The organism is Fodinibius roseus, assembly GCF_900129315.1.
Lineage (GTDB): Bacteria > Bacteroidota > Rhodothermia > Balneolales > Balneolaceae > Fodinibius > Fodinibius roseus.
The window spans coordinates 57,672-115,342 of sequence record NZ_FQUS01000007.1 but is presented as its reverse complement, the minus strand read 5'-3'; the positions used below and the strand labels follow the sequence as shown (position 1 = coordinate 115,342).

Here is a 57,671-nt window from a genome sequence, read left to right as displayed (position 1 = left end):
GGGAGGGATGCCCCCGGAACAGGTGGAAGTCGGCTGGGAAGTATCGAGAAACCGGTCATTCAGCCAGCTTGTTGGCTCGGGCAGCACCGTTGCGGGGCCGAAATACGGACACTCTGTCCACGTGGAGGTCGACGGACTGGCTCCCGGCAGCTGGTATTATTACCGGTTTCGTGCGAATGGTGAAACGAGTCCCATCGGACGGACCAAAACAGCACCCGCTTATGGCGCCAAACCTGATGAACTGAACTTTGCTTTTGCCTCCTGCCAGCATTATGCATCGGGATACTATACCGCCTATGATCACCTGGTGGAAGAAGGTCTGGATGTCGTTTTTTTCCTGGGAGATTACATTTACGAAAAAGGCGGACAGGGCGAAATCGGCCGGGGACATCTGCCCATCCATGAAATTTATTCGCTGGAAGATTATCGCATCAGGTACGCACAGTATAGAAGTGATCCCTCTTTACAGGCCGCCCACGCCGCTTTTCCCTGGATTGTGACGCCCGATGACCATGAAGTCAAAAACAACTGGGGCGGAGAAGGGCCTCCCTATGATAATAACGAAGACTTCTTAGCCCGGCGCGCCAACGCCTTTCAGGCCTATTACGAGCACATGCCGCTGCGAAAGGCATCCATACCCGAGAATATAGACATGCAATTGTACAGGGATTTTACTTTTGGAGACCTGGCAACGTTCAATGTCCTTGATACCCGCCAGTTTCGAACGGACTTCGCCTGTGACGACGGCGTTCATTCGGGTTGTTCCGAGCGGCTGGATCCCTCCCGTACCATTCTGGGCGACGAGCAGGAAACCTGGCTGTTTAACAACTTAGCAAATTCTGATACCCGGTGGAACATTTTACCTCAGCAGATTATGATGGCCCAGGGGGATCGAAAAGCCGGGGAGGGCACGGCCTACAGCATGGATAAATGGGATGGTTATGTAGCGTCGCGAAATCGCCTGTTTGAGGTACTGAAAACCAATGATATCAAAAACATGGTGGTACTGACGGGGGATTCCCATAAAAACTGGGTAAATAATCTGAAGGAAGATTTCAGTAATCCCGATTCCCCGGTTCTCGGTACCGAATTTATGGGAACCAGTATTTCATCTTCCGGTGACGGGCAGGATACGAATTCACTCGGCAAACGGCTGTTACGGGAAAATCCTCATATCAAATTCTTCAATGCCCAGCGGGGCTATGTCCGCTGCAGGCTGACGCCGGAGGAGTTTAGAGCGGATTTTCGTATCCTGCCCTATGTCACCAGCTCAGGTGCACCTGTTAAAACAAGAGCCTCCTTTATCGTTAAAAACGGTACCCCGGGTGCCCTCCAGGTATCATAAATCAGTAGACGTGCCCTCAGTATAACGGGGATTTGGATTGGAGGCCGGTCATTTACCTGCAGAGTTTATAGCCAACTGCAAAACTCTCGTCACTTGAAATCAAGCTGTTGCTGGTCGGATTCTTCTTCGTGGAACATGTTATAAACCCGAAAATCGAAAACATTCACAGAAGTAAACTATTCTGCTTCCCGGTCTTCCTCCCCGTACAGTTTTGCCAGGTCGTTAATCATCTCCTCGTCGATGCCGGCATTGACGAAACCGCCATCGTGATAGAGGTTCTGCATCGTCACTTTGCGCGTCAGGTCGGAGAACAGCGTGACACAGTAATCCGCACACTCATCGGCCGACGGATTGCCCATGGGCGCTAATTTATCGGCGAAGGTATACATCCCGTCAAATCCTTTTATGCCCTTCCCGGCCGATGTTTTGGTCGGCGCCTGCGATATCGTGTTGACGCGGATGCCCCGGTCTGCAAGGCGGCTCCCGTAGTTCCGGGCCACGCTCTCCAGCAGCGCCTTGGCGTCGTTCATATCGCTGTATTTCGAAAAGATCCGCTGTGCTCCGATATAGGAGAGGGCCACAATGCTGCTTCCCTCATTCAATATTCCGGCCTCGTCCGCATAGCGAATAACCTTGTGCAGCGAAATAGCGGAGATATCCAGGGTCTGCTGCATCCAGTTGTAATTTAGCTTCTGATAGCTATCACTCTTGCGAACATTCGGCGACATGCCAATGGCGTGAAGGATGAAATCAATCTTCCCGTGCTCCTCTTTCACCTCTTGCATCAATTCCTCAATCTCGTCTTCCTTGGTTACGTCACAGGGAAAGACTTCCGCTCCGGTCTGTTCCGACAGTTTATCCAGCTCTCCGAAACGCAGGGCCACGGGCGCATTCGACAGGGAAAACTCCGCTCCCTCCCGCTTGCAGGCCAGCGCAATGCGCCATGCGATGCTCTGCTCGTTCAGTGCACCGAAGATGAGCCCCTTTTTCCCTTTTAACAAGCCATATCCTTGTCCATCCGCCATAAATTTATTACCTCAGTCTTTTCTTTCCATTAGTTTACGCCTTCGAAAATAACAAAAGTTTATTATCAAATCCGAAAAGGCTTTGAAATTATTGCCAGAAGCCTTTTGGAAAACCCATCAGACAATATTGTATCAAGCTCTGCCAATAATTCTATATGCTTTTAAAATATATATCCTGTTGATAATAGCCTTCATTGTCCTTATTTTGCGAGACTTTGCGCCCGTGCTTATTTCATCGCACGAACGAAAACCATTTAGAATCCACGAACACCCATGTTTCAAGATCTCTCGTCAAAATTAGATAAGGCCTTCCAGTCGCTGAAGGGGGAATCTAAGATTACGGATGTCAACATTGCGGAGACGGTCCGGGAGATACGCCGTGCGCTGCTGGATGCCGACGTGAACTACGAAGTTGCCAAACAGTTCACGAACGATATCAAGGATCGCGCCATGGGCGAAGATGTGCTGACGGCCGTCAACCCAGGACAACAGTTTACGAAGGTTGTCCATGATGAACTGACCGGGATACTCGGGCAGGAACGGGTTGACATCGCCGTTGCCGACACCCCTCCTACCGTCATTCTTATTGCCGGCCTGCAAGGTTCCGGTAAAACAACCTTCAGCGCCAAGCTGGCCCGGTACCTGAAACAGGAAAACAACCGGAGCCCTATACTGGCGGCAGCCGATGTCTATCGTCCCGCTGCCATCAACCAGCTGAAAACGCTGGCTGACAGCATCGATGTGCCGGTGTATTCCATCGGACAGAAAGATGCCGTCCGCGTAGCCAAAGAAGCTGTATCCATGGCCAAAAGCCTGGCCCTGGATACCGTTATTATTGATACGGCGGGACGGATGCACGTGGACGAAAAGATGATGAATGAGGTTGCCGAGATTAAAGAGGCGGTTCAGCCCGATGAGACCCTGTTTATCGTCGATTCCATGACGGGACAGGATGCGGTCAATACGGCCAGGGAATTTAATGAAACCATCAATTACGATGGTGTCGTGCTGACCAAGCTTGACGGCGACACCCGCGGCGGGGCTGCCCTGTCGATTAAGACGGTGGTTCAAAAGCCGATTAAGTTTGTAAGCACCGGCGAAAAGCTGGACGCTCTCTCTCCCTTCTATCCCGACCGGATGTCGCAACGCATCCTGGGCATGGGAGATGTGGTTTCGCTTGTCGAGAAAGCCCAAAAAGAGTTTGACGAAAAAGAAGCACAGGAGCTGCAGAAAAAAATAAAGTCTGACAGCTTTGACCTGGAGGATTTTTACGAGCAGCTGCAGCAAGTAAAGAAAATGGGCGACCTCTCGGATCTTGTTGGTATGATTCCGGGAGCCGGGCAGGCGTTGCAGGACGCTGATATCGACGACGACTCCTTCAAGCCTATCGAGGCCATTATCTGCTCTATGACCCCGGAAGAGAAACACAACCCGGATATTCTGAACGCCACCCGAAAGCGACGTATTGCCAAAGGTTCGGGGACCCGCGTTTCTGACATCAATGACCTGCTCAAGCAGTTTAAGCAAATGAAGAAGATGATGAAATCATTTTCCGGCATGGGCAAGATGGGTCAAATGATGCAGGGCATGAAAGGCATGAAAAACAAACTACCCTTTGGCAGATAAACGAATATATGATCGGATGCCGCGTACTGTTTAGCCCAGTCCGGCATCTTTGTTTACGCACTTGTATTGCGCAAGGTTCCGACAATATCCTCTATAGAAATCAACGCAAAATTAAAGTTATAAATAAGGAGATAATCCATTGTTAAGAATTAGATTACAACGTAGAGGTCGAAAAAAACGACCGATCCATCATATCGTAGTGGCCGACAGCCGAAAACCCAGAGATGGCAGAATCATCGAAGACTTGGGTCGTTTTGATAACATCACCCCCAAGAATCAGCTTGAACTGAACCGGGAACGCGCTCTTTACTGGTTAAGGCAGGGAGCGCAGCCTTCGGATACCGTTCGTTCCATCTTTAAGAATCAGGGGATCATGTACGAAATGCACCTGGTGCGATGGGGTAAGTCGGAAGAAGAGATTGAAGAAGCCCTAACAGAATGGCGTGAAAAGCGTGAAGCCAAGGAAAAGAAAGTGCCCACGCGCAAGGAACGCCAACAGGCCCTGCTCGAAGCCGAGGAGAAAGAGTTCCAGAAGCAGCTTAAGAAAAAAGCGGAAGAAGCGGCCCGCGAAAAGGCCAAGCAGGAAGCGCTTGCTGCGGAAGAAGATGAGCAGGAAGAAGCGGATGAAGAAGAAGAGGTAGAGGCTTCCGATAAAGAGGAAACGGAAGCGGAAGAACCTCAGGAGGCACAAGCCCAAGAAGCCGATGCAGAGGCCGAAGAAACAGAAACCGCTGAAGAAGAAGAGGAACAGAAAGCGGAAGTCGAGGCTCAGGAGGATTCCGAGGATGAGGAAGACGAAGACCAGGAAGCGGCGTCCGCGGATGCATCAGAAGAGGATGAGGAGGACACCGAAGAGCAGGAGCCTTCCGCTGACGACCGGGATGAAACGGAGGAGCAGGAAAAAGCTTCATCAGCCGAAGAAGAATCGGCGCCGGACTCAGAAGAGGAAGCGGAGGACAAGCACGCGGAGGCCTCTGAAGATGAAGAGCCGGAACCCGATGAAGCAGAGGACGAGGACGAACAAGCGGAAGCTTCTGAAGATGAAGAAGATGCCGGGGACGATGAGCAGGAAGCGGAAGAGGAAACAGATCAATCCGGTACGCCGGTTTCCAGCGAGATGCTCGCCAAAGAGGCCATTTCGCATATCGAGGATACGCCGCTGGAGGAATTAGAAGGTTTTGTAACGGAAGAGGAAGACCGGGTAACCGTTCGGCGTGCATGGGACGATAAGCACGGCGAGGAAGAATAAAATAAACGATCATTATCAAAGCAACGCTTTGCCGAACGTATTATCGGCAGGGCCAAGCCCATTATGCTGGAATCAATTGAAAACCAGTATCAGAAAATCGGGTATATTGCCCGGTCTCACGGCGTACAGGGAGAAGTGTTGATCATCTCCGAACTGGACGCTCCTACACTTTTTGATTCGCTTGATCTGGTACGTATAGAAAATGCCAGAGGGGACTTGGTCCCCGCCCGGGTGGAGTCGGTCCGGGTGCAGGAAAAACACAATCGACTTTCGTTCTTTGTACAATTTGAGCACGTGACTGATCGCACACAGGCCGACAGGCTGAAACAGTATGCGGTTTATGCGGATCGCGAACAGGTAGAACACCTGCTGGACCGGCAGGATGACCCGGTGGATATGACCTCTTTTGAGGTCCGGATGAACGGCAGCCGGATCGGCACCGTGGAAGAGGTGCTTTACAACCCCGCTCATCCCATCCTGCAGATCTCCACCCGCAACCTGGAACAGCTGCTGGTCCCCTTTGTGGACGAGTATGTTACGGAGGTCGACGAGGAGCACCGGCAGATACATTGCCGGAACCTCGAACAACTGGGGGATGTCTAATAATAAATATGATGCGTATTGATATCATATCGGCCGTACCGCAGCTCCTGGAAGGACCCCTGAATCACAGTATTGTGGGCAGGGCCCGGGAAGAGGGGTTGGTGGAGATCCGTATTCACGATCTGCGGGATTACTCGAAAGACAAGCACCGGAAGGTGGATGATTACCCGTATGGCGGGGGCGCCGGCATGGTGCTGACACCTCAGCCCATATTCTCCTGTGTCGAACAGCTGACGAGCCGGAGGCCGTATGATGAAATCATTTTTGCCGCGCCCGACGGCGAACTGTTTGAACAGGAGGATGCAAATGCGCTTTCCGTCAAGGAAAACCTCTTGTTCCTGTGCGGCCATTACAAAGGGGTCGATCAGCGCGTGCGGGATGAACTGATCACCCGGGAATACAGCATAGGCAACTATGTACTTTCCGGCGGCGAGTTGCCGGCTATGGCGATGACCGATGCGATCGTTCGCCTCTTGCCCGGCGCGCTGGGCGATGCGGAAAGCGCACTGACCGACTCCTTCCAAAACGATCTGCTGGAGGGACCGGTCTACACGCGTCCCGCCGAATTCAGGGGGATGAATGTGCCGGAGGTACTGCGATCGGGTAATCATCAAAAAGTGAAAGAATGGCGATTGAAACAATCGCTGGAGCGTACCAAACAAGTACGTCCTGAGATGTATAAAAAATTTAGAAACGAACAGTAGTAAAAATTATCATGGATAAGTTAAAATTAGCAGAACAGACATTAATGACCGATAAGTACCCCGAGTTTAAAACCGGGGATACGGTAAATGTGCACTATCTCGTGCGGGAAGGAGACAAAGAACGAATCCAGCAGTTTGAAGGGCTCGTTATCTCCCGCCGGGGTTCCGGTGCCAACCAAACGTTTATGGTTCGTAAAATTTCGGCCGGTAATATCGGAGTAGAGCGTATTTTTCCGCTCTTTTCACCGTTTATCGACAAAATTGAGCTGCGCAAACAGGGCGATATCAAACGGGCGAAACTCTACTACCTGCGAGAGCGTCAGGGCAAGTCGGCCCGCGTCAAGGAAAAAGATCAAAATCAGAATACGGTTCGCGAGCTAAACCGGGCAGCCGAAGAACGGAATAGCGCAGCTGAGGCCCAGGAAGAAGAGTAAGTAAGGAGAAACACTCTTTTTTCAGGTAGTGCATATAGTTGATTTTATTAGAAGCCTTTGAAAACCAGGAATTTTATTCTAAGTCAAGGCCGGAGGGAGGTTGGAATCGCAGCATATAAGCCAATATGTGAGAGTTTCAACCGGCCGATAACACCGACATGGGGTAAAAGAACGGTTTTACAAAGGCTTCTGTTATTAGATGGAGACCATAACATACATGGTCTCCATATTTTAATCCGCTTCCAGTGCCTTGGTAAGCTTCAGCAGCAGATATTCATATTGCTCTTTAACATCCCCCTCCTGCTCGTCAACCGCCGTTTCCAGCACCTTTTTACTTTTTTTCAGTAAGGTGTACATCGTATCCGAGATATCTGCTGTACTTTCGCTGTTGGCGCGGGCCGGCAGGCCCGTAAGACGTTCAATAGTAAGTTGTGACATTGCGGCTCCATCCCCATACAGGGCAAATATGCGGTTATTGTGGCTGGACAAATCCGGCAGCCCGTATTGCAGCAGGGCCCGGTCGTTGTCGGTCCATGTATACGCACTGGCACTCGCACCACTTCCCTCCTCGCCTGTTCCATCCCGGATCGGTGAGTTGTCAATCAGGTAATCGGTCAACAGCGTCTGCATCATGCGTTCCGCCCTGGTCGGGATGCTTCCTGCCATGGTACTTTCCCAGACATAATCGAATACATCATTTAAAAACTCCTGCTGTGTGTACGTAGCGCCGTATGCCTTCTGCTGACTCACCTCAATCCGGTCCACGCCCCATCGCAGGATATAAGGGAACAAGACCGCTATTTTGCGGTTCTGTACATCCCCGTTGATATTATTCATCTCCCGGTTGATGCGTTCGTTATTCATCCAGGAGGTGGCTTCCAGCGACTCCAGCAAAAAGGTCAGCGACCTTCTCTGCTTTGCTTCGGACACCACCTCAAAAGCCGGAAATGGGTCGCCCTCATACTTCCGATGCTGGTAAATGCCCCCGATATTGGTTAAAACATGCCGCCAGTACCAGTAAAACTCGATATTAAGAACCGAAAAGTTTACCTCGGTTTGAAACCGGTAATCCTCATCCTCCTCATTGACCCACTCGTTCATATGCTCAAATACGTACTTCAGGTTTTTAATCGCATAGCGTGCGGCTTGTAACCGGTCGCTGCCCAGCAAGCCCAGTACATTACGATGTGAATTCGGGTCCCGGGTGCTATTCGAATCGTATTCCCGGTAGCGATACATGGGATCGTCAATTTTATCGGCAATCCATTTTCTCAGCGTAGGAACCTCTTCTTCCGGGCTGTCAGCTTCCTGGATGGGGGTATAGAGCCACTTGATGGCATAGTAATCATACACTCCCAAATCATTGGGCGTCATTTTTACGCCACGCTCGACATCACCGGGCTGGGCGACATAATTGAAGGTTACATTATCCATAATGGAGGGAGTGATCCCGTATTGCCTGGTAAAGGACGGTGATCGCAGGGAATCCACCGGAATAGCCGAAGCAGCCCCTATATTGCGGGTCAGGCCCAGCGTTTGCCCCACCTGCCGTGCGGTCACGTCCCTGATGGCCTTGCCCAGCAGTTCATCCGGAATATCGGTCGTTCTGACGCGCTTTTCAGCCGCCCCAATCTGGATAAACATGCTCCTGCGCAGCCGGTCCAGCACTCCCTGGTAGAGTGAAACCGACGCACTTAGAATTTCCCCGGAGCGGGGATCCACCCATGTTCGTCCCTTGGCCCTTTCATTATTGCTAAACACATAGTTTATCGTCGTGTATTTAATGTTATTGGGATCGAAGTCGGGGTCATCTTCCGGAAACGGGCGAGTCACCAGCGCATTCTTAAACCCCACCTGTTCAAACGCTTTGTTCCAGTCTTCTACGCCTTCCTCCACGTAGCGGACCCAGGCATCGGGAAAGGTATTATCAATGTAAAAGACCACCGGCTCGACCGGTTTCCCTTCTCTGAACGCTTCCGGGTCTTCCGGCCGAAGCTCCCACCGGTTGGCATACCGCACCTCCTCTGTGCCGTTGTCGTGACCGGAAATCCTGTAAAATTCATTGGAAGAAATTCCTATGCGAGGATCACTGATTCGCGGGCGCATGGTCTGATCCGGCAACAACACCAGGGTGTGCTTCATGCGGTAGGTGGCGGGACGTTCATTCTCCGTCTGAAATCCCAAAAAGGAGGAGGATATGTCGTAGGACAGATAACTCGTGATCGTGATATTATCTTCAAAAGCCGAGACGTCGACCAGCTGGGAGCGGCCTTTCTTGAATGTTGGTTTTTTGCTGGCAAATAAAGAGGAAACACCGGCATAGGGACCGAAAGGATCAATGGCATCCCTGCCGTTTATAAAGATGCCCGTGGCGTCAAAAACCAGCGCGGAACTGTCCGGTGTAACGGCCTCGATATCAAAAGAATCCAGAATGGGGCCCAGGTTATTCTTCTCAAGGGCAGATTGTATGGCCCGCGCGCTGTCCCCGGTCACAGGCGATACCTTGACTTCACGCAGGTAGATGGTGGAATCATCCATCGTAAAATAAATGGGCAGAGGGGCGTCCGGCTGCTCTCCCATCGCCGCATCCGCGGCATTGCTGGTGGCTTCTACGGAGGCGCCCAGAAGCATTTTTTTATCCAGCAGCTCCGTGGGAAACTCAAAATAGACCTTCCCGTCCATTTTGCGCAGGATCATCATACCCTCCGAACTTTCCACGGGCTTGTCCTCAAACAGCTCCTCATAATCCGTGGTCCGGGTGGAATCCTCTTTTTCCTGCGCCATTGATATCCCACCAAACATAGCCAGGAGCACAACGGCAAGACTTATTTTCTTCATTACGATCTTAAATGACATCTTAGCGAATAACGTTTTCAATATTGCGCAGTAACAGTTCATAGTGTGATTGGGCACCGGCAGCAGCGGTATCATCTGCCACAGCTTCTTCCAGCAGCGACTTGACCTTCTTCAAATAAGTGTAATTCAAGTGATCCAATACCGGCTTCGTGTGAAAGCGAATGCGGGCGGTGCCGAAAGAGGCCGACACGGGGTCCGACCTTCCGGCATTGACATGCGAGGAGATTGGGGCAATGTACTTCCGATAGAGGTCGCTTCCGAACTCCGTCCGCAGGTGCTCCTCCACAAACTCGGGCAACTTTATCCTAAGCTCATGCGCATCCCTGTCGTCTGATGCAAAAGCGGAGGTACCGGTGGCACCTGCTCTCTCCAGCCCGCTTTTAGCAATGACCGCCTGAACATAGGCTTTCTGAAATTCGCGCTCGGCCTCCGTGAGCGTGGACTTCTCCTGTAAAGGTTCCTTCCAGAGCGAGTTGAATATATCCTCCATCACATCCTCGGGGCTATAGGGATTTTCTTCCCGGGATTTTAAGGCGGAAAGATGAACTCGTTCCGGGGCTCCCAAAATCACTTCGATGAGTTGATTCCGGATAACAGCCGACGGGCTGCCGGTCAGCGGCAGATTTGTTACCACCTCCTCCTGTTCAAGCCAATCCAGCCGGTTCAATTCCTCCAGCAGCATACGAAAAGCTTCCCGCTGTTTTTCCCGCGGTACGGAACGGTAATGGGGACGCGAATCACCCACATATTTTTTATTGAGATAGATCCCCCCGACATTCCGGTATACATGATTCAGGTAGCGGACATACTGCATGATCATGCCGTTCCGGATGCGTTGGCGGTAGCTGTAATCCGTATCCTCTTCTTCCACCCACTCGTTTATATGATTCATCACGTATTTAAGATTATCAATACCGTATGTTGAGGCCTCAACCGCATCGTCCCCCAGGTCTTCACTCAGAGAACGGGGATCCAGGTAGGCTCCCTGGGCACCGTAGCGGTACCGGTCGTCACCGGCTTTTTCATCCACCAACCGGGTCAACCGTTCTTTCTGATCCTCTTTCGACACTTCTTCGGGAAAGTAGCGGTAGTTCCAGTCCACCAGATAGTAGTCATACAACCCGAATTTCGGCGGCGTCAGCTGTACACCCCTTTCTTTGTCCCCCGGCTGAGCCACATAATTGTAGCGCGCATAGTCCATAATGGAATAGGTGGTGCCGTGCTTCCTGGTAAACGAGGGCGACCGCAGGGAATCGACCGGGACCGCGTGGGAGGCCGCCATGTTGTGCATGAATCCCAGCGTGTGACCGATTTCGTGGCGGACCACATAGCCGATGCCCTCTTTCCGGTATGATTCGGGGAGCTTCGTTTGCCGGACCGCTTTGTCGGCCGGGGCCGTTTGGATGAAGCGCCAGCTGTTCAGCAGCCGTACAATATCATGATAGATATACACGGAAGCATTGAGAATCTCCCCCGTTCGCGGGTCGATCCAGGAGGGCCCCATGGCGTTTTGCACCGAGGCGGGCGCATAGCGCACGACATTGTATTTAAGATTGTCCGGATCGAACTCGGGATCCTCTTCCGGGTAATCGAGGGCCCGGACCGCATGCTCGAATCCTATGCGTTCAAACGTCTCATTCCAGTCCCTGATCGCCGACTTGATGGTGGCCCGCCAGCTCTCGGGGAAGTCGGAATCCACATAAAAGGTGATCGGTTCCACCGGTTCCGACAGCTCCCCGTTGTTATAGGCTTCGACATCCCTGGGCTCCAGCCGGAATCGCCGGGCGTAGCGCACAGGTTCCACTTTGTCCCCCGACCCCGAATATTTATTCTTGCGGGTCGTAAAAACACCGATGCGCGGATCTGCGATACGGGGTCGCATCCGGTCCTCCGGCAGAAGCAGCAGGGTACGGGTCATGACCGCGGTAAAGGGGGTGTCCTCTTCCGTGCTGCTCCCCGCCTGTTCTTTCAGAGTATATTCGTACGAAAGGTGACTTTTGATCGTCAGATTGTCTTCAAAGGATTTAAAGCCGCCGATAAAGGACCGGTTCTTTTTAAATTGCTTTTGATCTATCAGAGCGGACGAGATAGTCATCCCGATCGGCCCGAACGGCGACAACTCTTCGGTATCACTGACGAAGAAATCGGTTACCTCGATGATCCCCGACGTCTCCTCCTCGTTGTACGCTTCGATATCGAACTTTCTCAGCACCGATCCTATACTGTTCCTGTCCAGCGCCCGGTGAATGCCGGGATTGTTGTCCGGGGCAATGGCATCTTTCTGAATTTTCTGCAGCAACAGTACCGAGTCGACCCGGGCGAACTGAATTTGCAGGGGATTGTGCGGCTTGGCTCCGACGGTCCCCAGTTTATTGTCGCTGATCTCGGATATAGTCGACGACAGGAGCATATCCCGCCCCAAAAGATCGAAGGGCACCTCGAGGTACAGCTTCTCATCCTTATAATACAGATTCAGCAAGCCCTCTGCGGACCTGTCCGCCTCCTCCACAATCTCCTCGTATGACGACGGTTCCTCGGTTTCAGTGGAATCCGTCTCCGCACCCGTCGTATCCGAGTCGGCATCGGTGGTATCCGTTGCCGTATGGGTCACGGCCGGTGCCTGGCTTTTCCGGACGGTTTCACTTGACTGGCAGGCGACATTCATCAACATCGCCAGCAATAACACAACGGGCACATACAAAATCTTGTTCGTCATTCTCTTTTTACTCATTTAATCTTTGTTTACTAAGTAATGGCTTTGCAAAACCGTTCTTTTGAGCGATGTCGGCGTTATCGGTCGATTGAACTCCTCACATATAGGCGATATGCTGCGATTCCAACCCTCCTCTGGCCCTGATCCTGGACAAAATTCCTGGTTTTTCAAAAAATTATAGGTATAAGTTACTTGATTAGCAGGTTAAACGGTTACCATAGTTTGTTACATCTGGTTTCGTACACGGCCGGCATATAGACAGGAGATCCGCCCTTATCCCTAAAGGTAGGGGAAAATCGGGAAGTAAATCCAGCCGTTAATTATATTTATATGTAAGGGACTGCTTTCAAAATCATTCTTTTGCATTTAATAATTTACTGGGGCTTAATGGCCGTAATGCGTCCAAAACCGCCGAAGCTTTTGATATTTCCTTCATCAATATTACCCACGCCCAGGTTGGTAATCGGCAGCAGGTACACCTTCCCCTCTGAGCCATCGTAGGTGGACATCACCAGCTGGCGGTGGTTGGTATCTATAAATGGATCATCGCTGGGATAGCCCGACTGCTGGTACAGCTGCAGGGAGGTGATTTCCTCCCCGGCGGGAGCGGTGTAGCGCTCCTCGAATACGGGGCTGCTGGTGCTGTACAGCGCAGCATAGACGGTAGTGCTCGTGGCATAATACATCACGCGCTGGTTGTCGGGCAATACAAAGTATTCAGCTTGCTCAATAGCCGGGGCGCCTGAGAAATCGTACATAGCTTTGGGGAGCGGGGGCGTTACCGGGTCGGGGTAGTTGGATACCTCATCATTAAATATATACAGCGTAAAACTGCCCGAATCCTTGTCCCTGAGCAAATGCCTGAAATCCCCGTTGACAGCCACACCGGCCGCCATGTTCTCCTTGTTGGTTACCTCCGACGGGTCGAAGGTCTCCCCCGATCCGGAAGGCATAAGATTCATTTCTTCTCCCGCTTCGTAGTATATAAACTGCTCGTTCACCTCGTCATAAAAGGTGACCGGTATTTGTTCATAGAGCACAGCGTCCAGTGCCACCTGCGCGGGGACCGTAAACGGAAACGGTGCATCAATCGGAGCGGTAAAGCGTCTGCTCGAACGCAGATATTCCTCGTATAGGTCCCCGTTATTTACAAGGACGGTGCCCTGATAAATACCCCCTAATTTCTGCGGGCTGAATTGGGAAGGAGCATAGTGGAAAAGCTCCTCGTTCATAGAGTGATATGAATAGTCCAGCCTGCTGATTCTCATGACGGATTGCCCCGTGATGGCTAACAGGACCGGATCTCCATAAATATTGACCGGCTGCATATCCTGGACAAGGCCGGGTATCAATTCGTCGTTAATGGTGGAGTAGACCTTTCGCTGGATGTTTACTTCGGAGTAATCCTCTGTCACTTCCGGCGCCATAATAAGACTCAGATCGGTATCTGACCCGTTATCCGTTTCGGCAATCACCAGCCCCTCGCCCAGGCTGTTCATCACATAGAGCGGCCAGGCCATAATATACTCCAGTCCATTGCTTTCATCCGTAACCGTGTACTGGACCTGGTAAGGGTCATCCTCTTCATTCGGGGTAAGCTCCACTTCATAGCCTTCGAGGTTTCGCTGCTCACTGATCACTTCAGAGAGCGTATCATTCTGCGCATAGTATAGGCGCCATTCATAGCTCAGATCGGATTCGCCTACTCCCTCCGTATGAAGTTCCGGTGCGACCTCCAGCTCTTCAAACTGCAACAGGCGGAGTTGGGGCATTCCCGTCGTATCGATCACGACCCCCGGGATTTCTGATGTTGCGTAGGTAGTGGAGTCATCCCGGCAGGAGGACAAGACCGCTCCCAGGCTGATCAGGGTCAGAAACAATAACAGGTGTATGCTTTCTCTTTTCATAATAACTTAATCTCAATCATATTCACTTTGGGTATAATAAATGGGTTCGATCAACTCGCCCTCCCTCGGACCGTCTTCATGCCGGAGGGGATCGTCGGGATGCTCTTGGTTGTACTGTTTGATATAGTCGCCGAACTCTCTTCCCAGCGCCCTCATCCCCGATACCCCAACATCAAAATACACGTCCCTCCGGGTTAATTCCGTAAACCCCGTGAGCTCGACAATAATCCGGTAAGCCGTGCTGCTCGGCTCGGTGCAAAAGAAATAGGAATACCACCGCCATTCGGGGAGTACAACCTCATTGGTCCAGGTCAACAGGAAATCATCGGATTCGGCATTGCCCGGTTTAAAGTCTCCTGAGTCTTCCACTCTGAAATGGAGGGACACCCGGCTGCTGTCGAGCTTTTCGGAGTTATATAATCGTATGGACTGGACCCCCGTAAATTGTCCCGCCGGCACCACCCCTTCCATCATGTCATAATCACTGCTTCCCGCGGTTGTCAGGGAGTCCTCTATGATTTCAAGGGTAATGGGACGATCATGGCCGGTACTGTCGCCCATGACCTGCAGGGTAATCTCCTGGACATACTCATCCTCCGGGTTATCCAGAAAAGAATAGGTGGTCGAATCGGCCGTGAAATTCAGAGCGGTATACTCCTCATCATACGACATGATTTCCTCCTGCTCGCATCCGCTGAAAACCGCGGCTCCAAGCAGCACAACACCGCAGATAACAAGTTCTTTTTTCTTCATAGCCTTCGTGTTCTGACAATTATCAATTCAAATAATAGCATATTCTCTTTCTCATATTCCCTGGTTACCGGAAGATGGATTCGCTGTCGGGATAAGGCAGCACATAAATATCATCATCTGCATTCACGCTCTCTGAGAGCCCCGGGATGGAGGGTACGCCCCATCGCTTGTAGAAAAAGAATAGTTGTCCCTCACTGACATATTCCTTCCGGTACTCCTTGTACAGCTCCTCTTCAACCGTCTCCGCATCGGCGTCGTCCGGAATTTCCTCTATGATCCCCCGGCTGGTCCGCACCCTGTTCAGGTAATTGATAGCGGGCTGCAGCTCGCCGTTGTTCAGGTAATATTCCGCCGCGATGTAGTACATCTCCGGCATTTTGATCAGCGGTAATATATTGCGGGAGGGAATAGCGGTATTGTCGCTCTGCAGCAGTTTGACACTGACATACCCCAGCGACTGATCGTCCAGCAGGCTGTTGTAGCGGATATCAGGGGGACCGACATTCACGTTATCGGTCTCGTACAGTTCGTTGGTGGTTTCCGTACTCAAATACAGCGCATCATAATCCGTGACATCGGTCGCTGTCAACAACGGGTTCACGATATCCTCAAAGCCGTTGACATCCAGGCTAAAAAGCACCTCCGGGGATAAAATGGGATCCGAGCCGACGTCATAGGTCTGTCCGTCGATGAGCTCGGCCGGCCCATCACTGATCACCTCCTCGGCCGCCCGGCGGGCGCTGTTCATATGCTCCATTCCTCCCTGCCACAGCAGGGCCCTGGCCTGGAGGGCCCTGAGCGCATAATAATTCATGCGCACCTTTCGGTTATCGTAAAAGTCTTCCTCTCCTATGGTATTCTCGTATTCATCCGACCGGTCGGGATCCTCATAAATGGGGTCCGACTGCAACAGCTCCAGTCCCTCTTCGAGGTCCTCGTTCAGGAGCCGGAAGGTCTCCTCATAACTCCGCCGGGGCGGGATCTCTTTGCTGTAGTCGGTGACATAGGGGACGGCCGCCTCGCTCATCAGCCCCGCGCGCTCCTCCAGGTTGCCGTAGCCGAACAGGCGCAGCAGGTCAAAATGCAGAAAGGCCCGCAGGCCCAGCAGCTCCCCCTTTATGATGTCATGGTCATAGTCATCCAGTACCTCCCTGTTTTCCTCAAGGTACTCCAGGATATTATTTATATCGGCAATGGTGTTATAGGACTTCTGCCAGACGGCATCAATCCTACCGGCTGCAAAGGTCGTCCCGTATTCGTACTCTTGCAAGTCATAATAATCCGCACCGCTGGTAAACGGGGCGTATTGCCGGCTCAGGATATCCACCATATTCCAGCTCAGGTCTTTGGCGTAGGAGTCCGTCGAGGTCATTCCCACATACACGCCGGTCAGCGCATTTTTAAACCCGGATTCCGATTCGAACTGCTCATCCGCGCGTATCTGGGAGTTCGGGGTAACGCTGAGCCAGTCCCGGCAGGAAAAGGCTGTGAGCATGATCATGATAGCTGTTAAAAATACTACTACTATAGGTTGCCGTTGTGTCTTCATAGCTATTGGGTATGCTTATCCATTTTTTAAAACGTTGCAGACAATGAGAAGGAGACGCGGCGGGCAAACGGATATTGCCGGCCCCGTTCGATTCTCACCGAAGAAATAGTGGCCACATCATTCATATTGGCCCCTATCCTGAGCCTCCGCACGCCGATAGGCTCAAGCAGCCGGGGACTGAAATGATAGTAAAGGCTTATGGCAGCGATGTCCAGCTGATTCAGGTCCTGGACAAACCGGGACGTCGGCCGCGTTCTTCTTCTGAAATCTGTATTGGAATTATCCCCATCAGGATCATCCTGGTAATACAGCCCCAACCGCTTAAATTGTGCCTGGTCCCCGGGCTCCTTCCATCGCCCCGTAAGGACCCGCCGGTCCACGTTATAGCGGATATCCACATTCTCCACCTTGTTGACCAGGGTCTGGTTATACATCTGTCCCCCTCCCTTAAAGCGGGCTATTACGCTCAGGCCGAATCCTTTATACTCTCCGTTCACCCCGAAATTGCCCCGGTAGTCCGGTTCGCTGTTGCCGACCGCCACCATATCCCCGGGATCGTACTCGTAGGTGGTGCTTCCGTCCCGCTTCACGTAGATTTCATTCCCGGTAGCCGGATCGATCCCCATAGACGGCACAGCCCAGATATCGTTCATGGACCGCCCGTCTTCATATTTAAGGACCGGCTCACTGTTTGACCGGTTGGCAGCCTGCTCTTCGAGCCTCTCGTTGTGATTGCTCATGGCCTCCGACAGGTCAATGATTTCATTCTTGTTGGTAGCAACGCCGACATTCAGGGATAGAAATCCCTCGCTTCGCGAGACCAGCAGGTAGGAGGCCTTGACCTCGATCCCGCTGTTTTTGATCCGCCCGACATTTTCCTTGACCGTTGTAAAGCCGGTGGAGCTCGGGATGGTGAGATCGGTCACCAGATTTTCCGTATAGCTTTCGTAGTAGTCGAATCGCAGGGACAGGTTGGCGAGGTCTGCGTCTATCCCCGCATTGTAATCGAATTTGCTCTCCCACTGCAGACCCGGATTCGCCATATTCTGCGTATAGGATCCCACAAACCCATCGTAAAACGACTGCAGGTAGTAGGAATACGTGCTGATCGACTCGTTCGTCCTGAAATTCTGATTCCCGGTGGAACCGACCGATCCCCGGAGCTTCAGCCGGTCCACAACCTGCTGGTCCTTCAGAAACGACTCGTTGTGCAGGTTCCAGCCGAGACCGAAACTCCACAAACCGGCCCAGCGCTTGTCGGCTCCGAACTGAGAAGAAGCACTGCTCCGCAGCGTCAGGTCGGCCATATACCGCTCGTCATACATGTAGGAGCCGATGCCCAGCAGGCTGACCTCCCGGTTTATCCCCTCCACTCCATCCGGGTTGGAATCCAATGCATACGACCGGCCGAAAATAGGGTCATTGAGCCGCTCGCTGGGGAACCCCTCCACCGTGTGAATAAGCTCGCTGTAGTTCTCCTCGCTGATCTTGAAGCCCGCATTCCCCATATAAAAATGTTTCCCGATTTCATTGGTATAGGTCATATTCAGGTCGCCGGACAAGCTGTTGCGCTCCCCGCTGTTCAGCTGGTATAATCCCTTTCTCTCCGGTTGGTCAAGGTATACTCCCCTCTCAAACATAGTGTGTTCGGCCGGGTAGAACTCATCCGCTTCGTTATCCCAGGTACTTACGCTCACCCGGGCGGTTGTTCTGAGCTCGGGCAGGATATGCCATTCCAGGTAAAAATTGTTTTTGAAATTCAGGTAGCTGGAGCTGTTTTTGGAATCCAGCGTAGAGTTGTAAAGCGGGTTTGTAAACCGGACATTGCTGGAAACCGCCCCACTCGTATTTTGATAGACTCCTACTTCTGCATAGTAGGGAATGCTCCCGTCGGGGTTTTCGGCGGTCCAGTAGGGATTCATTCGCGAGTACTCGGCAAACTCGCCATAGGGCGAATTCCGCGTGCTTTTTTTATTCACCTGCAGGTTGTTCCTGAGCAAAAAGTTATCTACCCGGTAGGAGGCTTTGATATTACCCGACAGGTTCCTGCGGTAGGATCCTTTCATAACCCCCTGGTCGTCACCAAACGATACGCCCCCCAGAAGTTTCAAGTCTTCGGTCCCCAGCTCAACGGATATCGAGTGATCCTGGCCTACGGCATTGCGCAGCGGTTTGGACATCCAGTCGGTATTGAGTCCCTCTCGCGCCCGTTTCAGGCGAGCGTTGTAGGTTTGCTGCAAGGCAATATAATCCTGGGGATCATCATCCTCATAGACCCCGTCGATGCGTTCGGCTTCCAGCTTTTCCAGTGCATTCGTAAGGTTATAGCTGGACAGGTCCGGAGCCTCTACAAACATATTGGCATTGTAGGTAATAATGGGATCGGTGGCATACAGCTGCTTGGTTTCGATGACGACCACCCCGTTCGCTGCTTTCGACCCGTACAACGCCTTGGCGGAGGCGTCCTTCAGGATCGTGATACTCTCCACGCGGTTCACATCCAGGTCAAACACGTCCTCAGCGGTGGTCTCGAAGCCATCCAGGATGAACAGCGGCTGGTTCGGGCTCTTCAGGTAGTTTCCCTTGAGCTCCGAGCTCAGCCCGGTCTCCTCAGCCGGAAAGGTGGACGTGCCGCGCAGCTGCATTTCCGGCAGGCTGTTCGGGTTCGATCCTTGGGCCAGGTCTTCAAATACCACAAAGGCGGGATCGATATTCTGAAGCGATTTGAACAGGTTGTCGTTGCCGCCCGCCCGCTTTAATTCCTCATTGCTGATGGTGACATGCGAGCCGGTGAAACTTTGAGCCTCCCGGTTAACAACGCCGGTTACCACGACTTCAGACAATTCGGAGGTCTCCTGCTCCAGGGTTACATTCAGCAGGGTTCTCCCGTTGATCGGCACTTCTTTATTTTTATAGCCGATAAACGAAAAGAGCAGCGTATCCCGCAGGGTGGGCACCACCAGCTCATACTTACCCTCTTTACCGGTAGAAACGCCCCGGGGGGTCCCCTTTACCTTTATATTGACCCCGGGCATTGTCTCATTGCTGGCGGCATCCCTTACCTCCCCTTTTATAACCGTATCCTGCAGCGCAGCTCGCAAGCTTCTTTTATCCGTCAGAACAATGTAATCCCGGGATACCGTATACGAAAGCGGGGTACCTTCGAGCAGATCGTTTAAAAATCCCTCCAGGGTATTTCGGCTGTCTTCCTGCAGGCTCATGTCGGAATAAGGGGCGACCAGTTCCTGCCGATAGACGAAGGTAAGTCCCGTTTCCTTCTCCAGGTATGCCAGGATATTCCCCAGGCCCCTGACCGGCCGGTCAATCGTATACACCCGGTTTTGTACAACCTGGGAGGAGCTTCCCTGGTTCATCCCGGTTGTTGAAAGCACTTCCGTAATATTTTGCCCGCTCAATGAAAGGGTAAGTCCCATAACCATTACGATTGATAGCACGAATCCTCTGCTCTGGCTTTTACTTATTTTCGACATCTTTTTTGTGATATTATTGCTGATCCTTCCTCTTTAACAAGACCGTCCTTCCGCTTATCTCATATTCCGCATTCAGTGAGAGCGCCAATACGCGTATCACCTGTTCCAATTCTTCCTCCTCAAAGGAGGCTGTTATTTTCTTGCTGTTCAGCACACTGTCTTTGACCGTTATATGTACGTCATAAAATCGTTCAAGCCTTTTCTTAATGTCCCGGAAGGGTTCTTTTTTAAACATTAGTTTTTCATCGAGCCAGGCGAGCGCATATTCGAGGTCTGCCTTTTGTACCACCAGCGGTGAATTTTCGCCGGTCACGCGAACCATATCCCCGCCTGTGACAGTCACCCGGTTGCCTGTCGCGGCTGAATCCTTTAAAGTCGACACTTCTACCCGGCCTTTTGATACGACTATATCCGTATTTTCAGTGTTGTAGGCTCTCACATTAAATTCCGTGCCTATATCCCTGACGCTTGCTTTTTCGGTGTTTACAACAAAGGGATCCGTTTGACCTTCATTATTGACCCTGAAGTATGCTTCGCCCTCCAATGCTATTTCACGGGTGTTTTTTCCGAAGGACTCGCTGTACCGGATCGTGCTTCCCGCATTCAGCGTAGCTATCGTCCCGTCGCTTAGCCGAAACGTGGCCCGCTCTCCCCGTTCCGATCGTATCGTATGCTCAACGGGCGCTTCCGAGACCGTCGCTTCTTCAGTGGGAGCGTATTCAGACAGGTAAACGGAAAAAAGTCCCGCCGCCACAAGCAACACAGCCGCCGCCTTAAACAGCACGGACCAGGAGGTGACGCCCTTTTTTGTACGGTAATTCGTTTTATAGTAATTCGAATGGCCGGCTGCGGAAGGATACTTTGGCGCTGATTTTTCCTCCATTTTTGTCTTAAATGAATACCATGCGCTGGTAACATCTTCCTCTTCGAGGAGCCGGAGCGACCCGGTCTTTTCCCACACCGCCTTGAGTTCTTTGAGTTTCTTTTGCCGGCCCGGCTTCTCTTTGACCCATTGCTCGACAAATGCCTTGTCCTCGGCCGAGTAGCTTCCTGAAATGTAATTTTTGACTTGCTCCGGGTACATTTATTAAAAAGTTGAATTCCTGATAGCAAATAACAGCAGTAGCATGTATTTCCTGCTTTCTACAGGTGTGACGTGCGGGCAGAGGTTTACCCCTACATCTTTTTTTAAAAAAAATCGGAATAACCGAGATGAGTCGTCTGGCGGACTTAGAGACGCCGGAAGAGCCGGACAAATTAAGTCGTATTTTGAGGTCTTTTTGAGACAAATGGGGAACTATTTAACAAAAACCCTCGGTATCCGGTCAAATACGGCGGAGTAGCAGTAGGGTTGCCAAGTCCGCCATGCCTTCCGGGCTTTATGGAAAAACCGGAAAGAACGGCAGAAGATTGAGTATGAGATGGCGAAATTTTGCAAAGGTCTTTTAAAAAACAGGGGGGACAAGCAACACGCCGCCTGCCAGGGTAAGCAGGGGCATGAATTTGTTGCGAAGGGACTCCAGGGCCCGGCTCATATGGGTCTCTACCGTACTTTCTGAAATTTCCAGCGTCTTCGCTATCTCCCTGTACGTCATCTGCTCATACCGGCTAAGCATGAACACTTCCCGCTGTCTTTGCGGGAGGTCCCGGATCGTCCGCTTGACCTCCCTGAGCATCTGCCGGTTATGGAGCTGGCGGTTCAAGCCGGGCCGCTCTTGCGCCTGTTTCCTTTTTTTCTCCTCTTTCCGCCAAGCTTTTTCGACCTTTTGGTGGCGCAGCCAGTCAATGCTCTTGTTGCGGGCGGCACCGAACAGGTAGGATTTCAGGGACCGCTCAATGGTTATGTCCTCCCGTTCTTCCCAAATGGTTAAAAAAACATCCTGTACCAGCTCTTCCGCTACCGCACGGGACTCCACATATCCCCAGACGAACCGGTACAACTGCTTATAGTACTGCCGGAAAAGCTTTTCAAAGGCTTCCTCATCCCCTTTGCGAATGTCTTTAAAAGAAATCTGCTCAGACAATGTTCAATGTCGTCTTTATGTTCCTAACGGTCGCATATCAACGGTCAAAACCCAGTAATAAACCATCCTGTTGCTTTAATGATACCCTTTGCAAAACCTTTCTTCTGGCAAATTTCTGCCTACTTGCATATTCAACATCCTCGCATGCGCTTATCCCGGATTATTAATGAAATAGTAGAAATTAAAGATTAAGCCGTTGATATAGTTTGGCATATCGAACAGTACGTATAGCTCAAATTTGAGTGCCGTTGCAAAGGGCTACGAAATTGACTGAAATTCCTGCTTTTTCAAAAACCTCCTAATAGATAATTATTTTTCGCGAACTAATAAAAAATATTTTTTATATAAAATAATACTATTAAAAATCATAAATAGTTAATATAACTAATGTAAATTATTTGTATACACTAATTAATTAAGATTAATGCAAAATAGGAAACAGTTGACAGGAGGGATACATCTATCCTTTTCTTATTGCCTTTTCACTACCGCTTCTCCGCCTCATAGATGGTCATCGGAGGGATGTTCCGCCACTCCCAGCTGGTCTTGAGGTTCCCGAATGCGTTCCGGAGCGGTTCTTTGAGATGTCCGGAGGTCTGATAGGCCAGGAACTTTCCGCCCTCTTTCAGCAGGTCTACGCTCTGCTGAAGCACCGAGGCTTTGGACTGCTCATCCAAAAAGGAAAAAGGAATGCCGGAAATAATGAAATCGGTCCTGCCGATCAGCTCATCCCCCAGCAGATCCGTGACAAACTCCACGCTTTGGTCGAACAGCGAGACCCGGGGATCATCAATTTCCCGCAGCTTTTCAAACAACAGCTCGTTGGTTTCAAAAAGGATCAGCCGGGAGCCCGGGGTCATTCTGGGCAGCAGGTAGTCTGCAAAAACGCCGGCGCCCGCTCCGTATTCCACGATCGTCTGATCCCGGCTTAAGTCGATCGGCCGGCATACCCGGCGGATGCAAAACTTAGAGGTGGGGGTCACGGAAGCGACATCCTTGTCTTTGAAGAAACTTTTCAGATAGGTAAGCGTACTCATTCCTGGTTATTGATTATTGGTTATCCGTTATTGGTTACATCACTGTAGGCTGCTGGCAAATTAAAAAATCGTATATCCCTTTTTCAGAGGCGGTGCGAGTGCTGCCATTCAACTTTCATGCCTCTTGTGGCCGTGTCATAACCAATAACAATGAACGGTAATCTAAAGCTCCCCCTTCAGCTGTTCAATCTGATCCCGGATGCGGGCAGCCTCTTCAAACTCCATATTCCGGGCGGCCGTCTTCATCGAGTCGTGCAGGTACTCCAGGAACTTCTCCTTGTTGTCGAACGTGATCTCCTTCATCGCGGGATTGGCTTTGTACTTAATGCCTTCCTCGGCTACTTTCACCATTTCAAGGGGCTCCTTGGATACTTCATCCTCGTCATCAAGGTCGAAATTCCGGGAAGATATGAGGGCCGGATCCACGAGCGGCTTGAGCTCTTTTTCGATGGTCTTCGGGGTAATCCCGTGTTCTTCGTTGTATTCCTTCTGAATCTTGCGGCGGCGCTCCGTTTCCTCGATGACGGTCCGCATGCTGTCGGTAATGTTATCGGCATACATGATCGCCTTGCCGTTGACGTTTCGGGCCGCCCGTCCCACGATCTGGAAGAGGGAGGTTTCGGACCGCAGAAACCCTTCTTTGTCGGCATCCAGGATGGCCACCAGGCTCAGTTCGGGGATATCGATCCCCTCCCGCAGCAGGTTGATCCCAACCAGCACATCGAAGTCCCCGCGCCGGAATTTAAAAAGCACCTCCACCCGCTCCATGGCACTGAGTTCGCTGTGCATGTACGCGGCCGAGATCCCCACACTTTTCAGGTACTCGCTCAGCTCTTCACTCAATCGTTTCGTCAGCGTAATGCAGAGCACCCGGTCTCCTTCCTCCACCCGCTTGCGGATCTCTTCCAGCAGGTCGTCGATCTGGTTGTCGACGGGACGTACTTCAATCTCCGGCTCCATCAGTCCGGTGGGACGCACGATCTGTTCCACAAAGACGCCGCCGCTCTTCTCAAGCTCATAATCGCTGGGGGTCGCGCTCACAAAAATAGCCTGGTTGGTCACGCTCTCCCACTCTTCGAAGGTGAGCGGACGGTTATCCAGCGCCGACGGCAACCGGAAACCGTGCTCTACCAGCTCGGTCTTCCGGGACCGGTCCCCGCCGTACATCGCCGATATCTGCGGGACCGTCTGGTGACTTTCATCCACCACCAGCAGAAAATCATCGGGAAAATAATCAAAAAGGCAATAGGGACGCTCTCCAGGCTTTCGATTGCTCAGGTATCGCGAGTAGTTTTCGATGCCGGAACAATAGCCGATCTCCTGCATCATCTCGATATCAAAAAGCGTGCGCTGCTCCAGCCGCTTCGCCTCCAGGTGCTTGCCTTCGTCCGTAAGCGTGCCGACCCGCCAGTGCAGCTCATCGCGTATCTGGTCGATCGCCTGCTCCAGCCGGTCCTGGGTCGTCACATAATGCGATGCGGGATAGATATGAAACTCGTCCACCTGCTCCAGCACATTCCCGGAATCGGTATCCACGATCTCCATCTTCTCAATTTCATCGCCCCAAAAAGAAATCCGCAGTCCGTCCTCGGCATAGGCGGGATACAGGTCCACCACATCCCCCCGCACCCGGAAGGTTCCCCTGCTGAATTCCCGGTCGTTGCGCGTATAGTGCAGGTCCACCAGGTCATAGAGCAGCTTGTTCCGGGGGATCTCCATCCCGCTTTGAAGCTTGATAATCAGCTTTGCATACTCCGAGGGCGACCCGATACCGTAAATACAGCTCACCGATGAAACGATGATGACATCCCTTTTGCCGGACAGCAGCGAGCTGGTCGCCCGCAGCCGAAGCCGCTGTATCTCATCGTTGATTGACAGGTCTTTTTCAATATATTTATCCTGAGAAGAGAGGTAGGCCTCCGGCTGATAGTAGTCATAATAGGAAATGAAAAACTCCACCCGGTTGTTCGGGAAAAAATCACTGAGCTCGCGATACAGTTGAGCGGCCAGGGTCTTGTTGTGGCTCATCACCAGCGTGGGCCGCTCCACCTGGTCGATCACGTCGGCAATGGTTCTGGTCTTCCCGGAACCGGTTATGCCCAGCAGCGTCTGGTACTTGTCGCCTTTTTCAACGCCTTCCACCAGCTCTTTGATGGCATTGGGCTGATCACCGGCCGGAGGCCAGGGAGATTGTAAATCAAATTGAGACATCTGATAACTGTATTTTTCCTGTTAAGACTGCAGGGAAGGGCTTCCGGAAGCAGGAGGTCTCCGGGTCCTGCGATTTCAGCTTTATGTACCTTATAAGAAAACGAAATCGGCACATAATCATTCTATAAAAATCACATTTTTTTAGGGCAATTGATAGTAAAACTTTAATTTAACGGCTTCGCTTTACACAAAACAGTTTGGTTAATTACAAGATAGCATGACAAAAGACGAAAAAAAATTAGGACCCCAGCGCAGCCGCATTGACGAAATTGACCGGCAGCTGCTGGATTTGCTTTCTGAACGCAGCAGCATCGTACATGAAGTGATAGAAAAGAAGATCCGGAACCAGCTGCCCATTTTTGCTCCCAAACGGGAGGACGACAAAACCGACAAATTTCGACAGATGGCCGGGGAGCGGGGACTGGATCCCGACTGGGCGGAAGATTTTCTGCGGATGATCATGGCCTCCTCCCGCGCCAGCCAGTCCTCCAGCCAGTTCCCGCGCGCCACCGAAGAGCCCAAACACGTGTTAATTGTGGGGGCCCGAGGTGGGATGGGGCGGCTGTATACGCGTATTTTCGAGCAATCGGGACACACGGTATACAAAATCGATAAGCACAACTGGTATGAACTCGAGGAGATGGCCCCGAAGCTGGACCTCGCTATTGTCACCGTGCCCATCAACGTAACGGCAGATGTCATCCGTCGCCTGGCCCCGAAGTTAAACAAGGGTACCGTTCTTGCGGACTTCACGAGCAATAAGACCGATCCCATCGAAGTGATGAAAGAAGCGCACAGCGGTCCGGTACTGGGACTCCACCCCATGCACGGCCCTGACGTCAACAATCTCTCCAAGCAGCTTATGGTCGCCTGTGTGGGACGCGATGAAGCGGCCTCCGCATGGATGGTGGAACAAGCCCGGCTGTGGGGAATGCGGGTTATTGAAGCCGACCCGCAAAAGCACGATCACGTAATGCACCTGGTACAGGGACTGCGCCATTTCGTAGCCCTGCTGCACGGGTCATTTATGAAAACCTATGACCTGGATCCCCGGGACATCCTGGAGTATTCCAGTCCCATATACCGTGGAGAACTCATGATGACCGGGCGGATCTTTGCCCAGAGCGCCGAACTCTATGCGGATATCGTATTTGCCAATGAAGAACGCCGGCAGCTGCTGCTTAACTTTATCGAGCATAACGACCGGCTGACCCGGATGGTCAAAGAGGACGATAAAGAAGGATTTATCAAGGAATTTGAAGCAGTGACCGATTTCTTCGGCAGCTTTGCCAACCAGGCCCTCGAGGAGAGCGGCTACCTGATTGACCGGCTGACGGACCGGTTCGCCTGATCGTTAGTATATCCCCGGCAACAGGCCGGCCGCCTGACTACAAAAACCAATTATATTTTATTTGTAGATGGATTTGATAGTACAGTAACTTTTATCATTTCCCACGGCCTTACTGAACATAAGGGAGATAGTCTCTCGCTGTGAAGCATTCACATGCCATTTTAATAGTAGTGATTTCACAGCATCTGCCGTGCACGCTCGTTCAGACTTTTTTTTGCCGAAAATGCGGCCCAGACATCCAAAAATTATGATAAAAAAAGTAGTTATCCTCGGTTTTTTCCTGTTCCTTGCGGCCCGGGCGGGCTATACGCAGGAGGGAAGCTACGAGCGCTTCACTGTGGATGCAAACAGCGCCGTATCGGTTCTGCAAAATGCGTTTACCGACAACTGGGAAAGCTCGCCGAGCCTGCATCTCGGCACCCGGGTAACCTATCATGCAGGCAACCTGGAGGCGGGCCTGCGCTATACCGATTATAATGTTGCAAACCCGGATTACGGGGAGGCCGACTTTTCATCCTATTTCATTTATATCGGATGGGAGTACCCTTTTACGCTTTACCGGGGACTGACACTGGCGCCCGGACTGCGCTTTGGCAACAACTTCATCTCCTTCGACAACCCCAAGGTCTATCCCCCGACAAACGGCTGGGCAGCATACCCGTTTGATCCCCATGAAAGCGAATTCGCCTATGAACTGATTGCGCGCCTGGAATATAGCCCGGGAAACAGCCCGTGGCGTATTCACTCCGGCTTTGCCTACAACCGGACCCTGACCTATCATCCCCTGTCCGTGGGACTGATCTCCTTCGGGATCAGCCGTTCATTCGCCACCCCTTCCTGGCTTAAAAACTTTCTGCAATGATCCGATTACTACTCAGCATACTGGTATTTCTCTGTTGCCTGCCCTGGCAGAGCACAGCTCAATACTCCGCCGAAAAGCGCGATAGCCTGAACACCTCCATACTCATCAATCCCAACGACCTGTTGCATACCATCCCCGAGTGGGATGCAGTAACGACGGACGGGTTCACCTACCGCGTAAACACCGGCTTGTACGGGTTCTACGGTCCCCAGCCCACGATATACCTGGATGACATTCCCATTGATTTCTCTTTTTTTAACTGGCAAAATCTAAACATGCTGCCCTCGTCCATAGAGCAGATCAGCCGGATAAGCTACAGCTCCGAACCCCGGGTATATAACCAAACGTTAAGCCGGGCGGGGTATCTCAACCTGCATACCCCCCGGCCGGACAGCGGGCTAAGTGTCTACGGATCCTTTACCGTCGGCAACCAGATAGAAGATCCGGGACCGTGGAGCTACGATTCGTCAAAGGTAACCCCCAATATCGACCGCAGGGGACCTCATTATTTTTCCGGGTTCGCCTATCGATCCTCCGGCTGGTATGCCCGGGGACAGTTTTCCCTGCGGCAGCATCAGCCGACAAACTTGAATAATCACCATCGCATCGGAAATTATTCGTATGTGGACAACGTCTGGCATGCGGTCAAAACCACCGTAACAAACGGGCTTGCCGAAATCGGCTATCAGTCCGACCGCTGGAACATCAGAGCCCGCGGATTATCGAGCAATAATGAAGAATACGTCTTTTTCCAGCCGTTTGGACGGGAAGTACCTTCGCTCACCGGCTATCGCCAGCTGGCGGTACAGGCAGCGCGGGAATCCGGTCCCTGGAAGGTCAGCGGACGCTATCTGGCCCATCGGAAGTTCATGGATTACCGGCTCAATAACAAAGGCTATGACTTCGACTGGCAGCAGCTGAGCCACCACTTTTCGCTATCCTCCCGCTACCGGCAACATAACATGCGGTTCAGGTCCGGCGCTTCACTTGAGATTAGCGATACCCGCGGGTTGCAGATGGAGAGTCAGCAGGTCGTTGCTACCTTGTTCGGATCGCTCCATGCACGGCTCCATGCCCGTCACACCCTTGATGCGGATTTGAATGTAGATATTGCTGCCCGTGAAACCGCGGCCTCTTTCTCCCTCAGCTCCCGGCACCAGCTTACGGACGGCTGGACCGTAGAGGGGGATATTGATTACGACGAGCTGCTCTATTACCGGCAGCAGAGCAGTACCTACTGGTACAGACACGGCTATACGCTTTATTCACAGCTGGGGATCGGTATTGACACGCCCATCAGCTCCCAAAGGAATAGAGCGGGGAGTATTCAATTGACCAACCGCATTCGACTCGCGCCCTCAACATCCTTTCACTTTAAGGGGCAGGCCCTCCATCACTATGCATTGAATATACCCTGGCAGGTGGTGGCTCTTCATGAGCAGCAGTTTCAGGGGCTGTATACCCAGCCACAGGATCTCGAATTCACCTCTGAAGAGGGAAACCGCTTCAACCTTCGGCTGGGACTTTCCCAGCAACTGAATTCCAGGCTGAGCCACCAGTTCAATGTGATGATGCAGTATACGCTGAGCGGCACGAACCGCTACCGCTCGTACTGGCAGCAGACCCCGCAAAACCGCATGACCTATGAATTCAACATTCAGCCCGCCAGCGATCTGTCGTTTTCCCTGCTGACCGCCTATCGAAGTTCATCACAGTGGAAAGAATATCAAAATCTTGACGGCAAACGCTATCGGTCGCTCCAGCCCCAATACCCGCTGCAATACGGGACCTTCCGTACGAGAACTCCCTCCTTCCTGAAGGTGGATATAACCGCCAAAAAATGGTTTTGGAATCAGCGGCTGGCAACCACTTTTTCCGTGCGGAACCTCCTGAATACCGAAGTCCGCTACCACACGCTGGGACTGGACAAGGCACTGCAATTTGTGATCAAAGCTTCGCTCACCCTTTGACCCGGATTACCTAACAAATATACTTATTGAATATACTGTGCTTTTTTGGCTCTTTTTATTTATTGCCTGCGGATATTAGATGATAGCTGCTTGGTTATCGCCCTGGGATTCATTTAGAATACGCATAAAGGGGACAGACCTCGCCGACACCCGTTGACTGCTTTACATAACCGCCCCTTATACGACAAATATTGGCTGTGCTGGTCAGTTGACTGGCTCATTGATTATTCACGACGAATAGATGCAAAATAAGCGGTTAAGTATTACTTAAGCTTTAGCTTGAGTACATAGGGGCGGTGGTCCGAAGCAAGAGGAATTTCCGCTACATAAGATTCGAGAACCTTAAAATATTTGTTGGGCTTAAATATGATGTAGTCAATTTCTTTTACGGGGTCATCGGCGGGATACGTGCCGGAATTGCCCTTCTTAGCGGGAATTTGCCATTGTTCGGACAGATATCTCATAACTTGGGAATCTGCGGTAGAATTAAAATCACCTCCGATGATCACAGGTACTATATAATCCTGATGAATTTTATTAAGCTTTTTTGCCTGGGCCATGCGCTGTTCTGCAGTCATATACAAATGAATCCCAGTAATCCAGATAGGTGATTCCCAGTCTTTATTAAGAAGTTGAACAGATAAAGCCGTGAGTGGTTTTGCTGTCATTGGCAACTGGTGTATTTGTTGCTTCTTGATGGGGATATTCGTGAGTATTCCATTACCGTACGCTCCACCATCATACGGCCGATGCGCTCCAAAAACAGGCTTCATATTCGTCCATTCTCCCAATTTCATCATTTGATCGACTTCTTCGGTTCGATGAGTCACACTGTCAACTTCCTGGAGAAAAACAATATCAGGATTCAATCGGTTAATCACATCTGCCGTGCGGCGAAGATTCAATTGGCCATCCATTCCTCGTCCAGCTTTGATATTGTAAGAGACAACAACCAGTGTTGAATCATCTGTGAGAGAAGTGGCCATCGCAGGATTACCGATGACGCTGATTACGAACCAGAGTGTTACAATCCAAAGTCTCATAGCTTAATCTGTTATTTGGCCCGGATTATCCTAACCAGTATTTCTCATGCTGATACGTATATGGTTAAACCGGATTATTCACCAAGAAATTCGGGTTAAAGAGCTTTGCAGAATCACATTACAAAAACTCCCTATAAATAAAAAAAGGCCCCGCTAATTAAAGCGGGGCCTTTCTTCAGTTTTTGAGCTTTTTGTGCGTTACAATTGCTCTACCTCGATTTCTACTCGACGGTTTTGTCGACGTTCTTCTCGGTTCGCATTCTCAATCAGAGGCTGAGATTCACCCAGGCCTTCGGTAAAGATGCGGTCACCGCTTACACCTTGTCCCTCAAGATAACTCTTGACAGACTCGGCTCGACGCTGAGACAGGCGCAAGTTATACTGCGCAGGTCCGATACGGTCGGCGTGACCTCTCAAGGTTGCTTTGAGATCGGTGTTATCAATCAGTTCATCGGCCAGACGATTCAGTTCGCTTTCGAACTGCTGCTCGATATTTGTCTGATCGAATCCGAAGTTCACATCTTCAAAGTCGAAGTCAACTTGCGGACAACCGTTATTGGATGCGGGACCCGGCTCTTCAGGACATTCATCCTCGTAGTCGGGGATGCCGTCGCCGTCGGTGTCAGGACAGCCGTCAAATTCAGCTTCGCCCGGCTCTTCAGGACAATTATCATCTTTGTCAGGAATACCGTCGCCATCCGTGTCGGGGCAGCCGTTAAATTCAGCTTCGCCCGGCTCTTCAGGACATTCATCCTCATAATCGGGGATGCCGTCGCCGTCGGTGTCAGGGCAGCCGTCAAATTCAGCTTCGCCCGGCTCTTCAGGACAACGATCATCTATATCCGGAATACCGTCGCCATCCGTGTCAGGACAGCCATCGAATTCTTCCGGTCCGGGGGTTTGCGGACAGCGATCCTCATCGTCGGGGATGCCGTCGCCGTCGGCGTCGGGATCAGGACTAATGTTAAACTTGAATCCAACAGAAGTCACTAAGAAATCATCGTGGCTTTTGCCATCGATGTTACTTGCGCCACTGCCGGCCTGACCGTCAAATCCATCAACGAAGGTACGGTTATAGGTGGCTTTTAAGAATAACTTTGTCTTCTCGGATAAGCTGATATCAAACCCGGCGGCAAGGGGAATACCCAATCCTATCCGGCTGTCGATATCATTGACGGGGCCAGTAGGATTTTCATAGATATTGTCGCTACCACCAAAGTAGGGAGTAACACCAACACCTGCAGCCAGGAATGGCTGTAAGGTTGCATTCTGGCTAAAAATATATCCGTTTGCCAACTTATATCGCAGCATGAGGTTGGCATTTACATACTTCGTACCAAAGCTGTTGTGAGCTTTGACATCATTCGGATCTTCCTGGTTTTTATAATCCAGGTATCCGTATTCCAGAATGGCATCAAAATCGAAAGACGGGCTCAAATACTGGTGTAACCCAATACCTGCAGACCAGTCTGTATCGACCTCATACTCAAGCATCTCATTCCCGAGATCACCATCATATTCGTTATGCCCGAGATGGATGCTCATCCACGTTGGATGATCCTCCGTTTGTGCGTGCAAGGCAGGCACAAATAGGCATAACATGGTTGCGGCTAAAAGTAGCTTCTTTAACATAAAACCTCCTAAGATTAATTATAATTCAGGCCAACGCCTGATTCCGATTATTTAATTTTGACGTTGTAACGTTTAATTAAAAGCTCAATACAGCTCATAAGTTCCCTAATTTTTCTAAATATTAACAATATTTTTTTTCAACCTGTCCGCTGACTCCTTTATAATAGCTAAGTTATTATTTTTAATGCACTTAGAAAGCCTTAAATCGATCTCTTCCATAGCGACTGCCCACACAGGTGCTTTAATTCTTTATTAAATTAAATTGTAAATGAGCGAATTTCTCTTCCTGTCATGCATCGCCGGAACTTTTACTAAAAAGGCTAACTCCATCCCAGCTAAAGGCATAGCAGATTTTGTAAATAACAGCATGATCTCCCTGGCCGGTTGAAACGAAGTTTCACCTCTTCATTTGAACCAGTCACTGACCTATCTTACATAGTTTATCTTAATAAACCAAATACAGATTGTCTTGACTACTTATAGCCGAAGCGGCATTTCCGGCTTTAGGGTTTTTCAAAATTTTCTCGGTTTTTCAAAAAGTAGTGCCAATCGATTTCCCGGTTCAATCGCTGCCGGTGCCGGTCCCTCAGTCCGGTGCGGCTTAACTTCCGGATCCATTCCAGGGCAGCCTCATCCTCCCGCTGAAAGCACAAATGATGAATCAATGCCAGGTAATCATCAAAAAAGTCGTCCCGCAACGGATGCTCAAGCAGCTGTTCGGCATAACCCATCATGCTTGCCCATTCTTCCTGTTCGACGGAGGCCCGAACCGCTCGTATTTTCGTGCGGTACAACGCTTTGTCAAAGGTGGCGGAATCGGGCAGCTCCCGCCCGTACGTCAACCGGCGATAGATCTGCCACTGCCGGTTACCCGTGCGGGTATCCAGCGCCTCTTTTCGCAGCGTATCGGGACCGGAGGCATAAATAGTTCGGGCTTGTTCTACATGGGCCCTGGCCTGCTCCCGATTACCGATCAGGGCAAAAGCGTCCGCATACAACAGCTGCAGGTCCAGTGTTGTATCCTTTAACGAGGCGACCCTGCGAACCGCGCCAGGTTCTCCGGCTTCGAGGTGTCGGTAGCTCCACTCCGCCTGGATGGACGGGAGGCTATCGGATTCGACCAGCGCCCGGTCAAGCGCAACCAGGGCTTCTGCCGTATCACCTGCGGCCCGGTAGTACCGGTAATTATCCCACGCGGAAGCAAAGGCTGATACGACATGGGGACACCGCTGCTCCAACAGGGACGGTATAGAAAAAAGTTGCCGGGCATTCCGCCGGTCTGTCGAATCAACTGCTACGGAATCCAGGTGACGGTGCCATCCCCCGACCAATAGCTGCCAGTCCTGCGGATAAGCGTCCCCGACATCCCCGGTGCGATAGGCCTCTTTAATATGTTCAGCGGGATACCGGTCCAGCAAATACTGCACAAACGAACCGCCGGTCATATAGTTCACGCCGGATCGCCCGCTGTAAAATCCCCACGGGGACAACGCTTGCCGCAGGGCTTCGGGGCCGGGATACGGTTTTTCAGCGGCTACCATCTGGTCGACCGTCGTGGTGGGCGACGACCCCCCGTCTACCGCAACCGCCAGTCCCTCTACCAGACCAATGCTCCAGCTGGCATTGAGCAGCGCGTTGCCGAACTGCTTGGCGGCCACATGCACCAGCTCGTGCTTGAGGCTTCCTGTGATCTGTTGTTTGGCTATGTGCAGTTGATCCCGGGCCAACCACACCGGCACAAAGCTGGTAAACTTTGCTCCCACCAATCGCTTCTTTTGCCAGGGATGAGCATATAGATAGCTTTCGATTTTGTGACTAAAGTCAGCCGGATTCAGTTTAAGCTTATCAGAAATCCGCTCCAGGTAGAATTCATGCTCACGGGCCAGCATGCGGATTTCGTAATCGCTGTAATACTCCCGGTCGTAATAGAGTTGAAAGTGCTCGGTTTCCAGGCTCCCCCCCAGAACGGCCTGGATATACGAGGGGGGAGATATAATGCCGGTCTCGGCCAGCTGCGTGTAACCAACTCCCAGGCCCACGGCGGAGATCCCGACGATCCACACAGCAAGCCTATCGCTTCCGGCGGATGGAATATGCCAGAGCAGCAGTGCCCAGAGTCCCGTCATCGACCGGAAAAAAAACGCAGCGCCGCTGACCGTGATCGCCTCATCGTAAATAGGGCCTGCCCAGCCTCCCCAAACGTGGTTAAAAAAATACAGCTGCGGGTAATTAAAAAACTCAACCAGTAAGACCCCGACTCCGATGATCAACAAAATGACGGTGGTTGCGGTCCGCCGGTACCACAGCCCCCATTTTCTTGCCAATCGTCCCACAGCATAGCCGAAAAAGACGCTGGGTAGCGGATAAATAAGCCAGAAAGCCAGCCCGTGGACGGAAAAACAGCCGCCGGCAAGCGCATTCACCGCAAGCGGCAGTCCCCCCACATACAGATAACCGGCTACGGTCAGGGCCGAATAAAAGTCACTTTTCTGCCGGCTGTGACCACATGCCCTGAGACCGGCCCAAAAACAACCCGCCAGCGATGCCAGAATGGCCGACTCGATATGAAAATCCCCCGCCAGGGGAATAAAAAGTAATCCAGCCCCCGCCAGGAGAGGCAGCATCAGCCTCAGCCGTTTGATGTCCATTTGCATTAACATATCAAAATAAGGTGTGTAGCTCTGTGAAACCGGCTGCGGAGAAAGAAGTGAAAATCATGCGAACGGCCGCTGCTTCTCTTTTCCCTTCTGCTTTTCATCCCCGTCCTCCTGCTTTTACTTCTTGAACAAGGTAGAAAGTACGAACCAAATATTTTCCTTGCGCTCCGTCAGCCGGCGCTTGAAATAGGGAAGCCACATCGTGCCAAAAGGTACATATATGCGGGTTTGATATCCTTCCCGGGTGAGCTGTTCCATCGTCTCCTGCCGCAGGCCGTACAGCATCTGGAACTCAAAGCGCGAGGGACCGATGTCTTGGTCTGTGGTGTATTTACGGGTCCAGTCAATCAGCTCATCATCGTGGGTAGCAATACGCGGACAGGGGGTCTTGTCAAGCAATATTTTCATATAATCTTTAAATGCTTCCCGGATCTTGCTCATATCCTGCAAAGCGATATCTTCCGGCTCGTTATAGGCTCCCTTGCACAGCCGCACATCCGCCCCCAACCCGGCCAGTTCCGTGAGGTCGTTCTTCGTTCGATGCAGGTAGGCCTGGATGACAATGCCCACATGCTTCCCGTATTCCCTGAAAGCGTCTTTATACAGGTCAATGGTATGCTGCGTATAATCCGACCCCTCCATGTCGATCCGGACAAACTGGTCCTGTTCACGAGCAACATCCAGCAGTTTAAACAAATTAGTCCGGCAGTAATCGATATCAATATCAAGTCCCAGCATGGTAAGCTTTATCGAAATGGAGCTCTCCATCCTGTCGACGGTGCTGATATTTTCCAGCAGACCTATATAGTTGGCTACCATCTCGTCTGCCATTCCACGGTCTTCAACATTTTCGCCCAGCAGGTCCAGCGTAACCTTGATGCCTTTTTCATTCAGTGCTTTAACTTTGGGTGCGGCGGCTTCAAACGATTCACCGGCCACAAAACGCTTTGCCAAAACAAACGGTAACTTCATGTGCACTTTCTGTAATTATCCTTCCCCTGAAAACGATGAAAATAACAAATTACGGGCTTTCAGTCTCAACCTGTTTATCTATGGTTTCGCCCGTTGTGACCATGATATGCGCCCAGGGCGTACCCGGTTCCATAATCCAGGGAGCTCCTTTGCTGGCCGGTTTTGTAGCCAATCCGGTCGAAGCTTCGGTGGCAAACGGAATATAGACCACGTAGGTGGGAGAAACCTCTTCTGCTGTGGCATCGTCATAATTAAAAGCGTCAGCCGGACCCGATAAAGAATATAGGGCCATCGGCTTCTCAGGCATCGGCAGTTGCCCGGAATTTATCTCGGAACGTCGAATCAGGTCCACTTCTTTCCGCGACATCCCCTTCGCCTTCAATGCACGTCCCCGTTCCATAAAGGGGTCGAGATCCTTGTGATAACAGGCCACGTGGAACTGCGAGTCCCGCGGGTCGTCCGCAATACAAATCAAGTTATTCGTTCCCTCTCTCAGCGTGGACAGGGTGGTATCGGCGTTATATCCCAGCACCATCGCCCCGGCCTGCATACTCCCGGGTGCGGGGCTTACAGCCGCTGAAATCTGCTGCCGGGAATCAGGCAGGGTTTGCTGTCCCACTGCCGTGCTCACCACAGCATTAAAGAGCATGAACGCTACTATTACCGATACCAATGACCATTGACTATGATATCCCATGGGAATCTTCTTTTTAAATAGAAATTGAGTAAAATATACGAATTCCGTCATGTTTTTCATCATGTTATTCGTATTAGAAATGCAGGGATTCGCCGACAGCGTCATAAAAGCTGTATAAAAACAAATCAGATGTGCCAAATACAGCTTACATCCCCATTAAACACAAGCTGCTGATATTAACAACTGTTTTATACCAACAACAAGGAGTTAATTATGAGTTATTCAAGACGTGACTTTCTTTCCCATCTTTCACTCGGTCTCGGTTCAGTGGCTATGCTGCCGGGCCTTGCCATGATTGATAGTACAAAGCGTTTTTTGGCGGCTGCGGGACTGGCTGAACTTCCCGAAAACGAAAAACTCGGGGTGGCCCTGGTCGGACTCGGCAGATATGCAACCGGACAGCTGGCACCGGCCCTGCAGGAGACGAAACTGTGCAAGCTCTCGGGCATCGTAACCGGCACGCCGCGGAAGGAGAAAGAATGGGCCCGGAAATACGACCTTCCCGAATCCAACATCTATAACTACGAGACCTACGACCAGGTAGCTGACAATGACGATATCGATATCATCTATGTGGTATTGCCCAACAGCATGCACGCCGAGTACTCCATCCGGGCCGCTGAGGCCGGCAAGCATGTCATTTGCGAAAAACCGATGGCCACTTCGGTCAGGGACTGCCAGCAAATGATCGATGCCTGCCAGAAAGCCGGACGCAAGCTTTCGATCGGCTATCGGCTGCATTTCGAGCCCTATAATAAGGAGATGATGCGGCTGGGCCGCCAGGAGGTACTGGGGGCCGCAGAACAGATGAGCGGCGCCCACAGTTTTCCCCTGAACGACCCCGACGCCTGGCGTCTTGACAAGGAGATGGCGGGCGGTGGACCCCTGATGGATGTGGGTATCTATGTGATCCAGGCGGGTCTCTATACGATAGGACAGCTGCCGGTGTCGGTCATGGCCTGGGATGAAACTCAAAACCCCGATAATTTCCCGGAAGTGGAAGGGACGATTCGATGGGATCTGAATTTTCCCAATAACGTAGTGCTGCACGGCGAGTCGAGTTACGAAGATCGCGGAAATAACTTCCGCCTGGAAGCAAGTGATGGCTGGGCGGAACTCAGTCCCGCTTACAGCTACAGCGGCATCCGGGGGGACACCAGCGAAGGCCCCATGGATTTTCCGCAGGTCAACCAGCAGGCGCTGCAAATGGATGACTTCGCCCGCTGTATCCTCGAAGACGACCAGACCATCGTGCTCGGTGAGATGGGGAAGCGCGACATGATTATTATGGAAGCGATCTATGAGTCGGCCGACACCGGCCAGGAAGTACCTCTGAATTTCGATAAAGAAGAGGGATATATACGCCCGCTTGCGGGATGATTCGGTACAACATTCCCCCGAGAAAGCACATCTACATCCAATTAGATGTCCTTTCTAAGTAAGTACGGTCAACCCCTTGTAGTGAGGAAAAAGGGGCAAAAAAGACATTTAGCATAGGAGTAAAATCGTGCCGAGAGTCAGACGATTTGAGTCCATTTATAAGAGGTCTATTGAGACAAATAGTGTCTATTAAATAAAAAAAGCTTTAGAACTTGCCTTCTGCCAATGGGCGGATGCTGTAACTCCAAATGAACCGCTTTCATAGATCTTTGTTCAGTCAGACTTTAGTTTTCTAAAAAGCCCTAACGAGGGGTGTAAGAAACCACTTAGTTTGATTAGCTATACAAAAAATACAGGGATACTTAATTGCTTCAAAGATATACCTTTAATCCCAGCTGTGCATTAAAGCCGGCTAAATCAATATGTTGCAGTGGCCTCTTCTTATCCTCAAAAACCAACCGGTAGTTAATAGTCGAGAACATGCCCCACTTACGCGTTAATTTCCAGTCGACCCCTAACCCAAGGTTGGCACCCCCGTTTACAGAACTTGCTTGTGAGGCCGGAGTGTCTGTCTCCCACTCATCTTTTGTCGGCATTACAAGCAGCGAAGCCTTCAGGTATGGTTGTAACAAAGCATTCGGTAACCTACGATACTGGTATTGTAACCCAATCGGGTAAGTGGTCATTTGAATATTGGTCCCCGATTCTTCTCCCGGATTCCGGGATTCATACAGGCTCCCTGAAAGAACTGACAACGTGAGCCCAATACGGTGGTACTCTGCCACTTGGTATGCCACAGTTAAGCCGGGATATATCCTCAAATCTTTTCCATAAACAGATGGGGATCCCTCAATACCCTGTCCGGCTACAGAAACCTCAACTTGGAGGGGTTGACCATGACCGCTTGTCGAAATCATAAGTAATCCAACCAGAACTACAAATTGAATAATATATCCCATGATTCGCTTGTTCTTATTATTACATATGCTAAGCATAATTAATTAACGCATTTAATTGTTCAGCTTCATTCATTCTATACAAACTCGTTCTGTATGAAAATAGCTTGACTCCCCGGTCCGGTTTTGTGCCGTAACATAGTAAATAGCCTCTCTGGAACAATCCCCGTAATCTGGAGGACCAGAAGGATTATCTGAAGAATGATCAGGAATGGCTTTGCTTGGATCAACTTGGATCACGGCATGCAGTCCATCCCCAATGGGCTGAAACTTATAGAATAAAGAATCCGATGGTGCTTTAAGATATCCTACTACCCCTTCATTATCTGCTACCAACCTGACCTCACCTATTCGATTTTGAAGTGTTCCTTCCCAATATAGCCCTCCATCATCAAGCTGTTCTGTCTCTTTTTTCCCCATAACCATCGATTTATCCGGCACAATATTCAGCTCAATGGGTTGCTCATTTTGCAGCATAGTCTGAACATTCTTGGCAAGCCGCCCAAGATGAACTTGTGTTGTCGAGCAGAATTAATGGTCATCTGCTATATATACACATACGTTTCGGGCCATAACTATTCAATTCAAAAAATATTTTGTTACTAATTCATACCATATAAAATTAAAGTAACTGAAGAAAATAAATTTGATAGTACTACAGGTTGGCTATAGGGCTGGATATCTTAATTTAAATGTAATCCCACGTTTTACTTTGGTTTCTCTGAATATTGATACCGGGGGGGCATGTAGAGTTGAAAAATCTCGCAAAGCTCGATTCCCAAAAGAGCATAAACGGGTCTCCTTTTTCAGGAAACAGTCAGCTATTCGAGTACAAACCGGAAGGTGATGGTTCCCCACTGCGACTGCTGGGGCACGCCGGAGGGCAGGCGGGAAAAGCGCCAGCTTCGAAGGGTTTGCAATACTTCCCGCTCCAATTCGGGATTCATTTTCTTCAGCGGGACAATACGTCCGATCGTACCGTCCGGCTTTACTTCAAACCGGATGGTCAGGGTTGCTTCCAAATCCGTGGGGTTTTCGGGCAGCGGCTGTACCATGGGAGCACGGTCGACGTCTCCCTCCCAGCGCAATTCATAGGGAGCGGATTTCTCCTGCTCGTTACCCGTGCCCTGGTCCGACTGAATATCGCCGGTCCTTCCCTGCGGGTCGCCGCTGCTTTCCGCCCCCTCCTGCCGGACTTCATCCTGCTCCGTCTGGGGCGGGACCGTCACTTCCTGCTGCTCTTCCGTCGCCGTTTCTTTTTCGGGATCCACCTCATCCGTATCAGGAGTTTGAACTTCTTCCTCCTCTATCTCCTCGGTCTGATCCGCCAGATCAACCTGCTTGGCGGTTTCTTCTGTCGTTTCCTGCTGCTCCTCGGCGGGATCCGGAGTATCAGGATCCGGATTTTCCGGTTCTGTTTCCGAGGGGTCAGGCCGCGTGGCCACCTCCTCATTTTGCTGTTCGGCAAACTCGGCCGGCGAGCCCGACTGAAACTCACCGAACTGGACTTCGATAAAAGAGGGACGGGCCTTGGTTTGAATGGTAAAGGAATATAACAGAAATATGATCACCAGCGCTACATGCACCCCACCCGTAACCATCAGGGCGAAACGATCTTCTTCTTTTTGGAATGTAGGTAATTCCATGTAAGGACTGTTATTGTGAATTTTGTTCCGTAGCCATCACAATATTTAACTGCAACGCTTTGGCGACATTCATGACACGGACCGCATTATCGACAATAGCATCCTTGTCGGCCCGCAGTACCAGGGTGCCCTCCGGATTCTCATTTTTAGCTTCCTGCAGTGCGGAGGCCAGCATGCCTTTCCCGGTCAGCTCCCCGTTTACAAAGAACTCTCCCTCTTTCGTAACGGCCACATTAATGAATTGTGAGTCGGTCTGCGCGCCGGTTTCCGCTTCCGGAATATTCACTTTAATGCCGAAGTTCGTAACAAAGGAAGAGGTCAGCAGGAAGAAAATCAGCAGCAACAACACGATATCTGTCAGTGACGACTGTGAAAACAGCGTCAGCGGCTCCATTTTATTTTCATCTTCTCTAAAGTCCATTACCGTACCTTCTGTGCTTCTTGTTTCTTTTTACTGGATGGCGACTGCAGCATATCGATAAAATCCGCCGATGCATTTTCTAACTCATGAACGGTACGATTTATTTTACCAAGTAGAAAATTATAAAACCCGTAGGCGATGATACCCACAATCAAACCGGTCGCAGTGGTGATCAGCGCTTCCCAGATTCCTCCCGCCAGCACGCTGGGATTCACATTCCCCTGCAGCGACTGAATATCCATAAAGGCTTCGATCATTCCGGTAACCGTCCCCGTAAACCCGACCAGCGGGGCAACACCCGCAATCGTTGCCAGCCAGTTCATGCGCTTTTCGAGATGAAAAATCTCTTTTTTCCCGGCATTGCTGATGGCACTTTCAATATCCCGGATAGAACGACCCAGGCGACGAATACCGGCTTTAAGAATGCGGGCCAGCGGCTTGTCAATACTATCACAATACGTCAGGGCCCGTTCGCGATCTCCGTCCTTCAGCATCCCCTCAACGGTACGCAGGAAGCCGTCTACTTCAATGCGGGAGTTGTTGAGCGACCGCCACCGTTCGGCAATCACAAAAATGGCGACGATTGACAGCAGAAACAGAGGAATCATCAGCACGCCCCCCTCCGCAAGCAATTCCAGCATCGACATGTTCTCCTGCTGGGCGGCTAAGCTCAGGCTGTCAGCTATTGATGAGGTGTCTGCGGCTGAGGTGTCTGGTTGAGACTGTATCCAAAAGAAAAGTAAGGCTTGCATAAAATTGATCCTCTATATTACAACTATATGGTTAAAAACGATTAATAAAGTTATTATTTTGATAAGGTTCGGGCAGCTCCCGGACCGCTTCCTGGGCCGCTCCGATAGTGGAAAATTGTCCGATGCCTACCCGGTAATACGTACTTCCGCTGACATCCGTCTCCTTTATCCTGGTGCGAAAACCTTCTGCCACCAGGCCCTGCTTTTTCTCTTCGGCCAGCTCCATCGTGCGCAGAGAGTGTACTACAATGGTAAAGAAGCCAGTGTCAACATCCTCGTTAAATTCGCCATACAACCCATACGGCTCTGTTTCAACGGTTGAAGCCGGTGTCTCATTGCCCTCCCCGCCGGGCGGTTCCGGCGGCTGTTCCGCAGGCTGGGTATTTTCAACCTCTTCTCCGCTGGTCTGCTCACCGGACGATCCGGCATTTTCCTGCTCCATGCGCTGCTGCTCAGCAGGCATGCCGGAGGAAGCCGGAGAGCTGTCGCTGCCGGCCCCAGCGGATCCAAACAGGCCGAAATCATAAGCTAACCAGCCGGCGACAGATAAAGTAAGAATAACGGCGAGAATTACAATAGCTTTCCCCAGCGGATCGTTATCAAGAGATTCGGTTGTCTCCTGCGTACCGTTGTCCGCCTTCACGGCGGCAGGGGCGGTCGATACCGGCGGTTCTGCAGAATCTACCCCATCCTCGTCCTGTGTTTCTTCCTTCCGGCCCCCCGGGTCCCTGTCTCCCGGCTTCTCCTCCGGGGGAGCCCCGGACGATACTTCAGCCGGCGGTACGGGCTCCGCTTCCGGGGTTTCCTCTTCGGGGGAATCCGAGCCATTGCCGTTTAATTCAGGGGCCTCAATCTCTTTCTCCAGAGACTCCTGTACTTCCGCTTCATCCGGCCGGCCCGCCACCGGTACGTCTGTGCCATCCGGCTCTTTAAAAGCGCCGATGAGTTCAATCGGCTTCATGCCGGCGTATTTATTATTAATTTCTGTAGACAGGACCTCCGAGGGGATAAACTCCAATCGATCCTGAACCGTCCTAAACGTACCAAATCCCTCTATCCGAACGGGGTCCCGTCCGGTTTCGACCTGTCGAATATGATTCGTCAGCTCCGCAATCTGCCGATCCACACGCTCCTCATCCATGCCCGTCCGTTCGGCAAGTAATCTTATCAATTGTTCTTGGTTAACCGTTGTCATGACTGGAGCTGCTTTTCAGGGGTAAAGCTGATGGTATCCTTGGGAGGCATCATCACAACACGACCATTGTCGTACTGCTTTTGAAACTGTTTCCTGTGCTCGACGCGGAATGATCCCACACCTTCAATTCTCACGCTATTTCTCTGAGCCATTTGCTCGCGCACAACTTCAACAAATGCTTGCAAGAACTCCTGATCCATCCTGCTTGTCCACTAACTATAATTTAAAAGTGAGTCCGCCATAAATTTGCAGGGGACGCTCTACATATCCTTCCCACTGCTGGTACTGCTGATCCAGGAGGTTGACGACTTTCCCGTAGACCCCGATCTTGTCGGTGATCGATACGTCCAGCTGTCCCCCCACCAGCAGGTAATCCTCCATATCCTGTCCCTGGTCGTTTTCCCGAATGCCCCGGTAATCGGCCCAGCCTTCGATCGTCATCCCGTCGAACAGCTTCAACCCGAATCCCGAATTCAAGCCCAGCTTTTCCGAGAAGGGGATACGCCCCCCGTCCCGCAGCTCCGGCAGCTGCGCATACGCTTCCCCGCTCAGCCAAAATTTTTCAGGCACCACCTGGTGGGTAGCCGCGGCATACAGCCGGACGTTCGTGGCATCGGCATATCGCACCTCGTAGAACAGCAGCTGATCCGGGTTTGTGGCAACTGCATTCCGTTCAAAGACGGGGTGATTGGAGATATCCTCGTAGCGGATGCCGCCCGACAGCGTGCCGACTTCGGAATAGGTCAGTTTCAGCTCACCCGACCCGTACATTTTATAGGTATGCCGAAAGTTATTGCCGGAATTCAAAAACCGGTTGGTGGTGTGCAGCTGCTCCGCCGAACGCACGTAGGGCCTGGCGCCGATATTCCCGATCAGGGTGGCCCCTTCAAAAAGCGGCAGTTCAACGGTTGCAGAGGGACCGAAATAGACCTTGTCCTCAAAGGCGTCGGATCCGTAATAAATGCTGGCATCCACAGTCACGTGCAACTCATAGTTAAACAGCCGCTGGTATTCAACGCCCGCCTGGCCCGTCATCCACTGGTCGGCCACCATGCTATTGCTGTAATCCCCCATCCGTCCGCCCAGTTTTGCGGTAATGGTTTCCATGGGGCTGGCTCCCGCCCACCTTTTTGCCAGCGAAACGTTATACACCCCCTCGTCCGTCTCCCCGGAAAGATCGCCGGCCAGCACGCGGGCATCATAATATCGCATATGAGCCTGCATCTGCCATCCTGCCACGCCGTTTTTCATCCGCTCGAGATTCGCCCCGATATCAAATCCGCCATGCTCTTTGCGCGGACTGTCGGGAATATCCAGGGACGTTTCCACGCCATACATATGATTAAAGCTGTTCTGCAGACCCAGATCGAATCCCAGGCGTGTCTGTTCGTCTAATTTTGTGGCAAATTCTCCGTTGGCTGTCAAAAACCGAAAGCTGCTCGCCTGTCCGTCCAGGTGTCCCTCCGAAGACGAAAAATCCAGGTCTCCTCCGATATAACTCTTATCATTCAGTCGCGTTACGCCCCAGAAGTTGGCTTCGGGACTGGTATAGCTGCCGCCGCCCACCCGTCCGAAGGCGTTAATATCCGGGGAATAGTGCAACCGGGCATAGGGAGGCGGATCAGGCCGGGCCATATCACTTATGGGGAGGTCGGCCACGACCTCTTCGCGGCTTTCAATATAGGGCATGCGGTCGGAATCTATCCTGTAGACCCGTGAAGCCGGCTCAAAACCAAGGATCGGCTGCCGCCGAAGTCCGGGAAAACGCGCATTAAACTCGCTGCGAATTTCAATATCCTGCGGATCTATTTCCGGAAGCATCGCATCATCATCCCCGCCCTGCCGGTCCTGGGCAGCCAGTGGAAAAGCAGCTATTGCTATAAAAAACGATAGAAAAGTACCAGTTAGAATGCGTTTCATGGGTTGTTGGATAATTTCAGTAAAGGCTGAATGCCGATGAAAATCAGTTTTAATGTACTAATTTTTTAGCAACCATTAATGCCCAATTGCCGGACGTTTATACCTGCCTGAGGCTCTTCTGTTTCGACTAAAGTACAAAAATAATAATTTACCGGCGGTCACACCACCGGTTTACCCGCTTTAGTTGAACGAAGTTTATCGATAAATAGTACAATAGGCGTGATACAGGCCACAAAAATAACCATCCCGGCGTGCGTAACCGTTGCGTAGGCGATGCCGGTGACCGCCGGGACGGCAAACAGCACCAGCAGCGATTGCTTGACAAAATAGTGATAGGTACCCAGTCCCCCGGGCGAGGGAATTGCAATGCCGATGGCGGAAATAACCGTAATCACCAGTGCATCCAGCATATCCAGCTGGTAGGCCTCCTGCATATCGAACATCCAGAACGGGATGTAGGTCATCAGGGTATAACAAAACCAGATAAGGGCCGTATAAAGCATGAAAAGCCACCAGCGCTCTACCTTGCGCGCCGAAAGGATGCCATTTTTAAACATCACGAGCGCATCTCTGACCCGATCAATCCAGCCTTGCAGCAGGGGCGACTTCCTGCCCAGGTATATGATAACCCGGATCAGCAGGTAGCCGATAAAAGCAACAATACCTAAAAGCAGGATGGTCCACCCGTAGGTCAACAAGCTGGATTCATTGGTCAGAAAGTTGATGGTGTCATCGCCGAAAATCTGTTTCAGTAGGGCGAGATCGGCGATAATATATACCGAGACAACGGCCATCAGAAAAAACATGACCATCACATCCACAATGCGTTCCAACACAATGGTCCCGATCAGCTTGGAGGTGCTTAATCCCTCTTTTCTGGCCACATACATCGGACGGGAAACCTCGCCCAGCCTCGGACCTACCAGGTTCATCAGATAGCCTACCAGCACTCCCGAGATAAGCGTGGAACTATCCAGCCCTTTCTTGTCATGTTCAATAAGCAGCCGCCAGCGCTCCGCGCGAAATACATGGCTGCAAAACGCTGCTATCGCAAACGGCAAAACCCACCCGAACTGGATATTCTTGGTATAATCCCAAACCTCCTGCAGGCGGACATTGCGAAACGCCAGCCACAGAAATACGGCTCCCAGCATCAGGGCAAGAGCAATTTTCAAAAAACGTTTAAGCATAATGGATTAAGCCGAATTTTCCACTGGTTTTAGCAATTAATGTGATCCCATCCTATTAGTTCCGCATATCAACAACTTCGGCTCCTTCCGGGTAATCGAGATGAAACATCTCTTGCCTGGCCGGAACAAATTTTCCGTCATTAAATTGCGTCGTTATAACATTATCCACCGGATCTACGGCCCGAATTTTAAGAGGTATAAGGTCGCTGGAAAGAAAAATCTCTACCTTTTTGTAGATAGCAAAAGTATCGTCAGAGGTCAATCGAATATAAAACTGGTCCTCGCGGCGCTCCTCGGCCTCCACGGAGAACGTTGAATCTATGCCGTTGAGAATGCGCGAGGGAGCAAAATCATCTTCCGATGGCTCATATGTGCTAATGATAACCCGGTTCCGGTTGTTATCATAGACCATGGAGGTTTTTCCGTTCACTACCACCGACTGATGATCGGCCCGTACCTTGTACTGCTCACGGCCCACCCATATCCATCCGTCGCTGGATACGGTATCCCCGGTATAGGAGTCTACGGACCGGTGTTGAAAGTCGGCCGAAAAAATTTGACCGTTTTCAAACTTCTCTTTCAGCTGTGAAAACGGGTTCTCCTGGGCAAGAAGGGGCTTCGTGACACCTAACAAAAAGATCGTACAGGCTAATACCCGTAAGAGGTTAGCGATTGAATTCGTCCAATTCATCTAATAATTGTTCTAATTCTTCTTCATCTTCTACCAGTACGTCGCGTGCCGTGCTGCCCTGATAGGGTCCGACGACACCAGCATTAAACAACTGGTCGATAATACGCCCAGCCCGGTTATAGCCGATTTTCAGCTTGCGCTGCAGCAGCGACACCGAACCCTGCTGGTGCAGGACAATAATCTTTGCAGCCGCCTCAAACAGCTCATCGATATCCTCCAGCGGATCGGGGATATCACCACTGGAAGATTCTTCTTGGATAACTGGTAGCTCGTACTTTTTATTATACCCGCGCTGGTTTCCGATAAACCCGGTGATCTCTTCCACCTCTTCGGTCGATACAAAAGCGTTCTGGATGCGGGTCATGCCCCCGCCGTTGGTAAACAGCATATCGCCGCTGCCGATCAGCTGGTCGGCCCCGCCGGTATCCAGGATCGTTCTCGAATCCACTTTGGAAGCCACCTGGTACGCAATTCGTGCGGGAAAGTTAGCTTTGATGGTCCCGGTAATGACATTGACCGAGGGTCGCTGGGTGGCCACCACCAGGTGGATGCCTACCGCCCGCGCCAGCTGGGCCAGCCGCGCGATCGGTTCTTCAATCTGCTTACCGGCCGTCATCATCAGGTCGGCCAGCTCATCGACCAGCACGACGATATATGGCAGATGGCGGTGCCCTTCCTCTTCATCCAGCTCGCCGTTATCAAATTTTTTGTTATACGATCGGATATCCCGAACCATCCCCTCTTTCAGCAGGTCATACCGCTCATCCATCTCCATGGTAAGGCTTTCCAGCGTTTCCTGGGCTTTGGCGGTATCCGTGACAATGGGATCTTCGGTACCCGGTATAGTCGCCAGGAAGTGGTCCTCGATCTTCTGGTAGAGCGACAATTCGATCTTTTTCGGATCAATCATCACGAACTTCAGATTATCCGGGTGACACTTGTACAACAGGCAGGTGATGATCGTATTAATCCCCACCGTCTTACCGGATCCGGTGGCTCCGGCAATCAGCAGGTGCGGCATCCGGGTGAGATCGACCATAAAAACTTCATTTTCGATGGTTTTTCCGAACGCCAGCGGCAGCTCATAGTCACTTTCCACAAATTTCTTCGTATTGATGACCGACTTGATATACACAATCTCGCGCTTGCCGTTGGGCACTTCAATACCAACCGCCGAGCGTCCTGGAATGGGGGCCATAATACGCAGGCCCCTGGCAGCGGTCGCCATCTTCAGATCATTGGCATAGCTCTCGATCTTGCTGATCTTCACATCGGGAGCCGGGTCGAGCTCGTAAAGCGTGACGGTGGGACCCACAATGGCATTAATGCTGCGGATCTCTATCTTATGGCGCTTCAGCTTATCCAGGATGATGCGTTTATTCTCTTTGATCTCGTTGAGATCCACTTCATTGCCTTCGTTGGGCGGGGAATCCAGCAGCTTCACCGTGGGAAACTTGTATTTAACCCTGGGCACTTCCCGGGCCTTGTCCTTATTCTGGCGATCGAGTTCCCGGTCTCCCGCCTCTTCATCTCCTTCGCCCACATATACTGAGATATCGACATCATCCTCATGATCTTCGACAATCTGTTTTTTTTCTATATCGGCGCGGGGACGCTGGTCCAGCGACTGCACCTCCTGCTGCTCACGCCGTATACGCTCGCGATCCTGCTGCTGTGATCGTTCTACAATTTCATCAATCGAAGTTGATTCGGGCGGGCCTTTCCTGCCGGTCTCCCTGTCAGATGAGGGAGCAGACTGCCGGGGGGATCGCGACGGGGACCCTGATTGGGATTGGGATTGCCTGCGCATTTGCTGCTCAGCCTGTTGCTGTTGTTGAACCTTCGCCTGCTGGGCTTCCGTTTCACGTTGCCGCTGTTTGTTCTTTTTTTGAGCCTGCCGCTCTTCCTGCCAGTCCGCAAACGACGCTCTGATATCCGAGAACCATCCCTTGACCGTATCCACGGTCGTCTGCAGGTCCCGGTCCAGCAGCGCCAGAACCGTGGTTACCAACAGGACGGCCAGGATAATAATCGATCCGATCCCGGTTATATTTTGTAACACCCGCGCCGTGGCAATGCCGGCGGATCCATTCCATACCGAAGAGTACCAGTCATATTCCGCATTAAACCACCCCAGGATTGTGGATAAGAGAACCATGCTCCAAATGCCGTAGGCGGTGGGCCAGAGCAGCTGACCGGCATCATGATTCCGAAAGATAACCCAGCCATAGGACAGAATGATAACAGGGATGAAAAGGCTCATATAGCCGAAAAGCCTATACACAAAAAAATGCGCCAGGTAGGCTCCCACCACACCAAGCCCATTTTGAATACGCAGGGCGGGTCCCCGGTCAACACTAAACAGGTTATCGGTCGAGAGCGACTGAATGAGATTATAATCGGAGGCATGATAACTTAATATACTGAGCCCTATCAGGCCGCCGAGGGCCATCACCAAAATACCAATAATCTCCATTTTCCGGGATTCCGTAAGTCCTCCCAGAAACCTGCCGGAACTATTTTTCTTTGCCATAGAAATCCGAAATAATACCTTCTTTCATTACTGGCAGTACCTGCATCTTATTGCGCTGGCAACAATAAGCAATATCTTCTTCGCTTACGAGATCTTTTAACCGAACGGCATAATTTGAGGTCTTGACTGCCTGTTCTATATCATCACCAAATTTCTCATAAAGACCAAAAGCTACCTTGGCCCCGTCTTGCACATTATGGGGTAATATTCCGTCTGTAAGTTCGTAAATAATATTTCCAGCACAAAGTAAATCCTCAAGTGCCAGGCGACCCTTCCATCCCGCACAGACCAGGACAATATCCGTTTCCACTTTCTCAAGATCCGTTATCAGTGTACGCAAGTTAAGAAAGGAACCGATTAGAACCCTGTCTGCCAGGCCCGCACGTTTGATCGCCTTGGTCCCGTTCGTCGTATTTAAAATAATCGTCTTATCTTCTACCTTTTCCCCGTCGTAGTCGAGGGGAGAGTTTCCCAGGTCATAGCCTTCAATTTTAACCCCGTCCTTTTCTCCGCATAACAAGTAGTGAGGGGAGTCGAGATTTTGGGAAATCTTGCTGGCATCCCCCATATCCGCAACCGGAATTACACCCTTGGCCCTGTTATGCAGGGCGGTAATCATGGTAGAGCTTGCCCGCAACACATCAACCACAACCGCTGTTTTGTCTCTCAGTTCTTCCTCTTGAAATGATTGGGATGATATAAAAACGTCAATCTTGTTATTCATGAATTCGTGACTCATTACATTAACCGTTAATGCTTATCTGCTTCTTAAGAAACTATCTTTCTATAAAAGGGGGTTTTTGTATGACAGCCCGGGCCTTCCTGTTCCGAATATCTACATGAACCGTACAACCTTCCCCGCTAAACTCCCTGCTCACGTAGCCCATCCCGATATTCTTGTCCAGCGTAATGGACCGGGTACCGCTGGTTACAAAACCGATTTCGTTATCCTCTTCATCGAACAGGTCGTATCCGGATCGGGGGATCGCTCGCTTATCCTCAATGACAAACCCCACTAACTGCCGGTCCGGCCCCTTCTCCTTCGCTTCCACAAGCGCATCCTTTCCAATAAAGTTATCTTTCTCCAGCTTGGTAAGCCAGCCCATTCGCGCTTCGAGAGGATGCGTATCTTCGGTAATATCATTCCCATAAAGGGCAAAACCCATCTCGAGGCGCAGCGTATCACGGGCCCCGAGTCCGCAGGGCTCGATACCAAAGTCCGCGCCGGCATCCATTATAGCCTGCCATACGCCCTCGGGGGACGACTGATCCTTATTAAAGTAGAGCTCAAATCCCTCTTCTCCCGTATAGCCGGTCGCCGAAAGGATCATTTCGTCGCAATTTGCCAGCGTGCCGGTCTCAAATGTATAAGACGTAATGCCGGAGAGGTTGGTTTCGGTGAGTTTTTGCAGGGTTTCCACCGATTTTGGTCCCTGTACCGCCAGTAAACAGGTACGATCCGATCGGTTTTGCAACTCGGCCTCAAACGAATTGTGCCTGGCTATCCATTCAAAATCTTTTTCAATATTCGAGGCATTAACCACCAGCATATACTCATGCTCCCCCAGCATATATACCAGCAAATCGTCGACAATACCTCCATCTTCGTAGCACATGGCCGAATACTGCGCTTTCCCGGGCTTCAGGGCAGAGGCATCATTAATCGTCACATGCTGAATCAACGGCAGGGCCTCCTGGCCCGTGATAAGGAATTCGCCCATATGTGATACGTCAAACATCCCTACCGCATTGCGAACAGCCTTATGTTCTTTGCGGATACTCTCGTACTGCACGGGCATGTCAAAGCCGCCAAAATCAATAAGCTTTGCTCCCGCTTCCTCATGGAGTTTATAAAAGGGTGTTCGTTTCAGCATGGCCTGTTGTTTAATTACCGTTTGCTCATTGCGGACCTGTTGTGCTTCCTGTGAGCCGGAATTTAATGAGCTGTCAGTTTTAACTTTCTTGCCACCTCTTATCAAATGTAATAACGACCACAACCCATAAACAACCCGGACAGATCCGATACCGGGTTTTCCAGGAGGAAAATATTTTTATCTGAATATCCGGCTTTGGGGCTATTCATAATTTCAGTTGCATAAAATACGCATTTCTGAATAGAATGAAGAATGAATTCTTCAGGTATTAGCCCGGATTGCTCAGCCTGAATTTTTATGTGTGAGAAAGACGGGTGAATACGTTTAGCATGTGGATATAAATCCTTATCTTATAAAACTAATTTTAGCGAGCTTAAACCAACCTTTTTTTAACATGCCGATTAACAAGCAGCAAGTACGCACGGCCCTGACCCATGTGATGCATCCCGAGATGGAGAAAGATCTCGTCACCCTCGACATGATTGAAGATCTAATCGTGCAAGACAGCTTTATTACCTTCACGATCGATCTCCCCGAAAAAAACAGCCAGCTGGAGTCCCATCTCAAAGAAAAGTGCGAAGAAGCCATTCGCACGTATGTGGACGAAGGGGCCGTGCTGGATGTCACCACGGCGGTCAATATCTCTAAATTCCGGGACCGGGAAGACGGTCGGGGAGAGGAGCAGGCCTTTCCGGGCCAGGGACACCGTAAAAAAAAGAAGCGACAAAAAGATGAGGGGGAAGAGGAGCTGCTTTCCGGCGTCAAAAATGTAATCGCCGTTGCTTCCGGCAAGGGCGGAGTTGGCAAATCTACAGTAGCGGTTAACCTGGCCTGCGGACTGGCCCGCACGGGGGCGAAGGTGGGACTGCTGGATACCGACATCTACGGTCCCAGTATCCCCACGATGATGGATACGCATGAGCGTCCCAATATCACGACCCAGAAAAAGCTGATCCCTCTCAAGAAGTACGGCATCCGCTTTCTGTCGATGGGACTGCTGGTGGACCCCGACCAGGCCATGATCTGGCGGGGACCGATGGTCACCAGTGCAGTCAAACAGTTTATGGAAGAAGTTGAATGGGGGGAACTCGATTATCTCGTGCTCGACCTTCCCCCGGGAACCGGCGATATCCAGCTGACGCTGGTACAAACCGTTCCGCTGACGGGAGCCGTCATCGTTTCCACCCCGCAAACGGTGGCCCTGGATGACGCTCGAAAAGGCGTTGCCATGTTTAAGAAAGTAAACGTCCCGGTCCTGGGACTGGTCGAAAATATGGCCTATTTTATCCCCGAAGACAGGCCCGGCAAAAAATATCATATCTTCGGCAAACACGGCGCCCGCGATCTTGCTGAGCGAATCGGAGCCAACTTCCTGGGCGAAATACCGCTGGAGCAGGCCGTCCGTGAAAGCGGAGATGCCGGCAAGCCGATTGTACTGGAAGAGGGACTCGAGTCCCGGTCGGCGCAGGCCTTTGTGGAGCTCTCCAATAATGTGATTCAACAGCTTGCGATCCGGAATCAATCGAAAGATCCGACGGAAAAAATTGATATCAAAATTCGCCCGTAGTCCCGCGTGACTGATCCCGTAGTCTCCCGTGCCTGATTAAGCGTCCTGGCTCTCTATCAAGAGGGCTTTAAAAAGCCAGGGGGGCAATACCAACCCCTGAGCGATTTCAAAACCACAGTGTGTATAAAAAATATATGAGGATGTTGAAATTGCGACAATGTCAAGACGGGGCAAAATAACGGTTTTGCAAAGACCTCTTTAAGTAAAATAAATAAACCAGCTACTCTGCCATTACCGCACGTCCTGCGTTTCATCTCCTTTTTTTTGCCGGAAGACGGTCACGGTTTTAACCGGGAGGAACAGAAGGGACAGACGATTCTTACCGTTAAAACAAAACCATAAAAAATTTTTGTTTTTTGCAATACTACTTTTAAGTTAGGGGCGAATGAACGAAATAATTACAAAGTGAAAACGATGCGAATGTTCTGCTCTCTTTATATGTGTTGTATGATGGCGCTCTGCTGTATGCCTGAATACAAGAAAACCACCTGTAAGAGAGCAATGCTCACATGATTTTTTAAGATTCTTTTCAGAAGAAAATCAAAAGCCCGCTCATCTTCTCAGGTGAGCGGGCTTTTTTATTGATACGGTTTTTATCGACCGAAGAACCCCCCGGGTCGTACATTTTAATACTAACATGAAACAACATTAACATAATGGATACAAAATTTGCTTACTGGGTTCCCAACGTAAGTGGCGGACTGGTCATTACCGACTGGCCGATGAAAACGGATTGGACCTATGAATACAACAGGGAACTGGCACAAACCGCCGAGCAGGTCGGCTTTGATTACGGCCTGGCCCAGGCCCGCTTTTTTGGAAGTTACAATGCCGAAAAACAGCTGGAGGCGTTGAGCATCGCTAATGCTCTTGCCGCCAATACCGAGAAATTACGGCTCATCGGTGCCGTTCACCCGGGACAGTGGAACCCGGGACCTATCGCCAACTTTGTGGCCACCTCCGACCGGATCAGCAATGGACGCTTCCACCTTAATGTGGTCAGCGGCTGGTTTAAGGATGAATTCACCCGCTTCGGCGAATCCTGGCTTGCCCACGACGAGCGGTATGACCGGAGTGAAGAGTTTATCAAGGTACTGAAAGGCTTGTGGACCGAGGAAAGCTTTTCCTTCAACGGCCGCTTCTACCAGATTGATGAGGCTCCCTGCGAGCCCAAGCCCATTACGCCCCCGGACATTTTCCAGGGCGGGAACTCCCCGCGCGCTTTAAAAATGGCGGCCCGGGTCTCGGACTGGCTGTTTCTCAACGGAGGAAGCCTTGAAAAGATAAAGGGCCAGATCGATCAGGTTCGTCAATATGCCAGGGAGTTCGGCACAGAACCTCCCAAAGTAGGCGTAAACTCCTTTGTGATTTGCCGGGATACCGAAGCGGAAGCAAAGGAAGTACTGGAAAATATTATCGAGCACGCCACAGCGGAGGCCGTGGAAGGCTTTAAAGAGCAAGTCAAACGCGCCGGGCAGTCAGCACCGGAGGGCGAGGGCATGTGGGCCGATTCCGATTTCAACGATCTTGTCCAATACAATGACGGCTTCAAAACGGGTCTTATCGGTACAAAAGAACAAATAGTCGAGCGCATTCGCCAGCTCGATGCCATCGGCGTGGACCTCGTACTTACCGGATTTCTCCATTTCACCGATGAGCTTCCTCATTTCGGTAATGAAATTATCCCTGCCGTCAGAGAAACAGCGTCGACCAGGCCAGCGGAAACCGTCCCCGTTTAACATTACCATTACCACTAGCCCTGGTATCCGGAGTATATCTCATCCCTGTTCGACCTCTGATCATTGAACAGGATGAGATAATTCCGGTTTCAACACATGAATATTCTTATTTATAGACATAATAGTAATTAATATCACCGAGCCGGATTTCTCATCAGGGTAATGTAACCCATACCCTAAAATGGCTATAACTCATCGGCCATGAGGAAGGTAGAGTTTTTTCATATTTTGTGAGAAATACGGGCTAAAATTTTAAACATATTATGAGCAACCTACTGGGTATCGTCGGCAGTGTTTCGAACCCTTCAAAAACCAGAACAGCCGTAGAAATAGCATTACAGTCCGCCGCCGGGGAATTTGATATCGAAACCGACCTCCTCCATCTGGCGGAGTATGATCTTGAAACCGCTGACGGCCGGAAGCTGGAGCAGTACAGCGGCGATACGGCCCGGGCACTGGAGCTCATCATCAGCAGCAAGGCCTATCTCATAGGAACACCGGTCTACCGGGGGAGCTATTCAGGCGTTCTTAAAAATCTTTTTGATCTTATTCCCCGGGGAAAGTGGCAGTCAAACCAAGCCCCGCTGGAAAACCGGCCGGTCGGCCTCATAGCAACCGGCGCCACGGACCATCACTACCTTTCCGTGAGCCAGGAACTGGGGCCCATTGCTTCTTTTTTTGGGGCCTACCAGGTAGGCGGCGGCATCTATATCAACGCCTCTCAATTCGAGGAGGACCGAATCGTCGATAAAAAAGTTGTTCAGCGGCTGCAGAACCTGGGCAAATCGACTATCGAGCTATCGCAGTATATTGACAAAAGCACCTTTTTATCCTCGCTGGGACCCCAGTTCTGATTTCCGGCTAACACTAAATGAAACCTTTGAAAAATCAGGAATTTTGTTCAGAGTCAAGGCCCCAGGGAGGTTGCCCTCGCAGCCATAGCCCATATGTGAGAATTTCAACCGGCCGATTACGCCGGCATTGGACAAAAGAACGGTTTTGCAAAGGCATCGTAAACCAACAATCAGTATGACTATTTCCAAAGAAGAAACAGCTGAATCTCTTAAAAAAGCCATGCGGCAGCTGCCCTTTCCGGTAACGATCGCTACCGCTGCTATCGGCAAAGAGAAAAGAGGAATCACCATCGGCTCTTTCACGAGCTTATCGCTTACCCCTCCGCTCATCTCTTTCAATATCGATCACGAAGCTCAAATTCACGGATTAATAACCCGGGCTACCCATTATGCCATTCATATTCCACAGCCGGAACAATCCAGCCTGTGCGATCACTTTGCCGTTTCCGGGCGGACGGGTGAAGAACAGTTTGAGGATGTCGACTACTATCGCAGCGCATACGGCAGTCCTATTTTAAACAATATCTCAACCGTCATACAATGTCGTTCGTATGATAAGCTTAAAGCCGGCGATCATACTATCATTGTGGGCGAGGTGGTGGAAATTGAACAGCAAAATGACCATCCGGGCGTGCTGTATCACGATCGCTCCTATCGATCGGTCGGGGAGTCGGTACCTGAAGAAAAGACCAAGGTCAAACGCGCGGGATGATTGATTACCAATCCGCTTCGACGTTGATTCCACCGCTGTAAATGCTTCTTTTTCGATAATGCCCACCTGTTGTTAGCCTTCTTAATGATGAGTTGCTGGTTTAGGATATAACAAGGCCCCGGGCCCCGGCTTTGCAGGTCAGGTAATCTCCCCGCTAACGCGGTGCTGTCTGTTTAAGCACGGGATTCCTCTTAGCCGTTACAATTTTGTATTTTCAAAGCTACAAATAAATCTCCATGCATATTCTTCCCCATGCCGCCTGATTCCTGTATTTTATGCGCTCATTCCGATGTCCGGCATTTTTATGAAGATGATTCAGAGCATTATGCCGGCAATTACTGCCAGTGCCGGCGCTGCCGTCTGATTTTCGCCGCTCCCGAAAACCGTCCCTCAAGGGATAAAGAGTTCGCGCGTTACGAAACCCATGAAAATGATCCCGGTGACGAAGGGTATCGCGCCTTCCTCGGACAGTTATTTCACCCGATGAACGAGCTGCTGAAACCAGAGAGCAAGGGACTTGATTTCGGGTCGGGACCGGGTCCCACCCTGCATATCATGTTTGAGGAAGAGGGTCATGAAATGCGTATCTACGACTCCTTTTATGAGCGGGCCCCCTCCGTTTTCGAGGAGACCTATGATTTTATTACCGCCACCGAGGTGGTGGAACATCTCTTTCATCCCGGAAAAGAACTCGATCGGCTGTGGAGCTGCCTGCGACCCGGCGGTTACCTGGGTATTATGACGAAAATAGCCGAGGATAACCGGGACTTTTTTGCCGACTGGCATTACCGGCTGGATTATACGCACGTTACCTTCTTTACGGAGAAGACGTTCCGGTGGCTCTCCGGTTACTGGAATGCTGCACTGAATTTCCCGGCCGATCGCGTTATCATGTTCCATAAACCACCAGCTGAAAATAGTTGATCGGGGGACAGTTCGGGGAATAGCGTTCAGGCAAAACCTGTGGCCCGGCCGGCGGGTCAATGACGGGTTGCAAAAGGTCCCGCTACTAAAAGTTGCTTCACTATGGCGCTTTAATTATCATGCACCGCATACAGAAGCGTTGACTTTTGAGTAATGGCAATGTTAAGATAACAGGTGTACGCAATGGCAAACGAACAATCAGGATCGGTTCACACCGGACAAAAGAACGATTTTTTCGGCCATCCCCGGGGACTCTCAACACTTTTTTTTACGGAACTCTGGGAGCGTTTCAGTTATTACGGCATGCGCGCCCTGCTGGTGCTCTTTATGACCGCAGAAGCGATGGGAAACAATCCCGGCCTCGGCTTCAGCGTCGGAAAAGCCACCGCTATCTACGGGTTATACACCTTTTTTGTTTATGTGCTTTCCCTCCCGGGCGGATGGGTTGCTGATAAACTCTGGGGTCAGCGCAAAGCGGTGTTTGTCGGCGGGTGCATTATCGCGGCGGGACACTTTAGCATGGCGGTCCCCACCACCATGTTCTTTTATATCGGACTGGCACTCATTGTCATCGGCACCGGCCTGCTGAAGCCCAACGTCAGTTCG

At 51.0% G+C, this 57,671-nt stretch carries 45 protein-coding genes (2 of these 45 cut by a window edge); 16 read left to right on the top strand and 29 right to left on the bottom strand.

Annotated elements, in window-relative coordinates; translation table 11 throughout:
- Window positions 1–1,345 carry the 3' portion of an alkaline phosphatase D family protein gene (locus BUB16_RS08180; protein ID WP_211483130.1) on the top strand. Its footprint begins 263 nt before the window's first position, so the window shows 1,345 of its 1,608 coding nt (coding positions 264–1,608); its start codon lies off the left edge, out of view; it ends in the stop codon at window positions 1,343–1,345.
- A 176-nt stretch (window positions 1,346–1,521) separates the two neighbouring features.
- Here the strand turns inward: BUB16_RS08180 and BUB16_RS08175 are convergent, their stop codons facing one another.
- A complete protein-coding gene (locus BUB16_RS08175; RefSeq protein ID WP_073062068.1) occupies window positions 1,522–2,370 on the bottom strand; it encodes an enoyl-ACP reductase FabI in 849 nt (282 codons plus the stop codon).
- A 273-nt stretch (window positions 2,371–2,643) separates the two neighbouring features.
- On the opposite strand from BUB16_RS08175, the gene ffh reads away from it, so the two are divergent.
- From ffh to rplS, 5 genes are all read left to right on the top strand, one after another.
- The gene (gene ffh / locus BUB16_RS08170; RefSeq protein WP_073062065.1) at window positions 2,644–3,996 is read left to right on the top strand and encodes a signal recognition particle protein; all 1,353 of its coding nucleotides are present in this window, start codon (window positions 2,644–2,646) and stop codon (window positions 3,994–3,996) included.
- A gap of 139 nt (window positions 3,997–4,135) precedes the next feature.
- Window positions 4,136–5,245, top strand: coding sequence for a 30S ribosomal protein S16 (gene rpsP / locus BUB16_RS22185; RefSeq protein ID WP_073062061.1), 1,110 nt, complete (start codon window positions 4,136–4,138; stop codon window positions 5,243–5,245).
- A gap of 63 nt (window positions 5,246–5,308) precedes the next feature.
- Window positions 5,309–5,848, top strand: a complete 540-nt coding sequence (gene rimM, locus BUB16_RS08160) for a ribosome maturation factor RimM (RefSeq protein ID WP_073062058.1) — start codon at window positions 5,309–5,311, stop codon at window positions 5,846–5,848.
- Between the two features lie 11 nt (window positions 5,849–5,859).
- The gene (trmD, locus tag BUB16_RS08155; protein WP_073062377.1) at window positions 5,860–6,552 is read left to right on the top strand and encodes a tRNA (guanosine(37)-N1)-methyltransferase TrmD; all 693 of its coding nucleotides are present in this window, start codon (window positions 5,860–5,862) and stop codon (window positions 6,550–6,552) included.
- An 11-nt stretch (window positions 6,553–6,563) separates the two neighbouring features.
- Window positions 6,564–6,986 (top strand): 50S ribosomal protein L19, encoded by a 423-nt coding sequence (rplS, locus tag BUB16_RS08150; protein WP_170864330.1) that lies wholly within the window; start codon window positions 6,564–6,566, stop codon window positions 6,984–6,986.
- A gap of 231 nt (window positions 6,987–7,217) precedes the next feature.
- On the opposite strand, the gene BUB16_RS08145 is transcribed toward rplS, so the two are convergent.
- The 10 genes from BUB16_RS08145 to uvrB all read right to left on the bottom strand — a co-directional run bounded on the left by BUB16_RS08145 (window position 7,218) and on the right by uvrB (window position 25,527).
- Window positions 7,218–9,824, bottom strand: a complete 2,607-nt coding sequence (locus tag BUB16_RS08145) for a zinc-dependent metalloprotease (RefSeq protein WP_170864329.1) — start codon at window positions 9,822–9,824, stop codon at window positions 7,218–7,220.
- A gap of 19 nt (window positions 9,825–9,843) precedes the next feature.
- Entirely contained in the window at window positions 9,844–12,558 is a 2,715-nt protein-coding gene (locus BUB16_RS08140; protein WP_211483129.1) for a zinc-dependent metalloprotease, read from the bottom strand.
- A 371-nt stretch (window positions 12,559–12,929) separates the two neighbouring features.
- Window positions 12,930–14,462, bottom strand: a complete 1,533-nt coding sequence (locus BUB16_RS08135) for a PKD-like family lipoprotein (RefSeq protein ID WP_073062052.1) — start codon at window positions 14,460–14,462, stop codon at window positions 12,930–12,932.
- A gap of 12 nt (window positions 14,463–14,474) precedes the next feature.
- Window positions 14,475–15,215 (bottom strand): DUF4843 domain-containing protein, encoded by a 741-nt coding sequence (locus tag BUB16_RS08130; protein ID WP_073062050.1) that lies wholly within the window; start codon window positions 15,213–15,215, stop codon window positions 14,475–14,477.
- A gap of 64 nt (window positions 15,216–15,279) precedes the next feature.
- Window positions 15,280–16,764, bottom strand: coding sequence for a RagB/SusD family nutrient uptake outer membrane protein (locus BUB16_RS08125; RefSeq protein WP_073062048.1), 1,485 nt, complete (start codon window positions 16,762–16,764; stop codon window positions 15,280–15,282).
- Window positions 16,765–16,790: 26 nt separating this feature from the next.
- On the bottom strand, window positions 16,791–20,198 hold the full coding sequence (locus BUB16_RS08120; protein WP_170864328.1) for a SusC/RagA family TonB-linked outer membrane protein: 3,408 nt from the start codon (window positions 20,196–20,198) through the stop codon (window positions 16,791–16,793).
- Between the two features lie 70 nt (window positions 20,199–20,268).
- Window positions 20,269–21,339: a FecR family protein gene (locus tag BUB16_RS08115; RefSeq protein WP_073062042.1), complete on the bottom strand. Its 1,071-nt coding sequence runs from the start codon at window positions 21,337–21,339 to the stop codon at window positions 20,269–20,271.
- Between the two features lie 361 nt (window positions 21,340–21,700).
- Window positions 21,701–22,279: an RNA polymerase sigma-70 factor gene (locus BUB16_RS08105; protein ID WP_073062035.1), complete on the bottom strand. Its 579-nt coding sequence runs from the start codon at window positions 22,277–22,279 to the stop codon at window positions 21,701–21,703.
- Between the two features lie 485 nt (window positions 22,280–22,764).
- Window positions 22,765–23,316 carry a class I SAM-dependent methyltransferase gene (locus BUB16_RS08100; protein WP_073062033.1) on the bottom strand — a complete coding sequence of 184 codons (552 nt, stop codon included), beginning with the start codon at window positions 23,314–23,316 and terminating at the stop codon, window positions 22,765–22,767.
- A 162-nt stretch (window positions 23,317–23,478) separates the two neighbouring features.
- Window positions 23,479–25,527 (bottom strand): excinuclease ABC subunit UvrB, encoded by a 2,049-nt coding sequence (gene uvrB, locus BUB16_RS08095; protein WP_073062030.1) that lies wholly within the window; start codon window positions 25,525–25,527, stop codon window positions 23,479–23,481.
- A 217-nt stretch (window positions 25,528–25,744) separates the two neighbouring features.
- On the opposite strand from uvrB, the gene tyrA reads away from it, so the two are divergent.
- From tyrA to BUB16_RS08080, 3 genes are all read left to right on the top strand, one after another.
- Window positions 25,745–26,878 carry a bifunctional chorismate mutase/prephenate dehydrogenase gene (tyrA, locus tag BUB16_RS08090; RefSeq protein ID WP_073062027.1) on the top strand — a complete coding sequence of 378 codons (1,134 nt, stop codon included), beginning with the start codon at window positions 25,745–25,747 and terminating at the stop codon, window positions 26,876–26,878.
- A 247-nt stretch (window positions 26,879–27,125) separates the two neighbouring features.
- The gene (locus BUB16_RS08085; protein WP_073062024.1) at window positions 27,126–27,740 is read left to right on the top strand and encodes a hypothetical protein; all 615 of its coding nucleotides are present in this window, start codon (window positions 27,126–27,128) and stop codon (window positions 27,738–27,740) included.
- Window positions 27,737–29,710: a TonB-dependent receptor gene (locus BUB16_RS08080; protein ID WP_073062020.1), complete on the top strand. Its 1,974-nt coding sequence runs from the start codon at window positions 27,737–27,739 to the stop codon at window positions 29,708–29,710. The genes BUB16_RS08085 and BUB16_RS08080 overlap by 4 nt, the downstream gene beginning before the upstream one ends.
- Before the next feature lie 263 nt (window positions 29,711–29,973).
- Here the strand turns inward: BUB16_RS08080 and BUB16_RS08075 are convergent, their stop codons facing one another.
- The 5 genes from BUB16_RS08075 to BUB16_RS08055 form a co-directional block, all read right to left on the bottom strand.
- On the bottom strand, window positions 29,974–30,753 hold the full coding sequence (locus BUB16_RS08075; RefSeq protein ID WP_073062017.1) for an endonuclease/exonuclease/phosphatase family protein: 780 nt from the start codon (window positions 30,751–30,753) through the stop codon (window positions 29,974–29,976).
- Between the two features lie 198 nt (window positions 30,754–30,951).
- Window positions 30,952–32,385, bottom strand: coding sequence for an OmpA family protein (locus BUB16_RS08070; RefSeq protein ID WP_084088129.1), 1,434 nt, complete (start codon window positions 32,383–32,385; stop codon window positions 30,952–30,954).
- 503 nt (window positions 32,386–32,888) lie between these two features.
- Window positions 32,889–35,033, bottom strand: a complete 2,145-nt coding sequence (locus BUB16_RS08065; RefSeq protein ID WP_139240236.1) for a tetratricopeptide repeat protein — start codon at window positions 35,031–35,033, stop codon at window positions 32,889–32,891.
- Between the two features lie 126 nt (window positions 35,034–35,159).
- Entirely contained in the window at window positions 35,160–36,014 is an 855-nt protein-coding gene (locus BUB16_RS08060) for a proline dehydrogenase family protein (protein ID WP_170864327.1), read from the bottom strand.
- 49 nt (window positions 36,015–36,063) lie between these two features.
- Window positions 36,064–36,711, bottom strand: a complete 648-nt coding sequence (locus BUB16_RS08055; protein ID WP_211483128.1) for a hypothetical protein — start codon at window positions 36,709–36,711, stop codon at window positions 36,064–36,066.
- A 213-nt stretch (window positions 36,712–36,924) separates the two neighbouring features.
- Here BUB16_RS08055 and BUB16_RS08050 point away from each other — a divergent pair, with 213 nt between their 5' ends.
- A complete protein-coding gene (locus BUB16_RS08050) occupies window positions 36,925–38,091 on the top strand; it encodes a Gfo/Idh/MocA family protein (protein WP_073062005.1) in 1,167 nt (388 codons plus the stop codon).
- Window positions 38,092–38,462: 371 nt separating this feature from the next.
- On the opposite strand, the gene BUB16_RS08045 is transcribed toward BUB16_RS08050, so the two are convergent.
- The 13 genes from BUB16_RS08045 to gcvT all read right to left on the bottom strand — a co-directional run bounded on the left by BUB16_RS08045 (window position 38,463) and on the right by gcvT (window position 51,269).
- Complete coding sequence (locus BUB16_RS08045) at window positions 38,463–39,050, bottom strand: outer membrane beta-barrel protein (protein ID WP_073062002.1); 588 nt, start codon at window positions 39,048–39,050, stop codon at window positions 38,463–38,465.
- A 69-nt stretch (window positions 39,051–39,119) separates the two neighbouring features.
- Window positions 39,120–39,524, bottom strand: coding sequence for a hypothetical protein (locus BUB16_RS08040; RefSeq protein WP_073061999.1), 405 nt, complete (start codon window positions 39,522–39,524; stop codon window positions 39,120–39,122).
- Between the two features lie 344 nt (window positions 39,525–39,868).
- Complete coding sequence (locus tag BUB16_RS08035; protein ID WP_073061996.1) at window positions 39,869–40,693, bottom strand: energy transducer TonB family protein; 825 nt, start codon at window positions 40,691–40,693, stop codon at window positions 39,869–39,871.
- 10 nt (window positions 40,694–40,703) lie between these two features.
- Window positions 40,704–41,114, bottom strand: coding sequence for an ExbD/TolR family protein (locus tag BUB16_RS08030; protein WP_084088127.1), 411 nt, complete (start codon window positions 41,112–41,114; stop codon window positions 40,704–40,706).
- Complete coding sequence (locus BUB16_RS08025; RefSeq protein WP_073061993.1) at window positions 41,114–41,866, bottom strand: MotA/TolQ/ExbB proton channel family protein; 753 nt, start codon at window positions 41,864–41,866, stop codon at window positions 41,114–41,116. Before BUB16_RS08025 ends, BUB16_RS08030 begins: the two co-directional genes overlap by 1 nt.
- A gap of 31 nt (window positions 41,867–41,897) precedes the next feature.
- Window positions 41,898–43,037, bottom strand: a complete 1,140-nt coding sequence (locus BUB16_RS08020) for an SPOR domain-containing protein (RefSeq protein WP_170864326.1) — start codon at window positions 43,035–43,037, stop codon at window positions 41,898–41,900.
- 20 nt (window positions 43,038–43,057) lie between these two features.
- Entirely contained in the window at window positions 43,058–43,261 is a 204-nt protein-coding gene (locus BUB16_RS08015) for an HU family DNA-binding protein (RefSeq protein WP_073061986.1), read from the bottom strand.
- Between the two features lie 16 nt (window positions 43,262–43,277).
- Window positions 43,278–44,981, bottom strand: a complete 1,704-nt coding sequence (locus BUB16_RS08010; protein ID WP_073061983.1) for a hypothetical protein — start codon at window positions 44,979–44,981, stop codon at window positions 43,278–43,280.
- 158 nt (window positions 44,982–45,139) lie between these two features.
- The gene (locus BUB16_RS08005; RefSeq protein WP_073061980.1) at window positions 45,140–46,171 is read right to left on the bottom strand and encodes a lysylphosphatidylglycerol synthase transmembrane domain-containing protein; all 1,032 of its coding nucleotides are present in this window, start codon (window positions 46,169–46,171) and stop codon (window positions 45,140–45,142) included.
- 55 nt (window positions 46,172–46,226) lie between these two features.
- Complete coding sequence (locus BUB16_RS08000) at window positions 46,227–46,862, bottom strand: LolA family protein (protein WP_073061977.1); 636 nt, start codon at window positions 46,860–46,862, stop codon at window positions 46,227–46,229.
- Complete coding sequence (locus tag BUB16_RS07995; protein WP_073061973.1) at window positions 46,837–49,395, bottom strand: DNA translocase FtsK; 2,559 nt, start codon at window positions 49,393–49,395, stop codon at window positions 46,837–46,839. Before BUB16_RS07995 ends, BUB16_RS08000 begins: the two co-directional genes overlap by 26 nt.
- Window positions 49,379–50,134: a 2-phosphosulfolactate phosphatase gene (locus BUB16_RS07990; protein WP_244545662.1), complete on the bottom strand. Its 756-nt coding sequence runs from the start codon at window positions 50,132–50,134 to the stop codon at window positions 49,379–49,381. The genes BUB16_RS07995 and BUB16_RS07990 overlap by 17 nt, the downstream gene beginning before the upstream one ends.
- Window positions 50,135–50,171: 37 nt before the next feature.
- On the bottom strand, window positions 50,172–51,269 hold the full coding sequence (gene gcvT / locus BUB16_RS07985; protein WP_170864325.1) for a glycine cleavage system aminomethyltransferase GcvT: 1,098 nt from the start codon (window positions 51,267–51,269) through the stop codon (window positions 50,172–50,174).
- Between the two features lie 394 nt (window positions 51,270–51,663).
- Between gcvT and BUB16_RS07980 the strand changes: the two genes are divergently transcribed.
- From BUB16_RS07980 to BUB16_RS07955, 6 genes are all read left to right on the top strand, one after another.
- Entirely contained in the window at window positions 51,664–52,836 is a 1,173-nt protein-coding gene (locus tag BUB16_RS07980) for an Mrp/NBP35 family ATP-binding protein (protein ID WP_073061967.1), read from the top strand.
- A gap of 656 nt (window positions 52,837–53,492) precedes the next feature.
- Window positions 53,493–54,575, top strand: coding sequence for a dimethylsulfone monooxygenase SfnG (gene sfnG, locus BUB16_RS07975; RefSeq protein ID WP_073061964.1), 1,083 nt, complete (start codon window positions 53,493–53,495; stop codon window positions 54,573–54,575).
- A 263-nt stretch (window positions 54,576–54,838) separates the two neighbouring features.
- Window positions 54,839–55,429, top strand: a complete 591-nt coding sequence (locus tag BUB16_RS07970; RefSeq protein WP_073061961.1) for an NADPH-dependent FMN reductase — start codon at window positions 54,839–54,841, stop codon at window positions 55,427–55,429.
- A 175-nt stretch (window positions 55,430–55,604) separates the two neighbouring features.
- Window positions 55,605–56,141 carry a flavin reductase family protein gene (locus BUB16_RS07965; protein ID WP_073061958.1) on the top strand — a complete coding sequence of 179 codons (537 nt, stop codon included), beginning with the start codon at window positions 55,605–55,607 and terminating at the stop codon, window positions 56,139–56,141.
- A gap of 252 nt (window positions 56,142–56,393) precedes the next feature.
- The gene (locus BUB16_RS07960) at window positions 56,394–57,065 is read left to right on the top strand and encodes a class I SAM-dependent methyltransferase (protein WP_073061954.1); all 672 of its coding nucleotides are present in this window, start codon (window positions 56,394–56,396) and stop codon (window positions 57,063–57,065) included.
- Between the two features lie 183 nt (window positions 57,066–57,248).
- On the top strand, window positions 57,249–57,671 hold the 5' portion of the coding sequence (locus BUB16_RS07955; protein ID WP_073061951.1) for a peptide MFS transporter. It continues 1,272 nt past the right edge of the window; the window shows 423 of its 1,695 coding nt (coding positions 1–423); its start codon is at window positions 57,249–57,251; its stop codon lies off the right edge, out of view.

Bases quoted from the DNA above. Each gene is read 5' to 3' on its own strand.
- ffh (WP_073062065.1), top strand. From the start codon at position 2,644: ATGTTTCAAGATCTCTCGTCAAAATTAGATAAGGCCTTCCAGTCGCTG.
- rimM (WP_073062058.1), top strand. From the start codon at position 5,309: ATGCTGGAATCAATTGAAAACCAGTATCAGAAAATCGGGTATATTGCC.
- BUB16_RS08115 (WP_073062042.1), bottom strand. From the start codon at position 21,339: ATGTACCCGGAGCAAGTCAAAAATTACATTTCAGGAAGCTACTCGGCC.
- BUB16_RS08030 (WP_084088127.1), bottom strand. From the start codon at position 41,114: ATGGACTTTAGAGAAGATGAAAATAAAATGGAGCCGCTGACGCTGTTT.
- BUB16_RS08040 (WP_073061999.1), bottom strand. From the start codon at position 39,524: ATGCTGCAAAATGAGCAACCCATTGAGCTGAATATTGTGCCGGATAAA.
- BUB16_RS07980 (WP_073061967.1), top strand. From the start codon at position 51,664: ATGCCGATTAACAAGCAGCAAGTACGCACGGCCCTGACCCATGTGATG.
- BUB16_RS08060 (WP_170864327.1), bottom strand. From the start codon at position 36,014: ATGAAGTTACCGTTTGTTTTGGCAAAGCGTTTTGTGGCCGGTGAATCG.
- BUB16_RS08135 (WP_073062052.1), bottom strand. From the start codon at position 14,462: ATGAAAAGAGAAAGCATACACCTGTTATTGTTTCTGACCCTGATCAGC.
- BUB16_RS07965 (WP_073061958.1), top strand. From the start codon at position 55,605: ATGACTATTTCCAAAGAAGAAACAGCTGAATCTCTTAAAAAAGCCATG.
- BUB16_RS07970 (WP_073061961.1), top strand. From the start codon at position 54,839: ATGAGCAACCTACTGGGTATCGTCGGCAGTGTTTCGAACCCTTCAAAA.
- BUB16_RS08080 (WP_073062020.1), top strand. From the start codon at position 27,737: ATGATCCGATTACTACTCAGCATACTGGTATTTCTCTGTTGCCTGCCC.
- BUB16_RS08065 (WP_139240236.1), bottom strand. From the start codon at position 35,033: ATGGACATCAAACGGCTGAGGCTGATGCTGCCTCTCCTGGCGGGGGCT.
- BUB16_RS07995 (WP_073061973.1), bottom strand. From the start codon at position 49,395: ATGGCAAAGAAAAATAGTTCCGGCAGGTTTCTGGGAGGACTTACGGAA.
- BUB16_RS08045 (WP_073062002.1), bottom strand. From the start codon at position 39,050: ATGGGATATATTATTCAATTTGTAGTTCTGGTTGGATTACTTATGATT.
- BUB16_RS08120 (WP_170864328.1), bottom strand. From the start codon at position 20,198: ATGGGACTTACCCTTTCATTGAGCGGGCAAAATATTACGGAAGTGCTT.
- BUB16_RS08175 (WP_073062068.1), bottom strand. From the start codon at position 2,370: ATGGCGGATGGACAAGGATATGGCTTGTTAAAAGGGAAAAAGGGGCTC.
- BUB16_RS08000 (WP_073061977.1), bottom strand. From the start codon at position 46,862: ATGAATTGGACGAATTCAATCGCTAACCTCTTACGGGTATTAGCCTGT.
- BUB16_RS08075 (WP_073062017.1), bottom strand. From the start codon at position 30,753: ATGAGACTTTGGATTGTAACACTCTGGTTCGTAATCAGCGTCATCGGT.
- BUB16_RS08025 (WP_073061993.1), bottom strand. From the start codon at position 41,866: ATGCAAGCCTTACTTTTCTTTTGGATACAGTCTCAACCAGACACCTCA.
- gcvT (WP_170864325.1), bottom strand. From the start codon at position 51,269: ATGCTGAAACGAACACCCTTTTATAAACTCCATGAGGAAGCGGGAGCA.
- sfnG (WP_073061964.1), top strand. From the start codon at position 53,493: ATGGATACAAAATTTGCTTACTGGGTTCCCAACGTAAGTGGCGGACTG.
- BUB16_RS08010 (WP_073061983.1), bottom strand. From the start codon at position 44,981: ATGAAACGCATTCTAACTGGTACTTTTCTATCGTTTTTTATAGCAATA.
- uvrB (WP_073062030.1), bottom strand. From the start codon at position 25,527: ATGTCTCAATTTGATTTACAATCTCCCTGGCCTCCGGCCGGTGATCAG.
- BUB16_RS08015 (WP_073061986.1), bottom strand. From the start codon at position 43,261: ATGGATCAGGAGTTCTTGCAAGCATTTGTTGAAGTTGTGCGCGAGCAA.
- BUB16_RS08130 (WP_073062050.1), bottom strand. From the start codon at position 15,215: ATGAAGAAAAAAGAACTTGTTATCTGCGGTGTTGTGCTGCTTGGAGCC.
- BUB16_RS08145 (WP_170864329.1), bottom strand. From the start codon at position 9,824: ATGAAGAAAATAAGTCTTGCCGTTGTGCTCCTGGCTATGTTTGGTGGG.
- BUB16_RS08140 (WP_211483129.1), bottom strand. From the start codon at position 12,558: ATGACGAACAAGATTTTGTATGTGCCCGTTGTGTTATTGCTGGCGATG.
- BUB16_RS08100 (WP_073062033.1), bottom strand. From the start codon at position 23,316: ATGAGTACGCTTACCTATCTGAAAAGTTTCTTCAAAGACAAGGATGTC.
- trmD (WP_073062377.1), top strand. From the start codon at position 5,860: ATGCGTATTGATATCATATCGGCCGTACCGCAGCTCCTGGAAGGACCC.
- BUB16_RS08070 (WP_084088129.1), bottom strand. From the start codon at position 32,385: ATGTTAAAGAAGCTACTTTTAGCCGCAACCATGTTATGCCTATTTGTG.
- BUB16_RS08035 (WP_073061996.1), bottom strand. From the start codon at position 40,693: ATGGAATTACCTACATTCCAAAAAGAAGAAGATCGTTTCGCCCTGATG.
- BUB16_RS08005 (WP_073061980.1), bottom strand. From the start codon at position 46,171: ATGCTTAAACGTTTTTTGAAAATTGCTCTTGCCCTGATGCTGGGAGCC.
- BUB16_RS07960 (WP_073061954.1), top strand. From the start codon at position 56,394: ATGCCGCCTGATTCCTGTATTTTATGCGCTCATTCCGATGTCCGGCAT.
- BUB16_RS08125 (WP_073062048.1), bottom strand. From the start codon at position 16,764: ATGAAGACACAACGGCAACCTATAGTAGTAGTATTTTTAACAGCTATC.
- BUB16_RS08050 (WP_073062005.1), top strand. From the start codon at position 36,925: ATGAGTTATTCAAGACGTGACTTTCTTTCCCATCTTTCACTCGGTCTC.
- BUB16_RS08085 (WP_073062024.1), top strand. From the start codon at position 27,126: ATGATAAAAAAAGTAGTTATCCTCGGTTTTTTCCTGTTCCTTGCGGCC.
- tyrA (WP_073062027.1), top strand. From the start codon at position 25,745: ATGACAAAAGACGAAAAAAAATTAGGACCCCAGCGCAGCCGCATTGAC.
- rplS (WP_170864330.1), top strand. From the start codon at position 6,564: ATGGATAAGTTAAAATTAGCAGAACAGACATTAATGACCGATAAGTAC.
- BUB16_RS08055 (WP_211483128.1), bottom strand. From the start codon at position 36,711: ATGGGATATCATAGTCAATGGTCATTGGTATCGGTAATAGTAGCGTTC.
- BUB16_RS07990 (WP_244545662.1), bottom strand. From the start codon at position 50,134: ATGAGTCACGAATTCATGAATAACAAGATTGACGTTTTTATATCATCC.